The following is a 57671-nucleotide window of genomic DNA, read 5'->3' as shown; positions in this document are numbered from 1 at the left end:
GCAGCGCTTTCGGTACGTGCGATCCTCAACTGCGTGTCAGCGGTGGCTTTATCCACGTGGCATCGGTCCATGACGTCTTCAATCAGCAGCGCGCACACGTGCAGGCGGTTGATGGTGCGTTCCAATGCCCGAACTCTCCGTGTATCGTCGCGCCGCGTTTCCAGGAGCTCGATCGTCGCTTCCAGCACAGAGCGCAGACGGCTGTCGAACGCCTGCTGCAGGCGTCGCAGAATGCTTTGAACCCTGGTCGGAACGAGCGCGAAGCGCGCCAGGGCGTCAGCCGTGATGGCCATGCCGAGAGCCCCTGCCAGTTCCGGTAACTGTCCGGGCGCTGCCTTGGTGACCTGCGCCAGAAAGAGCATCATGACGCCGAAGATTCCCAGTCCCAGTCCGCGCGGGCCGAATTTGCGAGCATAGGCGGCCACAAAGATCAGCAGTGGAAAGACCACAGCCGCCGCGGCGGGACTAGGTGCCAGCAGCGTTCCAGCTGTGAGGCCGCCGAAAGAGGTGATCAGACCGCCCAGCAGGGTGAGCATCTGGTCACGGGCGCTGACGTCGCTGGTGGCGAGCGAGGCGACCATGGCGCTGAATCCACCAGTCACTACCACCTGGACAGGCTGCGCCAGAGCAGTCAGCATACCCAGCGTAAGGAGGACTGCCAGAGTTACCCGGAGAGCAGAGACCAGGCGCAGTAACCCGGGGTCGGAAGCTAGGAACCGGCCCCACAAGGCCGCTGCCGATCTTTCCCGCACGGTCGTCGCCCCTTTCATTGGCGACGGCGACCCTGCCGCCGTCGAGCCGGTCATGGTTTCGATCGGCCTCTGACAATTCTGGTCTGCCTAGCGCGCGGGGCGGTATGCGTCAGATGACTGCACCGTTGGCTGAGGGGGCGCTTTCGAGGACATCGCGGAGCTGTGCGCGGGCTGTGATGCCGAGTTTGGGGAATGTGCGGTACAAGTGCGAGCCGACCGTTCGGGGTGACAGAAAGAGTCTCTCGCCGATCTCGCGGTTGCTGAGTCCTCGGGCTGCAAGCCGGATAATCTGCCACTGCTGCGGCGTGAGCTCGGCTAGTGCGTCCGGCGCGGCATCGACGACGTCAACGCCGGACGCGCGCAGTTCCGCCTGGGCGCGTTCGATCCATGGTCGGGCGCCGAGTCGCCGAAAAGTCTCTAGCGCCGAGGTGAACCCGGGCCGTGCTTCGGCGATGCGGCGCCTGCGCCGTAGCCACTCAGCGTGGTCCAGGAGCGTCTGTGCCCGTTCGAAAGGCCATAACTCGAGCGTGGTGTCCGACAGGGCGGCGTTGAAACAGGATTCGGCCTGCTCCGGGTCGGAGAGCAGCGCACGACTTCGGTTCAACAGCGCCTTCAGACGCGCTGAAGCGCTGCTGCCAAGCTGCTGGCCACAGCGCTCAACGATCGCAGCGGCCTCGTTGATGTGGCCGCTGCGCGCGGCAGCGGCGGCCAGCTCCGCGAGAGCTGCGTAGGATGCGTGATAATGCAGAGGGGCGCCGTCAGCGCGAAAAACCATGCGCAGCTGCTCGTAGGCGGCACCATAGTCGCCTTCTGCTGCCGCGACTGCTCCAAGTGCCCGTCGGGCATAGACAGTGACGGACCGGCTCTCGAGCGGGTCGACCAGAGCAAGGGCATTTTCAGCCAGCGTACGCGCTTGGGAGGCATCCCCTTGAAAAGCGCATACCATGGCTTCGACGGCCGATGCGCACGCCGCGGCGTGCTCTAGTCCGGTTACCGCGGCCACAGAGGCTACCTCTGCGCACACGGTGCGGGCCCGCGCCCACCGGCCCTGTTCCAGGTAGGCCAGGGCGGCGGCGCAGCCCAGTCCATTTGGGAGTGGCCCGCGGGTCTGCCACAGGTCCAAGGCCATGTCGAAGGTCCTCACCGCCAGGGGAGTCTCATCCAGCAGCCAGGCCGTGATGGCAAGGTTCATCAGCCGGTCGGGCCTGTCCTTCTCCTGACGGATCATCCCTGGCAGTGCCGGGACAATGTCTGCACCACTGTGGATCGGATCAGCAAGGGCCCGCACCCACGCCCGCAGGGATGCGTCTGGCGGGTTCTCGGCGATGAGCGAGAGGATTTGCTGTATCTCGTACCTCTGCGATTCTTCGCCAGAGTAGAAGTGGGCCACGGCGGCGTCGCCTAGGATGTCGAGTGCCGACTCAGGTGCCGTGGTCGAGAGCTGCGATGCGGTGCGCGTGAGCGCAGCGTAGGCCACGTTGTGATGCATAGTCAGCGTAATCAGCTTGGCCGCCTGGTGCGATGCGGCCGCCTGGAGTGCGAAGTCGTCCGTGAGGCCGCGGGCTTGGGCGGTGAGTTCCTCCACCCATGCGAGCTGGCCCGTGAACACGGCCGCGCCTGCGGCGGCTACCAGCAACCGCGCGCGCTCTTCACGCTCCGGGGCGAGCTCGGCGGCCCGTTCCAGAGTCTTGGCCGCCGCCGCATAACCGCCGCGCCGTCTGGCCCGGCCCGCAGTCTCCTCCAATGCGGCAGCCACTCCCGCGTCTGGGTGGGCAGTAGCCGCGGCCAGGTGCCAGGCGCGTCGGTCAGGCTCCTCGCGCAGTGCTTCGGCCAGTCTCAGATGGGCATCTTGCCGTGCATCGAACGACACTGCATGGTACACGGCCGAGCGGATGAGGGGGTGCCGGAATCTGATCTGCCGGCCCACCTGCCTTAACAGCCCCGCATGCTGTGCAGGCAACCATGCCTTGTCTCCCAGGTCGGGCAGTCCGAGGAACACGGCCGTCGCTGAGTCCGCCGCGTCCGCAGCTGCCAACAGCACCAGTGCACGCTCAGTATCCTCGGGCAGCTCCTCCAGTCGTGCGGCATAGATCCGCTCCAGCCGCTCGGTGAGAGGCAGCGGACCGGCTGCCGTATTGGAAGACAGTTCCCGCCAGCGAATTGCCGCACCTGCCAGCTCAATCAGGGCGAGCGGATTTCCTGCCGCCTGGTCGAGGATCTCCAAGCGCAGTCGACCGTCCAGGATCTGGGGCTGCGCCACCTCGAGCAGTTGATTGGCCGCCGCTTCATCGAGCGGCCCCAGCATGAGCATCCGGTGCTCCCTGAACCCCGGAAGCGAGTCGCCAATCCGAACAGCCAACAACAGGGTGATCGGTTCGTCGGCCAACTGCCGGGCGACGAACGCTAACACGTCCAGAGACGCCCGGTCGATCCACTGCGCATCGTCGACCACGACCAGAACAGGCCCTCGGTCGGCCAGATCAGATAGCAAGGTCAGGACCGCTACGCCAAGGAGCATCATGTCTGGAATGTCTGGAGCGGGCTCCAGAGCGAACGCCCCGAGCAGAGCGGCGCGCTGGCGAACCGGCAGACTCTCGGCAACGGCCAGGGCGGGCCGCAGAAGCTGGTACAGCCCGGCGAAAGCGAGATAGGTCTCCGTCTCGCTGCCGGTCGCTGTCAGCACCTGGTGGCCAGCCGTGCGTGCACGCACCGCGGTGCCATCCAAGAGGATGCTCTTGCCCGCGCCCGGGTCGCCGGTAAGTACCAGGACCTGGCTGCTGGACAGCATGGACTCCACCAGGCCACCGAGGCGCGCGGCCTCTATCGCTCGCCCGACAAGCGGGTGACCGAGACCGCACTCGACTCCCGTGATCGCGCCGTGTTGTGTCACGCGCTCATTCACACGAGCCTCCAAGGGGCTGAAACATTAGCACCTGTAATCATAGCCAGCTACCGCCAGCGGTGCCCCATTGTTTCAGTCGGTCAGTACTGCCAAGGCATCGATCTCAACAAGCAGCCCAGGGGGTAGCTGCATGTAGACGGTGGTGCGAGCAGGAAAGGGCTCGCCCACAGCCACGGCATACGCCGCGTTCATCTCGGCCAGGTCGGCCGGATCAGTCAGGTAGACCCGCAGCATGACGACGTCTTCCATGCTGGCCCCTCCTGCCTTGAGCACTGCGGCGATGTTGCTTAGGACCTGCGTCGTCTGCTCTGCCACGGTTGTACCGACGACGGCACCGGTCTGGAGATCGAACGGAAGCTGGCCCGATATCTGGAGGATGGGTCCCTTACGTACACCTTGGGAAAGGGGCGCGCTGGTAACCGGCGCATGCTTTGTGCTGACGATTGTCCTGCTCATAGAGTTTCTTCCTTGAATAGGGGTGGGTGGATCGAATGCCTGCCAGGCTGCGGGTCGGGCCGCTCAGCGGAGCGACCGGGGTTCAGCGCCACGCCTTGCGTTCCTCACTGCGGGGGTCCTCTTCTACAGCCCAAACGCCGTCGTCGATGCGGAGGGTTGCCCGACGGGCGGTGTCGTACCGTTCCCAGCCCGGATCGCCTGTCCTGGCGAATGCCACCCAGGCGGCGTGCACGCGGGCGGCCAGTTCAGCGGGCGGATCATCCGGACCCAGGAGGGCTTTGTGGCCTCGCAGCTGCGGCAGCCCGATGTTGTCAAAGACGAAAGGCAGCTCCATGGCGTGCGTGGCGCCGAGCTCTCCCTCAAGGCTGTTCGATCGCCAGGCGAACAAATAGCTATATGTGCCGGAGGCGTCGTGTTCGGCATGTGTGTCGGCGAGACGCCAGCTGCCGGCGCCAAACAGAGCGTCTCCCATGATGGCGGAGCGCAGCTCGCCGAAGGAAGCTTGCGGCCGGGCTTTGCGATAGGCCTCCACCAATCGAACTGGATCCCGGTGGGAGCGCACCGCGGCCGCGTCGACGTCTGCCTCGGTCGAAGTGAAGAAGTTCCCAAATGGAGCCAGATAAAGATTGCCTTCCTCCGTGTTGATCCCCACGAGCAGGTCGACGGCGCCGCCGCGTCCGTCGGCGACCGCCTCCGCCGGCTGCTGGTCGAGTACGACGCTGAACGGGCTTAGGCCGATGAGCGGGTCGCCAGCGGTCTCGGTCTGCAGGTCGATGCCCGACAGCTTGGGCATGATGTCGACGAGGTCCTCATCCGGGATGTTCGCGAACGCCTCGACGCTGGGCTCGATCCCCAACGCCTCGGCTGCGGCGCGGGTGACCCGGGCGGCCTGCTCCGGTGTGAAGGCCCCCCAACCGCTGCCGCTCTGGACGATCGCCCTCCGGAACAGGCCCTCGGCCTGAGAATCGGCCAATACTGCGCTGACTATCGTGGCTCCCGCGGACTGGCCGAAGAGCGTGACGTTGGCGGGATCACCACCGAACTTAGCGATATTCTCCTGCACCCAGCGTAGGGCGGCCATCACATCGAGCACACCCCGGTTTGCGGGCGCGCCGGGAAGATCGAGGAAACCGGGGATGCCCAGGCGGTAGTTCAGGGTCACCAGGACGATGCCGTCACGGGCAAATCCTGTGCCGTCATAGAGTTCCGAGCGGGTGGACCCAGCCACGAATCCGCCTCCATGGACGAAGACCATTACCGGCAGCCGCTCGCCCTCTGTTTCAGGCGTCCAGACATTTACGGTCAGGTAGTCCTCTCCGCGGACCCACCCAGGTCCGAAATAGGCGGACATGTCCACGTTGCCGAGTTTGCGTTCGGACTGGGGCGCATTCGGCCCCGGATTGGTGGCGTCCCTCACACCCAGCCAGGGTGCGTGCGGCTGCGGAGCTTGGAACCGGGCGATGCCTAGCGGGGCTGCGGCGTAGGGAATGTTCAGGAACGCGGTTGTTCCGTCGTGCCGAAAGCCTCGGACTGCACCGTTAGCGGTAACGACTGTGTTTTCGGCGTTTTCGGTGTTCTCGCCGTTGTCATTAAGGTGACTCATGGTTTCTTTCTGTGGTCTTAGCCTTGGGAGTAAGGTGCGAACGGAGCCCAGCCCTTGATGGAGAACTTGCTCCCGTCCCGGACCACCTCGGCTGCGCCTGAACCACCCAAATGTGCGGGAACCACCAAGGCATTGTTATCGGCTGCCCAGCCGAGAACTTTGCGGCGTGTGGCCCTGGCACCGGCGGGGTCCTCGCAGAAGCAGCTGTTCGAGTCCGGCTCCATGATCTGTACAGGACTATGCAGCATGTCGCCGACGAACACCGCCCGGTCAGAACCGGAGTTGAGCGTGAGGACTGAAGACCCGGGAGTGTGTCCCGGCGCAAGATCCAAGCGCAGGTTCTCGTCGATCGTGTAGCCGTCCTCCCACAGCAACGTCATGCCTGCTTCGTGTACGGGCGCGACGCTGTCCTCGAAAACATTCTGATTTCCCCGACCGAGCAGCGGTTTGTAACCGTTGGCGGGGTTCCAGAAGTCGAAATCGGTTTTTGTCATCAGATAGGTGGCGTTGGGGAAGGTCGGCACCCACGTCCGGCCGTCCAAGTACGTGTTCCACCCGACGTGGTCTATGTGGAGGTGCGTGTTCACCACGATGTCCACGTCTTCGGCCCGAACGCCCGCACGGGCGAGGTTACTCAGGAAATCTGTGTTGAGGTGGCTCCAGACCGACGCGTAAGGCCGCTCCTTGTGGTTGCCGACTCCCGTGTCGATGAGAATGTTCTTTCCCCCGCTGCGCAGCAGCCAGGTCTGGATCGCTGAATTGACGATCTGCGTCTCGGAGTCCAGGAAGTGCGGCACCAACCACGAGGAGTTGTCCTCCCATGCGTGCTGCGGGCTTTCCGGGAAGAATGCCTGTGGTGTCATGTCGACGGGTCCGTAGTATTCCCAGACCCGGGTAATGCTCACATCGCCCAGGGTAATCTGGTCCATGATTCGTCCTTAGTTCTTGAAATGGTACCGCTTGTCGCCCGGGAGGCACCCGGCACAACCGAGCCAACGGTGTCCTTAAATCTTGAACCGCTCACGTGTGCGCGGGGTATCCGTCAAGTGACTGCATCGAGCACTAAGACCTCCTGCGGGACCCCGAAAAGTAGGAACCGGGTACAGCTTTAGCCCTTGCTGAAGATCAGGCTGACATTCTGGCCGCCAAATCCGAACGAGTTGGAGAGCGCTGCGGGAGATGTTCCGCGGCGTTGTTCGGTGACAACGTCCAGCCCGATCCCGGAGTCCACGTTTCCCTGGTGAAGATTGCGGGTGGGAGCGATGACTTCCTGTGCGACGCTTCGGATTGCGATGATGGCTTCGACGGCGCCGGCGGCCCCGAAGAGATGTCCCAGGGAGGCCTTGGGTGCAGTCACCGGAATGGTGTCGCCGAAGATGGCCTTGATGGCTTTTGCTTCCGCCAGGTCCCCCACGGTGGTGCCCGTCGCGTGGGCGTTGACGTGGCCCACCTCCGCTGGGCTCATGCCGGCGTCGTTGAGTGCTTTGGTGATGGCGGTGACCTGGCCTTCGCCGTCGTCCGCCGGTGCCGTCATATGGAAAGCATCGGAGGCAATGCCGACGCCACGCACGACCGCATGGACAGTGGCACCGCGGGCCGTGGCGTGCTCGGCACTTTCCAGCACCAAAATGCCAGCGCCTTCGCCCAGGACGAAGCCGTCGCGGTCTGAGGCAAAGGGACGCGACGCAGACGCGGGATCCGCTGTAAGTGTTGAGAGGGCCCTCGTTTGCAGGAAGGCGGCGACGGTGAAGGGCGTTATCGCGGCTTCAGCGCCGCCGGCAATGACTACATCAGCTTCGCCGGAACGGATTAATCGTGCGGCCATGACAATTGCTTCGGCGCCTGAGGAGCACGCCGAGACCGGAGTGTATGAACCTGCCTTGGCGCCGTAGCGGATGCTGACAGCCGCGGCGGGTCCGTTGGCCATGAGCATCGGTACTGCCCGTGGGGAGACGCGGCGCTGGCCGCGGTTTTCCAAGGTGTCGTCCTCCCGGAGGAGCGTGCCGATTCCGCCCACGCCTGTTCCTACCGCCACAGCCAGTCGGGTGCCGTCAACCTGGGGCGAACCAGCATCTGCCCAGGCTTCTGCCGCGGCAACCAGGGCGGCTTGCTGGACCCGGTCCAGTCTTTTGGCTTCGACGGCGTCAAGTCCGGTGGCTGGGTCGGTGGCCATGGGTGCGGCGATGGTTACGGGGAGCCCGCTGCCCTGCAACATATCCGGCCCGACATCCCGCACGCCTGAACAGCCCTCAAGGAGGGCGGCCCAGGTCGTGTCGACCGTGCCTCCCAAAGGCGTTGTGGCGCCTATTCCTGTCACAGCGATATCCCGTGCCTTCATGGCAACTCCTTTTCTTGTATGACATACAAGATATACGGATAGTTGTATGAAGTACAATTTCTTGCATGGTCACAGAACGCAAGGGGAAACGTCTTCCGGGGGGTCCATCGCAAGCTCGTGGTCACTCGACCAGGGGCCGGATCCTGGATAGCGCGGTGAAGCTTTACCTGGCCAACACTTCAGGTGACGTGAGCGTGGCAGCGATCGCTGCCGACGCCGAAGTATTTCCCAACCAAGTGACCTACTACTTCGGTTCCAAAGACTCGCTCTTCATCCACGCAGCTTTCCTGGCATTGCTCCACGATGCGGAACGCGTTGAGGCGATCGGCCACGGTGCAGGGAGCCCCGAGTCTTTTCGAAGGAACATGGCGCGCACGGTACTGATGCTCCCGTCCATGCCGTTGGTGGTGCGCGCCCTGGCAGTGGGAACATCCCGGCCTGCGCTGGCCGCTGTAGTGGATCAGCACCTGACTCTGCTTTTCCGCCAGTCTGAACGCTATCTTGCCCGTCTTATGAGGCACCGGAACTGGGAAGTGCAACGTCCCGTGCCTGTGGAAACCAGAACGTTTTGGAGCGCAGCCTTCGGAGCCACGCTCCTGTCACAGGCCGGTGCCACGGGATCGGGGAGCGACGTGGACCTGTCCGGCACGTTGACAGTTCGAAGCGGGAGTGCGGGGGAGAATCCCTAGCCAGCGGGCACTTCGCCTGAAGTGGACGTGTCACAGATCGGGCCCGAGCGGTGTCTTCATGTCGTAGGACACAGAACCGACCCGTAGGAGGAGTCATGACCGTCAGGATCCCGGCCGCAGAGATCACCGGTTTCTACGGCGCACTCATTAAGAAGTTCAGCGCGAAGATGTTCGGCAAAGTCCCGGAATCGCTGGGCGTCATGTGGCACAACCAGTCCGTTCTCAAGGCATCCATGAGCTTCGGACAGAAGCTGCAGAGGTGGAACAGCTGCGATGAATCGCTGAAGTCCTACGCTCACATGGCCGTGGCCTCGTTCATCGGCTGCACCTGGTGCCTGGACTACAACTACTTCATGGCGAACAACTACGGCCTGGACCTGGAGAAGGCTCGGCAGATCCCGTGCTGGCGCGAGTCCGACGTCTTCACGCCGCTCGAGCGGGATGTCCTGGAGTATGCCGAGGCCATGAGTGCCACGCCTGTCTCGGTGACCGACGGACTGTCGGCCCGGTTGCTCGGGCAATTGGGCGCGCCAGCGCTGATCGAACTGACCAGCGTCATCGGCTTCGCCAACCTCACGACCCGCAGCAACGTGGCCCTCGGCATCGAATCCGAGGGTTTCGCGGATTCCTGTGAGCTGAAGCCGCTCGCAGCGCGCAGCGGCCACGGAGTAGCCTGAGCGGCATGAGCAACCTCCGCGCCACTGACAGGCAGGATCCGTTCGTTGCCCACCGCAGCCTGTTCTTCACTGTCGCCTACGAGATACTCGGCTCCGGCGCGGATGCGGAGGACGTAGTACAGGAGGCCTGGCTCCGGTGGGCCGAACTGGGCCGCGACGTCCGCGCCGGCGTCCGCGACCCGCGGGCCTACCTCGTTCGCACCGTCACCCGGCAGGCGCTCAACCGCCTCCGCACGCTGTCACGACGGCGGGAGGATTACGTCGGGGAATGGCTGCCCGAGCCCCTGCTCACCGTGCCGGATGTAGCCGAGGACGTGGAACTGGCCGAAAGCGTCTCGATTGCCATGCTCACGGTTCTCGAATCGCTCACTCCTGTGGAGCGGGCCGCCTTCGTCTTGCGCGAGGTTTTCGACGTGCCCTACGAGGAGATTGCCGAGGCCGTGGGCAAGTCAGCGACAGCCGTGCGCCAGCTGGTCAGCCGAGCGCGCTCTCATGTGGCCGCCCGGCGGCCCCGCATGCGCGTGGACCGAACCGAGCAGCAGGAAGTCGTCGAACGGTTTCTAGTGGCGGTCACCACCGGGGACGTGCAGGGCTTGATGGACGTGCTTGCCCCCGACGTCGTACTCATCGCCGACGGCGGCGGCCTCGCCCAGGCGGTTCGGGTGCCGGTGTCTGGCGCGAAGAAGGTGACAAATCTGCTGCGGTCCTTCCCTCAGGCCGCGCTCAACCCGAAAATCGCTCTGCTCTGGCTCAACGGCGGCCTCGGCATCCGGATCGACGACGAAGCAGGTGGTCCGTCACTCATCAGCCTGGTGGTGGAGGACGGCAGGATCGCAAGGATCTTCGCCATGCGAAACCCGGACAAGCTCGGCTACTTGGATGAGGAGACCCTGCTGGCGCGTTAGCCGCTCAGACCCAAATTGTTCAGGCTGCTTTTTGCCTTCACAGCGCGGATTGTGTGGTTACTGCCGACCATTTCATGGCCGACAACGGCCAGCGGATGAGGGTGATGACAATCCCGGATTATTCCGGAAGGAAATGCGTGAATACCCGGTATCCATCGGATCTAAGAAAAATCCGTCGTGAAGAAGCTCCTTCCGATGAAACCCATAAGAGGGAGTCGTCAGGCATGACGGCGTCGACAGTTCCTTTACGGATAAATTTTCCGTCCTTCCAGATTTCTACGCGCTGCCCAACGGCACGTTGCCAATCTGGTTGCAAATGCAGGTCCACTGTTGCTCCTCAAGTTGATGGGAAATTCCTACAGAGTCCAATGGCGCGGCCCAAGTTCGAACAAAACAGCGGGTCCAGAGCTGTCACCGCTGGAGACCCCGGAGGTGCAGGCAGATCTCCTCGATGGCCCGCCTCGCCTGGGCGAAAGCGCCGGTCTCCGTGAGGAAGCCGTGGAAAACCCCGCGATACCTGATCAGTGAGGCGGGGACGCCCTCGCGCTGCAGACGTGCCGCATACGCCTCGGCGTCACTTCGGATCGGGTCGACCTCCGCAGTCAGGATCATGGCCGGGGGAAGGCCTCGCAGCGATGCGGCACGCATGGGTGCCGCAAGGTGGTCGTCCGCCCGGTGCCCTGGGCCGACGTATTGACTCCAAAACCAGCGCGCGTCCGCGGTGCTTAGCAGCGGTGCGTCGGCAAATTCCGTCCAGGATGGAGTGTCGAACGTCCCGTCGACGGCGGGGTAGGCGAGCACTTGCGCCACTGGCAGCGGGCTGCCCTCGTCGCGTCGATGGAGGCAGAGGGCGGCTGCCAGATTGCCACCAGCAGAGTCTCCGCCGACTGCGATTCGTGTGGCGTCGATCCCGAGCTCCGTTGCTGTCAGGGTCAGCCATGCGTAGGCGTCGAGGCAGTCTTGCAGTGCCGCGGGGTACGGACTTTCCGGAGCGAGCCGATAGTCGAGGGACACGACCGTCCACCCGGATCCGACGGCGATCGCGCGGCACAGCTCGTCTGCTCCCTCGATGGTTCCAAGAACGAAACCTCCGCCATGCAGATAGACCAAGGCGGGCCTTGGACTATCTGTAGCGCCCTCGGGCCCGTATAGCCGTGCCCGGATCGCGCCTGCCCGGGTCGGGACATTCAGTTGTTCAACATGGTCAAGCGGCGTCATCGGCGCAGTGCAGGGGCTCGTGTTCAGGAGCGCGCGGGCCTGCTTCGCCCCCAATTCACGGATGGGTTTCGGCAGAACATGGTTGATCATCCGGGCCGCGGACTTCGCTTCGTCGTCGAGCAGGTTCCACCATGCGGGAGGGGTGTCGTTCATCTCGGTTACCTCGCAGTCATTGACAAAGAAGTGATCTGTACCTCATCATCATAGTCACATGATCAAGTCATTTGACTACATAATTCATGTTCCACTGGGATCGGGCGTTGACGCTGTGCCGTGCGTCGATCTCGTTGAATCGAAAGGATAGAAGGATGACCGAAACGACAATCGGCCACGCTGCACGCGAGGCCGACGTGGTCGGCGGGGTCTGCATTCGGATCGAGGAGGACGCGAGTCCGATCGTCCGGCTGATTGGCCGCACGATCACCGATTCCATCCGCGCCAGCCGGGAAGCTTCCCTCGTGGAGGGGGTGGAAGGCACCATTGCGGTCCGCTCCCATGACACCCCCCAGGCCGCGACAATCAGCATCTCCAACGGGGTCATAGCAGTATCGAGCGGTGTATTCGTCGAGCCCGATGTAACGCTGGTGGTAGACCTGAATGGGCGGTTCGCCCCGGTTGGCGGGCCCGTAGTTGAAGGTCAACGTCACTTAACCGCCACGGCATTTGAACTGTTGTCACCGCCGCTGCCTGACTGGCGGGTTGCCGCCGAGGAGTTCTGGGCCGCCACGCGATTGATACCGGGGATGCCGGACGTACTCGTCGCGGTCTCGGATGGGCCCGATGGGCTGTCCGAGCTGGTGGTCGGCGAGGGCGAGACGCAGTATGTCATCGCCGGCTCCCCGGATGGGCTGGCCGGCATCTTCTCGGGCGCCGATGATCTGATCGCCGCCCTGTCCACCGGTCTGATCGGCGTGCGCGGCACGCTCTCCCAGCTGTCAGTTATGGTCGGAGCATCCTGGAAGGTCCGTTACGATGTCTGAAATTATTACCACTCCAAATACCCGTGACGACGTCCATACAGTCCGGCTTGAGGCCACCAATCACGAGGGCTCGTTCCTCGGAAAGAACCTTTCGCCCAAGAAGTTCACGACGAACGCAGGTTCGGGGTTCGCGTTCGCTGATCTCCTCTTCGGCCTCGACCTGGGCAATGCCCCGACATTCGGTTTCGCCTATCCGGGGTGGCGTGGGCACCTGGCCGATGTGCAGTTTCGCCCCGATATGGCGACGCTGGTGCAGTGGGAGGCCGGTCTGCAGTCCGTCATCGGTGATTTCTGGCAAGCGGACGGCACACCGGTGGGGATATGTCCTCGTAACCTGGCCCGCAAGCTGATCGATCGGCTCGATAGTCGAGGCTTCAAGGCCACTGTGGCGGTAGAGATAGAGGCGACACTTTTCCAAGAGTCCATCCACGAGGCCCGCATCAAGGGATACCGCGACCTCACTCCGCTGGGCGGTTCCGCCGGAACCGCGTACCACCTGGCGAAATCGAAGGACTGGGTTGACTACATGTCGGCAGTAGCCCGTCGCCTCGACGAGATCGGTATCGAGTGGGAGGCGTGGAGTGACGAGGACGCGGCTGGCCAAGTCGAGCTCAACCTGGCTCCCGGTGAACCCCTCTCGGTCTGCGACGATTGGGCCCGTACCCGGCAGGTGATGCGCGAGGTGGCCTTCGAACTAGGTCACACAGTAACCTTCATGGCCAAGCCGACGGCGGGGTACGGCCAGGCCTCGCACGTCAACCTGTCGTTGCAGCGCGACGGCGTCAACGCCTTTTACGCCGAAGAGGGGCCCTCGCCTACGATGCGGCATGCTATCGGTGGACTCCTCGCGACGATGCGGGGCGCGACGTCGATCATGCTCCCGCAGATCACCTCGTACCGCCGACTGGTGGACCTGAGCGGTCCGCCGACGACGGTGACCTGGGGCATCAACAACAAGACCACCGCTGTTCGTGCCGTATGCGGGCATCCGGCGTACTCGCGGCTGGAATACCGTGTGCCCGGAGCCGATGCGAACCTGTATCTGGCGGTTGCGGCCATTCTCGCTGGCGTGATTGCCGGCCTCGACGCCGCGATCGAGCCGCCCGAGCCGGTCACGGATATGGCGTGGTGCGTACCGGACCTCGAGCGTTTGCCGGATACCGTCACCAAGGCGGCCACTGCTCTTGAAGCGGATCCGATTCTGCGCGAACAACTCGGGGACGAGTTCGTCGACTACTGGGTAGGTACGCGGCGGTGGGAGTGGATGCAGTTCCATACGGCAGGTGGCGATCCATTCGCAGAGCTTTCCGAATGGGAGTCGGCGCGCTACTTCGAACTCCCTTGAGCGCAGGGAAATCCATGCCAGACGCCATCCACCCGATGATCGGCATCACCGGCCGTCGGTTCCGTTTGGGGCTGGTCGACGGAATGGACAATCGCTACGGCCATCTGTTCGCTGATGCCTTCATGACCGACTTCTCGGACCGGATCGCCAAAGCTGGTGGGATTCCGGTGAACCTGCCCTACGACGCCGATCCTGAGGCACTCTGCCACTGGCTGGCGGCCGTAGTCATCACCGGAGGACAGGATGTCCATCCGGCCTGCTGGGGTGGCGACCTGTCCGTGGTCCGCGATGTGGATCCGCGAGATGATCCAACCGTCCACGATCCCGACAGGGATCAGTACGAAATCGCCTTGGTGCGTGCTGCGCTGGCCAGGGGTATCCCGATCCTGGGGGTATGCCGGGGCCTGCAGATCCTGAACGTTGCTTTGGGCGGCACTCTCATCGCCCACCTGCCGTCCAGTTCCGTTCAGCATCTGTCGGGTTCGCGGGCGCCTGCCGACGGTGCTGACGACCACAAGGTGACATTCGAGCCCGGCTCCATCGCAGAGCGGCTGTTCGGAGCAGGCGCTGTGACCAATTCGTGGCACCACCAAGCGGTCGATAGCTGCGGCACCGGCTTGGTAGTCACAGGCCGAGCGGCCGACGGCGTCGTGGAAGCAGTCGAGCTCCCCGGAGCTGCAGTCCTGGGTGTTCAGTGGCATCCCGAATGGATGGAGCGTGACGATCCGGCTTTGAGCTGGATCGTCGCAGAGGGCAGGCGGCGCATCTGACCTGCGCGAGGATTTGTTCGGTCGGCGCCGAAGTTCCCGGGGCCGGCCGAACAACCCCTTTTGCCTAGACCTTCGAAGGCCTGGAAGCGCCAAGACTGGTGGCCATCCACGCGTCGAGTACGCCGAGCGCGAGCTCGATTTGCCGCTCGGCTGCCGCCCTGTCAGCAAACACCAGCCAGTTGAGCGCGAATCCGTCGGACAATGTGGACACGATGTATGTCAGTTCGTCAATGATCGTTTCGTTGATCGACTGTCCTGAAGTTTTCGCGGCGTCCTCGAGGATGGACCGCATGGTGCCGAACGCGTCGTTGTACACCATTTCAGCTTGCTTGCCCTCCTGACGCTGAGCCCAGCTGATCAACTCAACGATTGCCGGACCGAAGTCGGGATTCGCCAGGTACCACTCCAACAGGCCACGCAAAAGCGTTCGCGCGGTGCTCTCCAGGTCGCCGTCGACCTCGTTGCTCGTCAGCACCTCCCGGTACTGCCCTGAGACGTACTCGAAAACCGCCGCAAACAGAACTTCCTTGCCTGCGAAGCAGTAGTGCAGGGTGGCTAGCGGAGCATTCGCCTCCTGCGCGATGCGGCGCGTCGTGGCGCCCTCCACCCCGTGGGCAGCGATCATTCGAACGGCCGCAGCTACAAGTTCGGCGCGACGTTCAGCGGCAGGCATATGGGCCATTTATTCTTCCTGTCGAATTCTAGACGGACGACTGATCAAGTGTCTTCCACGCTATCAGATCGGACTCCGAGGGCGCGTGATACTTCTTGATCATACGTCTTGATCAGATGACCAACTAGCGATATCGTCATGACTGGCATCACATTTCACATGGCGTTTCAGGAGACCATGCTCCTGCTGCGAGACGGGTCTGCGCCGCTTGCACGTCCATTGACGAAACCCGCCCCACCACCGCCTAAGCCACCTTGAAGAGGACGAGATGACCGAAGTTGAATCAGTTAACCGGGAACGCGGAGTTGCCCTCGATCGCATGGCGAGGAACCCATCCATCGACACCCTCCCCGGCCTGCTGGAATACCAGGCCGCCGGTTTCCCCAACCGCGAGTTTCTCCGCTTCCCGGAAGGATCGTGGACCTTCTCGGAAGTGGACGATTGGACCTCGCGCCTGGCCCAGCGCTTTGTCTCAGAGGACAGGATCCGCCCCGGCGACCGGGTCGCGATCATGCTGCCCAATGTTGTGCAATGGCCGATCGCTTGGCTGGCGATACTCAAAGCCGGAGGTGTCGCCGTGCCGGTGAACTCTTCATATCGCCGTGCAGACCTGGAATTCGTGCTTCGTGACTCCGGCGCTCGGGTGATCGTCACTGACCCCGGTCACGCCCCTCTTGTTAAAGAGGTGCTCGATGCTAACGGCGATCTGTGTGATGTCCGGATGGTTGAAGCGGCGTCGCGCAGCGAGCTCGCGAAGTATCCGGCGGACAGTCCGGGGACCGCCATCTCGGCGGACACACTCGCCAACCTCCAGTACACGTCGGGAACCACCGGATTCCCGAAGGCGTGCATGCTCACCCACGACTATTGGGTTCGGCTGGGGTGGATATGCGCGGGTGCGGCGGATCTCGGAAGGGATGACGTGGTACTTACTTCGCAGCCGTTTTCGTACATGGACCCGCAGTGGAACACCTCCTTGTGCCTCACGATCGGCGCGCCGCTGGTGGTGCTGCCCCGATTCTCCGCCTCGAGTTTCATGGCGGATGTCCGCCGACACAGGGCCACGTTCTGCTACGTGCTCGGCTCTATGCCCACGCTTCTGTTCAAGCATATGCCGAGCCCGCAGGACCTGGACAACGACCTCCGCCTAGTGCTGTGCTCGGCAATTCCCGCTGCGCTGCACGAGCAACTCGAAGAGCGCTGGGGAGCGCCATGGCGGGAGATCTTCGGGATGACCGAAAGCGGGACTGACCTGATTAGCCTCCCCGAAAGCACGGGTGACGTTGGCAGTGGGCGGCTGGGACAGCCTGTACCCACGAAGCAGGTCAGGGTGGTCGATCCATCCGGCCGGGAAGTTGCGGTGGGGGAGCCCGGCGAGCTGATCACATCCGGTAAGCCGATGATGCTCGGCTATTGGAACCGACGCGAAGACACCGCGAAGGTCCTTCGCGATGGATGGCTGCACACAGGCGATGTTGCGGTCCGTGAGGCGGACGGCTACCGCCTGGTAGGCCGGATTAAGGACATGGTCCGTCGTGGCGGGGAGAACATCGCAAGCGCTGAGGTCGAACGCGTCCTGGAGCGCGACGCCGCCGTCGTGGCCGCAGCGGTGGTCGGCGTCCCTGACGAGCTGTTTGGCGAGGAGGTCAAGGCCTTTGTGCAGCTGGCACCCGGCGTTGGGGAAAGCCGCGCGACCGCAGAACGAATCATGGAGGGCGCGCGAACCGAGTTGGCACGCTTCAAAGTTCCGCGCTACGTCGAGTTCGTCGCCGACTTCCCGCGTACCCCGTCCGAGCGCGTGTCGAAGCCGGCCCTCAAAGCACGCACCGACGAATATCCGGGCATCATCTACGACCTGCAACGACCGCGTGCTGCGGGCAGCAGTAACTGAGGAGCCAAACATGACCGACAACTACCTGAACGTGCACATCGAGGGGGGCGTCGCGGTACTCACCTTGAACCGGCCAGACAAATTGAATGCGATGGACGCGTCAACGCGCGTGCGGCTCGCCCAGACGATCCGCCGGTTCGGAACGGGCGACGTCGTCCGCGGGATCGTACTTACGGGCACGGGCCGGGCATTCTCCGCCGGCGAAGACCTGCAGACGGTACCTACCACGTATCCGGAGATCCGCGACGCCTTCGCAACTTTCCACGACATCACCCGCGCCATTCTGGAGACCAGGGTTCCCGTCATCGCGGCGGTGAACGGAATCGCCGTCGGCGGAGCCTCAGAGATCACGCTGTGCTGCGACTTGCGCATAGCCACCCCCGCAGCTGAGTATTACCAGCCGGAAAATCACCGGGGAATCATCATCTCAAATGCCTCGAGCTTCCTCCTGGGCCGCCTGGTAGGCAACAACGCCATGCGAATCATTTTGGGTTCTGAACGGATCGACGCCGATGAGGCCCTGAAGATCGGGCTTGTCGATGAGATCGTGCCCGCGGAAAGACTGTTGGGGCGTGCGGCTGAGGTGATCGGGCAGTGGAATCCGGACCCCCGCATCACCGCGTTGCATCTGGATCTGCTGCGGCCACGCACCGAAGACATCGAGGACGCATTCGCCCGCGAGAACAAAGCCGCCCGCGAGGCGTGGGCCTCCGGCGCCTTCACCGAGGGCATCGAGAGCTTTTGGATATCAAAAAACGCGGCGGCATCGCCCACGACGAGCAATTGAGATCGGAGACCATGGTGATCACCACCGAAGCAGCACTTCTCACAGCGGTGAACGAGCCGCTGGCACTTACCAGGATCCGCGTTGATGCCCCGGAGCCCAACGAGGTCCGCGTCGCCGTCTCGCACGTGGGCCTGTGCCACAGTGACCTGCACTATATGACCGGTACTGTGCAAACGGGTTTTCCTGTGGTGGTTGGGCACGAGGTAGCGGGCATCGTCGAGTCAGTCGGCTCGGCTGTAACCTCCATGCGACCGGGCGACCGGGTCGTCGGCGCCCTCACACCCTCCTGCGGACTGTGCCGCAATTGCGAGGCGGGCCACCCGACACAATGTCAACGCGCAGCACGCATCCGACAGCGTCCCCGCCCGGCTTTCCAGCTGCCGGGAGGCCAAACCGTCGAGCGGCTGGGTGATATCGGCGCTTTCTCGCGCCACATCCTGATGCGGGAGAACTCGCTGGTGAAGATGCCGGACGAGGTAGGTCTGCACGTCGGGTGCCTGCTCTCGTGCTGCATAATCACCGGCGTCGGGGCCGTATTCCGCGGTGCCAAAGTACGACCCGGCTCCACCGTGGCCGTCATCGGGTGCGGCGGTGTCGGCTCGGCAATCATCCAGGGGGCGCGGCTTGCCGGCGCCTCGGCGATTGTCGCCGTGGATCTCGACGACGCCCGGCTCGCCGCGGCACGCAAGTACGGTGCCACTCATGTCGTTAACGGCGCCACCGACGTCGCAACTGAGATTCGGAAGGTCCTGGGCGACGGCGTCGACTACTCGTTCGAGGCCGTCGGCTCTGCGCGTACGGCGGCCAGCGCGCTGTCCGTGCTCCGAGGCAGAGGTACCGCATGCTTGGTGGGCATCGCACCGGATGGCACGGAGCTCACCCTTCCGGCGTCGGATTTCTTCTTCGGCGAGAAGCGCCTCATCGGCTCGTACATGGGCTCAGGCCAATCACACGAGGACATTGCCCAATTCGCCCGTCTGTACCTTCAGGGCCGCCTGCTGCTCGACGAGATGGTCACCGACATCATCCCGTTCCACGAGATCAATGAGGGCTTCGAGGCAATGAAATCGGGCGAGGTCACCCGCATCGTCGCCGACCTCACCGTCTGATCACACCAATCCATCTACACACCTACGCATCGAGGGAGGCCGCAGATGACGAACACGCAACTGCCGCTGCCAATCAATTACATCGCGGACGAATGGTCTGAGTGCCTGCTTGTCCCGGACGCCTGGAATCTCGACCCCAACACGGGGCAACCCATCCACCGCGCCGTCACCACCGGCCCGGACGACGTGGAGCGCGCCCTGCGGCATGCCGAGCGGTCGTACCGTGTGGAGCACTGGGATGACGCAGCGAAAGAGGAACGCGCGGCTGTCATCGAGCGTGCTGCCGCGATAATCCAAACCCGAATTGAAGACATCGCCCGAACCGATGCCCTCACCAGCGGGGTCCCGATCGCCATGGCGCGGAGGATTGCGGAGTTCCTCCCATACAGGATGCGCTCGGCTGCCGCAGAACTTCGGGTCCTCCCGCGCCGTAAGGCCCTTGCGGCAGGCGGCCGCGACGTGCGGCTGTACAAAGTCCCGTGGGGCCCGGCGGCGATCCTCACTCCATGGAACGGCCCTAGTTTCATCCCCGCGGCGAAGACGGTGAGCGCCTTGGCTGCCGGTTGCCCGGTCATTCTCAAACCATCGGAACATGCACCAAGCAGCGCTCAAATTATCGTCGAGTGCTTCATCCAGGCCGGGTTGCCCAACGGAGCGCTGCAGCTCGTCCACGGCGCCGGGGACGTGGGCGCGGTCATCACCGGTGATAACCGTGTGAAGATCGTCGCGTTTACCGGCGGCACGAACGCTGGTCGCGCCATTGCCCGTGCGGCCGCGGAGGACTTCAAGGTGCTTCAGCTGGAGCTCGGCGGCAACAACCCTGCACTGGTGCTGGACGACGCCGACATCGACGTGGCCGCCGACGGGATCCTGGAAGGGATGACCAAGCTTAACGGCCAGTGGTGCGAGGGTCCCGGAAAGGTGTTGGCCCACAAGAAGCTCGTAGAACCGCTCGTGGACGCCTTGATCGATCGCATCTCCCGCATCAAGATCGGACACTCGCTCGACGAAAATACGCAACTGGGACCCATCTCGAACGCTCCGCATTTCGCCACGCTGCGGAGCCGGATCGAAGGGCTGCGCTCCCACGGCGCGACTATCCATCAGCCAGCACCACTCCCAGCCTTCGAAGGGTTCTTCCTTTCCCCCACCGTCGCTTCGGGAGTCGACGCGGCCGTCGCGACCGCCGAGCTGTTCGGGCCGCTCGTCAGCGTCCACTCCGTTGAGTCCAATGAGGAAGCACTGCGCGCGGCCAACGCCAATCCGTCGGGCCTCGACGCCTATGTATTCGGTAGTGATCTGGAGCGCGCCATCGACATCGGATCCCGGGTGCTGTCGGGCGAGGTGCGCGTGAACGGTGCCAAGATCGCCGATCTGGGGGAGGATTCGGCCCAGAGCTTTTGGGGCACTTCCGGAATCGGCGGCCACGCCCCCGGCGAGTCTATCCGAGTGTTCTGCGGGGATCGCGTGGTCGGCGTTGATTCGCCGGACCTCCCTATCTAACGGCTAAAACTACCTGACCAACACCCCTTGACTGTGATACAGGCCACTGGTCTACTTGTACTAGATCATTTGATTCAGTCAACTGATCAAGAGATGAAAGCGGCAATGCCAATGAATATCCCCTCCACTTCAGACACCGAGATTTTCGATGTCATCGGCGTCGGGGCCGGCTTCTCCGGCCTCTACCTAGCCCACCGACTTACCACCGGCGGATGGACCTTTGCAGGTTTCGAGGCCGGACCCAGCGTCGGCGGTACCTGGTTCTGGAACACCTATCCCGGTGCCCGATGCGACGTCGAGAGCATTTACTACTCGTACTCGTTCGATAAGGCGCTCCAGCAGGAATGGACCTGGAGCCAGCGATTCGCGCCCCAGGCCGAGATCCTCAGCTACATCAATCACGTCGCCGACCGGTTCGACCTGCGCAAGCACTTTACGTTCAACACCCGCGTGGTTGGCGCGAGGTGGAATGCAACTGACCGGCTATGGAAAGTGCAGCTGGACAACGGCGAAACGCGCTGCAGCCGCTACCTGGTCTCGGGCGCCGGGGGGCTTTCTACGCCCAAAGACTTCGATGTGCCAGGCCTCCAAAATTTTGAGGGGTTACAAGTATCCACCAGCCGGTGGAACATCGAACTGCACGAGCTCGCCGGCAAACGCGTCGCCGTGATCGGAACCGGATCTTCGGGCGTGCAAGCCATCCCACTGATCGCCGAGGTTGCGGAGCATGTGACGGTGTTCCAGCGAACCCCCAACTACGTGATGCCAGCACGCAACACCGAGCTCACTCCAGAGCAGGTGGACTCCATCAAGGGTGACTACCATGCGATTCGAGAGGAGTGCAGGCACTCCCTCGGTGGCATCCCCGATCGTCCCACGCCCGACAAAGCATTCGACGTATCGGCTGAAGAGCGCCAGCGTCGCTACGAGCTGGCCTACGAGCGCAGTGGTTTCAACGGGGTGGGGGCGGAGTTCGCCGACTTACTCACCGACGTCGAAGCGAACAAGACCGCGTCGGAATTTATCCACGACAAAATCCGGGAGATCGTCAAAGACCCGGCAACCGCCGAACTGCTGGTGCCCAAGTACCACCCTCTGGGCGCCAAACGAAGCTGCTTCGGAACTGACTACTACGAGACCTTCAACCGTCCCAACGTGTCTTTGGTGTCGCTGCGCGACGAACCGATCGAGACGACGACTGCCAACGCGATCGTCACCTCGAAGAGGGCGTACGAGGCGGATATCGTGGTGCTCGCCATCGGATTCGACGCATTCACCGGCCCACTGTACGGGCTCAACCTCACCGGCGCGTCCGGCCGGAAGCTGCAGGACGCCTGGCGCGATGGCGTCCGTACCTACCTGGGAATCATGGCTGCGGACCTTCCCAACTTCTTCATGGTGGCGGGCCCGCAGAGCCCGGCACTCGCCAGCAACGTGGTCATGACCATCGAGCAGGCGGTGGACTGGATCGCGGATCTCATGGAGTACGCCCGTGATTCCGGTGCTTCGGTCATAGAAGCCACTGTCGAGGGGCAGAACGACTGGGTGGACATTTCGGAGGAGACCGTCACCGGAACCCTCTACGCCACCACCGATTCCTGGTACCGCGGCTCCAACGTTGCGGGCAAGCCCAACACCTTTTTGGGCTACCTGGGTGGGGTCGGCAAATACCGGCGGATGTGCGCCGAGATCGCCAGGCGCGGCTATCCCGGCGTCGAGATTGACGGCGAGGCAAGGGTGCGTCACCTCGGCCGCATTCACCAGGAGATCTCATGAGCAAGGCAGTCCACCGGCGCTACGTTGCTTTCTCCGACGCGCACTATGCGGGCAATTTGGTCGACGGCGCCTTCGCGCTGAAGCTCTTCGGTGACGTCGGCACGAATCTCTCCATCGAGCAGGACGGCCACGAGGGCCTGTTCGCTGGCTACTCGTCCGTCGAGTTCCTCGCCGCCGTCCGCGGTGGCGATGTGGTCGAGGCGGAGGCCAAGTTGGTGAAGAAGGGCAACCGCAGCAGGACGGTTGACTTCGAACTACGCGTGATCTGCCGCGCGTCCGACGACACCGGCCGATCCCAAGTCCTGACACCGCCCTTGATAGCCGTGCGGGCACGTGGCACCGCCGTAATCCCTTCAGCCCGAAAGTAGAAACAATGAAACTAATTCACGAAACCGGCTGGGCGGAGCCGCCCAGCACTGCCGAGCAGCACCTGACCGGTGACATCGATTGCGAGGTCGTCGTGATCGGCGGCGGCGGGGGCGGCATGTCAGCCGCACTCCGCCTGGCCGAGAAGGGCGTCGACGTCGTGCTCCTCGAGGGACAGACCCTGGGCTGGGGTGCCAGTTCCCGCAACGCTGGCTACATTACGAACTCGATCGCCGCCGATCCCGAGATGCTGGGCCTCATGCTCAAGCCCGAGCGGCTGCGCAATCTCTACCAGTTCGCCGAGAACGCGGTGCACTTCGCCACGGACGCCATCGGCCATCACGGGATCGACTGCGGCTACCAGCAGGAAGGAATCGTGATGGCTGCAGTGTCCAAGGGGCAGCTGCGGCACGCGCGCCGCAACGCGAAGGTGATGGCCGACGCCGGCTCGTCTGCCAAATTTGTCGAGGGTCGCGAGGCGGGCCTTCCGGAAGGCTTCTTGGGCGGAGTGCGCGAGGGCGTCGGTGGCACACTCAACCCTGGCGAGTTCACCCTGGGCCTGCGGGCCGCGACGATCGCCTCCGGTGTGCGCGTCTACGAGCACACCCCCGCCCTCGATCTCACCGACACTTGCGGCGAGGTCAGGGTAAAAACACCGAGCGGAAGGGTTCGGGCCCGCAAAGCGCTGTTGACCACCAATGCCTATAGCGCTGACCTTTCCAGCGCGCCGAGGAACCTCGCGACCCCCGTGTGGACCTCACTGGTCGAGACTGAACCTGTCGCCCCCGAGCGCCTCGATGACATCGGCTGGACCAGCCGGGCCCCGATGGTCACTCTGCACATGATCCTGGAGAGCTACCGCGTCACTCCACGGGGCACCATCGTGTTCGGTACCCGTCGTTTACAGACGGGACGGAACCCGTTGCCTCACCGCACTCCCGCACCAAACGTGGCCGACGACCTCGTCCGCGGATTCCGCGAGCGGTTTCCAGGCCTGAGAGACATCAAACCGCAGAAAGCCTGGGGTGGCTGGATCGGGATGAGCTCGACGTGGCTCCCCGTTGTTGGCGAAGCGTCAGACAACGTCCTGTACTCGCTCGCCTGCAACGGCCACGGGTTCGCCCAGGCACAGTACGTGGGTCATCTGCTGGCGGACCGGATCAGCGGTGCGCCACTGCATGAGGACCTGGCCGCCATCTGGCACGGACGAAAAGGCTTCTCGCCCAGCTTGGTTGGCGGCGCGGTGCTGCACGCGGCTTGGCTTGCGGACCGCGCCTCCGACCGCCTGGCTGCCCTCACAAAATGACCATTCATCCCCGACCGACTGCTCGGCTTCTTTGCCGGCCAGCCGACCGGCCGAAGTCACCTTTCAAGGAGAAATCATGTCTATCACAGAACTATTTTTCGCGGTCGCGGACATCTGGATGGTCGCCGTGGGATTCACCTACGGGATCAAGTTCATCCGGAACTATAAGAATTATCTGCTGGGCATCGAGTGGATCGTCGTCGCCACATCGGGCACAAACTTCCTGATCTATGGCCTCATCAAAGCTGGCCATGACAGCCCGATGTACGCCTTCGCGTACTTCCTCGACGCCTTCTCCCGGTCCACCGGCATCACGCTAATCCTGATCCTCGGACTGCTGAAGGTCACCCACCGGTACAAGCCGTCAGTGGTGGTGGACGTCGGTGCCTTTGCCCTCGCCGCGGTGGCGGGTTTCCTCCTCAGCCAGTTCGCCGAGGAGATCGGCACTCCGGGCAAGATCTTCTACATCGTCGTCAACGTGCTCACTACGATCTTCCTGATTTTCTTCGTCAAACGCCTATGGGATATCAATGAGCGCGGGCATGCCGTGTTGGCCGCCGTTGCCACCGCGTGCGGATTCGCCATTGCCTCGATTTACGACTTCGTTCCCATTCCGGGTGACGACGCGGAGCACACGATCTTCTACATCTTGGCGCTTTCCTCATGGGGCTTGCAGATGTTCGCGTACTACCGCGCCTACCGGGCCTACGACGCGTACAACAAGCGCACTGAGGACCCGGCGATCAGCGGCAGTGCTGCTGTTACGGCTTGATACGCGCATCCCCTTAAGCAAACTTAGTCAGGAGTTGTGATGACATCGCTGGAATTGCAGGAAACGACCACTGGGGTGGTCGTCATCGGCGCCGGGATGGCAGGGCTGATTGCCGCGACCACGTTGTCGCCGGAAACCAACGTGGTAGTGCTCGAGTCCAGTGATCGCGCGGGCGGACGAGTCGAGACAGTCAGGCAAGGTGACTACTGGATCAATGTCGGCACCCAGTTCACTGAGGGCACGGGTACGCTCATCGACGCACTCCACAGGCATGGCATCAAGATGGGCTCACTCGCGGGCAAGAGCATAGCGCTGTACCTCAACGGCACGCTGGTCGACACGTCGAATCCCGTAGCACTCATGTTCGGTACACGGATGACAATGGTGGACCGTCTCGGCATGGCCATCGTGGGTGCACGCATCCTCTCCGTCATGCCGTTCCTTGAGTCGAAGAGCCGTCTTGCACAACGGGTGCGTGCGAAACTCGACACCAGGCTCGGGTCTTATCTACTTAAAGGAGTCCGGTCGGAACTGGTACACGCCCTCGTTCGGTCCTGGTCTGCGCAGTGGATGGGATGCGAGGTTGAGGAGACGGCAGCCACCCAGTTTGTCACGTCGGTGGGGCTTACCCTGGCCGACCCGGAGAAGATCCCAAACTTCTCGCTACCGGTAGGTGGCAACCAGACGTTGACGGATGTTCTGGTGGAGGATCTTGGTGACCGTATCCGGCTGAACTCGGCAGTGCAATCGGTGAGGCAGGACGGAGACGGTGTAGTGGTTGACTACCACGACGATGGCCGTCCGGCACGGCTGCGCGCCAAGCGAGCGATCCTGACGGCGCCCGGCGATGTCGCCGCCCAGATCATCCCGAACCTCCCTCAGCAGCACCGGATCGCCTTCAACGACATCACGTACGGCCGCTACGTGGTGGTCGGATTCTTCACCGACGAAGTCGGACCCCAACGCTGGGACGACTACTTCGCCGTTTCGTCGCCGCAGCTTGCATTCCAAGCGATGTTCAACCACGCAGCGGCGATGCGAAGCGATGGCACTCGAAAGTCGGGAGGAGCGCTGGCCTGCTTCGCCGGAGGCGCCAAGGCCGACGCGCTGTTCGATTTGCCCGACGAAGAGATCGTGTCGCTATTTACGAAGGACCTGTTAGCCATCTTCCCCGAGCTGGAGGGAAAACTGGGCGAGGGGATCGTGCGGCGGCACCGCCGGGTGGTGCCCTTCTGGGCTCCCGGGCGGAGGAACTCTCTTGCCACATTGCGTGATCCGCTCGGAACCATCCATTTCGCAGGCGACTATCAGCTCGACCTGCCGTCCCTTGCTGACGCTGCCACGTCGGGCGAGCGAGCGGCAAGGGCGGTATTGGCGAGCCTGAACGGTCAGCGCTAGAGGAGGCCCACGCCGCCCTTGCTAGTACTCAGGCCCGGGATTCAACGCGGATCCCGGGCCTGCGTGCATTTAAGGACTCATCAACCCACGCATAGACCCGGATTTGGTCGCTTAACCAAGTCAAAGGTCTTGATCACATGACCAAGATCACATAGTCTATGAGATGAATCACAACCAGTCGGTGAACCGAGCAGGATCTTGTACCTGCGCCCCCGATGATTCCCCCCCAAAAAAATGATTACCCCGCGCCGGTTTTCCTGGCGCTGGTCTGACAGCAAGGAATCAGGCATGACAGAAATAAATGACATGACCCGCCTCGGTCGGGAGCTAAATGCTCGTCCCAGCCCCCGCAAGGCACCGCTCATCGGAGTTGGGGCTTTGCTGGTCACGCTGACCAACGCGGTTATCTTCGTCCTGCCGCCGCTACTGCCAATCATCCAGGCGCAGTACGGCCTCGCCACAGTTTCGGAGACGACCTGGCTGTACACCGCCCTCACACTGGCCGGGGGAGCGGGCTTCATTCTGCTGCCACGCGTCGCTGACGTGTACGGCGACCGTAAAGCGTCCGTGATTGCATCGGCTGTCCTCATGCTCGGCGCTCTGGTCTCTGCCCTGGGTGACTCATACGGGGCGCTGCTGGTCGGCTGCGCCCTCATGGGATTCGGAGGAGCAGCCCAACTTCTGCCTCTTGGGTTCCTTCGCCGCAACCTGGCCGAGAACGGCATCACCGTGGGTGTCGCCGTTCTGGTCATCGCTACCGGAATCGGCATCGTCGTCGGCATGATCGGTGGCGGCTTGGTCGTTGAGTTTCTGTCGTTGCGCAGCCTCTTCTGGATCCTTTCGGCTGCATTCGCCGCGTCCACTCTGGTGTCATACGTCGTCATCCCGCGGACCCCGCCTGCCGAGCCTTCAGGCCGCATCGGTGCACTTGGGACGATCTGGATGGTGGCCTGGGTGGCAGCGATCCTGTTGGCACTGACCCAGGGACTGGTGTGGGGCAACGCAGCGCTTATCCCACTGGTCGCCGGTCTCGTTGGTGGCGTCGCATGGGTGCGCGTGGAACGACGGTCGAAATCAGCCGTCTTCGACGTCGCCCTGCTGAAGTCTCCGTTCGTCACCGCCGCGTGCGTTTGCATCGCCCTGTTCGCATCTGTCAACGCAGCGTTTCTGTTGCTGCTAAGCACCTACAGCCAGGTCCTCCCGGAGGCTCTCGCCCCAGCAGATGCCTACGGACTGGGTCTCAATGCCCTGCAGACGGGCCTGCTCATGCTGCCCTTCGCAGGGATGTTTTTGGTGGGCAGCGTCGTTGCTGACCGTCCGGTCTCCCGGGGCAAGGGCGGGACCGCACTGATGGTGGGTGCGGCGATCTGTGCAGCGGGGCTCGCCTGGATGGCTGTGGCCCACGATCAGCAGTGGCACTACCTCGTGGGCGCTGCCTTGATGGGATTCGGCTGCAGTATCGGCTATGCCGCCGGCTTCACCATGGTCCAGCTCGCAGCGCCGGAAGAGAAGGCCGGGATGGCAGCAGGAGTGGCGGGGACAGCGATGGCTGTGGGATTCGCCATTGGTACCGCACTGGTCTCGGGTGTCCTCAGCGCAACGGTCGTTCAGGTTCCAGGGACGGACATTGTGGTTGCCACGGAGGACTTGTACGGCACTGGTTATTGGATCGCCGGCGTCCTCGCTGCCCTGGTGCTGCTCACCGTTTTGGTCTCCCGAGCTCGTACGGCCCGCCGAAACCGGCAATCCAAACCGGTCCAGCCGGTCGTATCACCGAAGTAAAGGATCCGGCACACAGGTTCCGTTGCCAACAACATGGGAAAGCGGTCCCGGGCTAGCACTAGCCCGGGACCGCTTTCTCTTTGCGCTTGGGAAGGACGTAGGTCCGTAGACCTAACCGTGGAAGTTTCTGCCATTTACCCTTGTTGAGGCGCCTGTCCTGTCGAGGTAGGGGGTGATGCCGCCTAGGTGCAAGGGCCAGCCAGCGCCCAGAATCATGCAGAGGTCAATGTCCTCCGGACCGGCCACAACGCCTTCTTCCAGCATCAGGCGGATCTCCTGGGCGAGGGCGTCCTGCACGCGCACCAGCAGTTCGTTGGACGTGATGGACGCGCTTCCGAAGCGAAGCAGTTCGAGGGTGGAGGAGGAGATGGTTCTTGTTCCATCCGCGGCGTCGGTCCAGATGGAAGGGACCTCGTTTCGGATCAGGTGCTGCAGGTTGGCCGAGATGCGGAAGCGCGTGCCGAAGGCGGCGTGCAGGGACTCCGTGACGTGTTGCGCCACCGGAATCCCGACCAGAGCCAGCAGGTCAAAGGGGGACATGGGCAACCCCATGGGCCGCAGTGCGTCATCAGCTACCTCGGCGGGCGTGCCGTCGTCGAACGCGGTGATGACCTCACCCATCAGGCGCAAGAGGATGCGGTTGACCACGAAGGCCGTCGAATCCTGTACCAGAACCGGGGTCTTTCTCAGGCGTTGGGCCAGATCAAACGCTGTGGCCAGAACCTCGTCGCCTGTCTTTGGGGTTCTTACGATCTCTAGCAGCGGCATGGCGGCGACGGGATTGAAGAAGTGGAAGCCTATAACCCGTTCAGGGTGGCGCAGTTCAGCCGCCATGTCGGCCACGGACAGCGAGGAGGTGTTGGTGGCCAGGATGCATGCGGGCGATACAACGGCTTCCACCTCGGCGAGGACTTCTTTCTTGACGGACAGTTGCTCGAAGACCGCCTCGATAACGAAGTCTGCGTCTGCGAAAGCCGCCGTTGATGCTGTGCCGGACACCAAGGCTTTTGTGCGGCTGGCCGCTTCTTCGGTGATGCGCCGCTTGGCCAGTTGTGTATCCACCGCTGCGTGTACGTGTGCCACGCCCTTGTCAGCCCGAACCTGGTCGACGTCCTTCATGACGACTGGTACCTGCAGCCGGTGGGCGAAGAGCAGGGCGAGCTGGCTCGCCATCAGACCGGCCCCCACAATGCCGACTTTCGTCACCGAACGGGGGGATGAACCATCCGGCGCGCCCGCGGGATGTTTGGAACGCCGCTGGACGAGATCGAGGAAGGCGTAGACGGAGTCCTTGAACTCCGGGGTCTGCATGAGTTCCGCCAAGGTTGCTGCCTCAATCTTCGCGGATTCGTGCTGGGTGAGATGCCGGCCTCTCTCCATCAGGTCCAGCACCTTGCCTGGAGCCGGAGCGGCATAGGCCGTCCTGGCATCCACGAAGCTTCGGCCTCGTGCGACAGCGGCGTCCCAGTCGGTGTTGGTGAAGGCGGCGTTACCGGCGCGTCGGCTCTTTACCGTGTTGATTGCGTCGGGATGGTTGGTGATGATCTTGGCCGCCCAGACCAAGGAATCCTCGAGGAAGGCTGCTTGGCTGAAATGGGTGTCGGCGATGCCAAGGTTGAAGGCTTCGGGGCCGTCGAGTGCCTTGTTGTTGTTCAGCGGGTTTTCGATCATGATCTTAACCGCGTTGGTGGGCCCTATAAGGCGTGGCAGTCGGTAAACCCCGCCCCAGCCCGGCACCAGGCCGATGAATGCTTCCGGCAGGGAGATGCCCGACGCTGCTTCGGAGACGGTGCGGTAATCCGTCGCGAGGGCGAGTTCGAGGCCGCCGCCCATGGCGGTTCCATCGATGAAGGCGAAGGTAGGTAGGGGGAAGGATGCCAACGCCGCGTAGACTTCGTGGCCAAGTTCCGCCATCTTGTGTCCCATGGCTGGGTCCTTCAGGTTTCTCAACACTGAAAGGTCAGCCCCTGCCGCGAAGCAGCCGGGCTTGCCGGTAATACCGACGGCTGTAATTTCGCCGGAATCGGCCCGTTCCCGGAGCTTCTCAAGCAGGTTCCCCAGCGCGACCAAGGATCTTGGCCCCAGCGTTGTTGGTTTGCGGTCGATCCCGTTGTCTAAGGTGATCAGGGCGAAGGTCCCTGCTTCAGGGAGGGGGATTTCGCTCAGGTGGGGGTGGGTGGTGGTCTCGTAAGGGATGGCTTGGACCAGGTCCTGGTATTCGGTGTAGCTCATGTTGTTGTTGCCCTTTCTGGAATCACACCAGCGGCGGGGGAGTTGTCTGCATACTGGGCGGCGAGTTCCCGTTTGAGGATCTTGCCGCTGGGGCCAAGAGGCAGTTCGGTTATGAGTTCGATAACCCGGGGGTACTTGTAGGCGGCCAACCGCGCCTTGGCAAAGGTGATCAATTCTTCGGCCGTGATGGTGCTGTCAGGCGTTGGAACGATTGCGGCCGCTATTTCCTGTCCTTGGATCTCATGGGGAACACCGAAGACAGCAGCACTGACGACGTTTGGGTGCTGGCTAAGGATCTCTTCAACTTCGCGTGGGTACACGTTGTAGCCGTTGCGGATGATCATGTCCTTCGTGCGATCCATGATCCGCAGGTAGCCGTCGTCGTCCTTGATGCCGAGGTCTCCGGTGCGGAACCAGCCTTCCACCACCGCTTCTGCGGTAGCGTCGGGTCGGTTCAGGTAACCCTTGAAAAGATTGTGCCCCCGGACTACGAGTTCCCCGAGCTCGCCTCGGGGCAAGATCTCGATGCTCTCGGTGATCTCTGGACGGGCGATCTCAATTTCCACACCCCAGATGGGGGTGCCGATGGTTCCTGGTCTAGGACTTACGCCGACGTGGTTGAAGCTGGCCACAGGGGACGTTTCGGTCAGGCCGTAGCCTTCGTAAATGTCAGCACCGAAGGATTCGCGGAATTTTTCGAGTACCGCGACCGGGAGCGAGGAGCCGCCGGAGATCCCGTACCGCAGCCCGTCAGGGCGGGCTGGATTAGCCTTGGCGGCCTCCAGCAGAGCAACATACATCGTCGGTACGCCGAAGAAGACCGTGATCTTGTGTTTGTGCACCAGTTCCAAGGCAGCGGCCCCGGTGAATCTGGGACACATGACGATGGTGGCGCCGGCGCGCAGGCCGGCGTTGAGCACGCAGGTCTGGCCGAAAGTGTGGAACAGCGGCAGGCCGCCGAACACCCTATCGCCGGGTCTGAGATCGAAGGTGTCGGTCAGCAGTACATTTACCTGTTCCATCAGGGAGAAATGCGTGCCGAGGGCACCTTTGGGTTTCCCTGTGGTCCCGGACGTATAGAGGATGGTCGCGCTGTCTTGTGGCTTGCGCGGGACATAGCCATGAATCGGGGAGGCGGCCGCGGCTTCGGATTCCAGCCGGGCCGGACCATCAGTAGTTTCAGGGGCCATCACGGTCAGCACGTCGACCTCGGCCGCTGCGGCGCCCGGGGCGCCCTCTCCCATCAGCGGCGCAGCACAGATCAGCAGTCTGGCCCCGCTGTCTCGGAGTGCGTACTCAATTTCGCGGGCCTTCAGCAGTGCATGGACAGGGACCACGACTCCTCCGAGGGCCAGGACCGCGTAGTACGCGCGGGCGAAGTCGGCCACGTTGGGGATGAGCAGCGCAACGGGGTCTCCAGGTCCTACGCCGCGGGCGCGCAGGGCCCCCGCGTAAGACCGGGTTTGTTCCCAGAGCTGCCCGTAGCTGGTTTCTTCGTCTCCGACGATGAGGGCGATCGCCTCAGGGCGGCGGGCGGCGGACTCGGCCAGTATGGCCGCGACGGAGATCGTGCCGAAGCCGTCATTGGCTGGCGTGTTTGTCATATTGCTTGTCCTTGGTTGATGAGGGGGAGCGCCGTTGGTTATGCCTTGAGAATCAGGGCGTCGCCTTGTCCGCCGCCGCCGCATAGGCCGACGACGCCTGTGCCGCCGCCGAGACGCTTCAGTGCCAGCGCCTGGTGGAGGACCAGCCGGGCACCGGAGGCGCCGACGGGATGTCCGAGCGCGATGGCCCCGCCCTCGGTGTTGATGCGGTCTGTGCTGATCCCCAGGTCCCTGGCGGATTGGATGATCACGGCCGCGAAGGCTTCATTGATTTCAATAAAGTCCAGGTCCTCTGCGGCAAGTCCTTCACGCTTGAGGGCGTGTTCGATGGCCCGCGAGGGCTGGGAGTGCAGGGAGGCATCGGGGCCGGCCGTCTGTCCGTGGGCCCCGATCTCCGCTATCCACTCCAGGCCGGCAGCTTGGGCGGCGGCCTTGCTGGCAATGATCACCGCTGCGGCCCCATCGGAGAGAGGAGACGAGGAACCGGCCGTAATGGTTGCTTCCTCGCGTGTCGAGAAGGCCGGTTTGAGCTGGGACAGTAGTTCCGCCGTCGTTCCTGGCCGGACGCTCTCATCGGAATCCAGTACCAGAGCTGGGCCTTTCCGTTGCGGGATCTCAAGTGGTGCGATTTCCTCAGAAAGAATGCCGGCCTGGCGGGCTGCTTCGGCACGCTGGTGAGAGCGTGCGGCGACCTCGTCCTGTTCTTGACGGCTGATGCCGCGGGTGGTGTTTCCGCTGTCCGTGGCGGTGCCCATCAGTTCACCGCTGAAAGGATCCTGGAGTCCGTCATGGTTCAGGGAGTCCACCATAGGCGTGTCTCCGATGGTGACGCCCGCCCGGAGGCCCTTAACCAGGTGTGGGGCGTTGGTCATGGATTCCTGACCAGCCGCCACGACAAAATCGGCTTCACCGGCCCGAATCATCCGGGCCGCGTCGATCACGGCGGTCAGACCGGAGAGGCAGAGCTTGTTGACCGTCACGGTGGGCACATCCCAACCGATACCAGCGGCCAGGCTCGCCTGCCTTGCCGGGCCTTGACCTGCACCGGCCTGGATGACCTGCCCTACGATGACTGCTTCGATATGCTGGGCGGCGACGCCGGAGCGTTCCAGCGCGGCGCGGATGGCGTGCGCGCCCAGTTCGCTGGCGGAGAGGGAGGCGAGGCCGCCTCGGAAACGGCCGAACGGGGTGCGGGCGCCGCCGAGGATTACGGGAACATGAGCGTCTGTGGTCATTACGTTACCTTTGAGTGGGGTTTGACAGGGGGGTGGAATGGAATCTGTGCGCCGTGCAGCGTGAGTCGCTCAGGCGAACGCTGAGATCCCGGTGATGGAGCGCCCGATGATCAGGGCCTGCATTGTTTCGGTACCTTCGTAGGTGTGAATTGCCTCGACGTCGGCCATGTGTCGGGCAATACGGTTGGCCAGCAGTATGCCGTTGCCGCCGAGGAGATCCCGGGCGTTGGCGGCAATGGTACGGGCGGTCCGTGTGCAGGTGAACTTGGCCAGCGAGGCCTGGCTGGGAGTTAGCTGGCCGGCTTCGTCCAAGCGCGTCATTTGCATCACCATCAGTTGGATGGTCACCAGTTCGCTCTGCATTCTTGCCAGGCGTTCCTGGATGATCTGGGATGCGGCAAGGGGGCGCCCGAATTGTTTGCGCTGGGCCGCGTATTGCACGGCGGTTTCATAACACGCGGTCGCGTGTCCGACAGCAGACCAACCCACTCCGACTCGCGTTGCCAGCAGTACCTTGGCCGTGTCTTTGAAACTCCGTGCCAAGGGCAGAACGTTCGCGGTTGGGACGAAGACGTTCTCCAATCGGATGTGAGCCTGCCAGATCGCACGCAGTGCCAGCTTGCCCTGAATGGTGCTGGCAGTGTACCCAGGGGAGTCCTGCGGGACCAGGAAGCCGTGTACCTGGCCATCGTCTGCCCGCGCCCACACCACGGTTACTCCGCCGATTGAACCGTTGCCGATCCACTTCTTCTCACCGTTGAGGACGAAGCCGCCCGGGACAGGCGTCGCGGTGGTTTCCAGTCCCACCGAATCTGAACCGTGCGCCGGTTCGGTCAGCGCGAACGCGCCGTACTCCTCGCCGCGGGCCAGTGTCGGCAGCCAGCGCTGCTTCTGTTCGGGGGAGCCGCAATAGGCTATCGAGCGCAGAGCCAACCCTCCCTGCACGCCGACAACGGTGCCGATGGATCCGTCGCCGCGGCTGAGTTCCATGGTTACCAATCCTGCGGCCATCCTGCTCATGGGTTCGAAGCCATCAGCGTCGATGCCGTCCCGCAGCAGATCCAGGTCCCCAAGACGCTTGATCAGATGCAACGGGTAGTCCGCCCGATCCCAGTAATCGCTGATGATCGGCAGGATCTCTTCCTTGGCGAACGTCCTGGCGCGGTCCCGAAAGGCCTGGTCCTCGGCGCTGACGTTACCGAAGATCCGGGCCGGATCTGTCTCAACCTCGCCCGTCAGCACGTAGTCGGGTTCGTGGGTTCTTGCCGAAAGACTTTCCGCTAAGCGGGGATCCGTTGCGGCCGGTATTGACTGCGTCGTCATTGTGGGAATCCTCAGATCAACTTGGGCGTGCCCGCGCCTCCAGAGGTGCGGGTCTATTTCAGGTCCATAATGAGTTGAAACTCAGTGCCATGTCAAGAGACCCCGTTCCATACTCAGGGGATCGCACGGTTTATCGCCTCGAGAATGTCCTGCTTGTTTGCGCCCGATTCAAAGACTGTGACAATGACGGCAGGCTGCCGATCCCCATCTGAGCCGGATCCGTAAAGCTCGCGGCGAAACGTCTCGGCCAATGCTGCAAGTTCGCCCTTGAGCCTGCTTCTCAATTCGACGGCGGGTACGGCATCCGGGGCCCGTAACCACTGGCGTAGGAACGCGTTGTGGACCGCCACCATCGCAGCAGCAACGGCAATCGCGCCGTAGTCCCGCCGCGCATTCTCCGGAAGCGCGGCTTGGAGATGCAGGCGGAAGGCCCGCTCGTAACTGTGGGAAGTGACCAGCTCGCGGTCCCGCAATGCGGGCACCTGCTGGAGCAGCTGATATCTGGCCAGGGCTGTTCTTCGGTGATGCAAATGGTGGTCGAAAACCATGGCCGCGGCATCGGCTACAGCCTGCAGCGGATCGCCGGTGCTGAACGTCAAATGATCGTTGAGCTGCCGGAGAATGCGGTCATGGTCGGCGAAAACCATACCCTCCTTGGATCCGTACTTCCGGAAGAACGTACTACGGCTGATGCCTGCCGCATCCGCCAGTTCCTCCACGGAGGTGGCCTCATAGCCCTGCTGGATCAGTAGATCAAGTACTGCGGCAACAGCCATGGACGGGTCAGTGGGGGAAACGTTCGGCATGCCCGTGAATCTAACACGTCCACAGTTGATTGGCGGTTCGCGACGGTGTGGTTGCCATGGTTGGAAACCTGCTGCCGGCCCTGCCCGGGGCAGCTTAATTGCTTGGGGCTGAAGTGTGCCGGGCGGCGTCCGGCGAGCAGGCGAAGAACTGCGGCTGCTCAACCGCTGCGATTGGAACAACAAGCCACCGGCCGCCATAGAACTCGACGTAAGAGTCGGAGGGGCACCGCGCGTAGGCTTCTTCCCGAGTCATATCTTCCCTCTCAATCGGAGATGAACTGGATCACATGACCAAGTCTAATGCGACTTGATCGTACGATCAAGTCAAATGTCCCGTTTGGTGAGTTTTTTAGGTGAGGCCATTTCGCGTCGAGGCTCTGACGTGGACAAGCCGTTTGTGCTTTAGTAAAGCCATGGCTGCTCCCATTGAGGACTATGCTCTGCTCTCGGATCTCCAAACCGGGCCCCTGATCTCCAGGAACGGGAGCGTTGACTGGCTGTGCTTCCCACGGTTCGACTCCCCGTCGTTGTTTGGTTCCCTCCTCGGCCTCGAGAGCCATGGCCGCTGGCTCCTTTCTCCTCACCAGTCCGGAGCGGTGGTAGTGAAGCGGCAGTACGTCGATTCAACATTTGTGTTGGAGACAGTATGGAAAACGCCGACCGGTTCGGCACAGGTGACGGACTTCATGCCGCTGGGGCATACGGGGTCGTCGATTCTGCGCCGGGTTACGGGGCTGGATGGGCGGGTCGAGATGCGCCAGGAACTGATTATCCGTCCGCGCTACGGCACCGTGGTGCCGTGGTCCAGCCGAATCCAGGACGCCGCGGTTCCTGGTCGAATGGTGTTGTTGGCCATGGCAGGCCCGGACGCCGTTGCGCTGCGGGCACCGTATCTGCCTGAGGCCCATGCGCGTGGGCACTCGGGCGAATTCCATATAGCAAGTGGAGAAGTTGCCGACTTTGAGCTGACGTGGTTTCCTTCACACCGGCCTGTCCCTCCAGCGGTCGACGTCGACGCTGCCCTTGAACAAGCCATCGGTTATTGGACGCGATGGGGCAGCCACTGCCGTTCGGATGGTCCTTACGGAAGTGCAGTGAAGCGTTCCCTGTTGGTTTTGAGGGCGTTGACGAATTATGAGACAGGTGGCATCGTTGCCGCTCCTACGACCTCCCTGCCGGAGGAGTTCGGCGGACCGCGGAATTGGGACTACCGGTACTGCTGGCTGCGGGACGCGGCTTTGACGCTGGAAGCCATGCTGACCCACGGCTACGAAACCGAGGCCCTCCAGTGGCGCAACTGGTTGCTCCGGGCGCTGGCCGGCGAGCCCGAAGACCTGCAGATCATGTATGGCATCGGCGGCGAACGGGACTTGCCGGAGCGGGTCCTGGATCATCTGCCGGGCTACCAGAACTCACGGCCCGTGCGCGTTGGAAATGCTGCGGTCGCCCAGTTCCAGGCAGACGTTGTGGGAGAAGTGATGGTCGCGCTTGAAAGGCTCCGCATGGCCGGAGGCAGGGAAGACCACTTCTCTTGGGCGCTTCAGCAGATCCTGCTGGGCTTTGTGGAAAAGAACATCGAGAATAAGGACTTTGGCCTGTGGGAGATGCGCGGAGAACCTCAGTTCTTTACACACTCCCGGGTCATGATGTGGGCCGCTTTCGATTGCGGCATCCGAGCAGTGCGCAACCACGGCCTGACAGGACCGGCTGACCATTGGGAGCATCTGCGTCAGCGTCTACGCACGGAAATTATGAGCAAGGGATTTGACCCGGATCTCAATTCCTTCACTCAAATTTACGGCGGAGGGCAGACCGACGCCTCCTTACTGGTCATGCCCCAGGTTGGCTTTCTTCCCTATAACGATGAGCGAATGGCCGGGACAGTCGTGCGTCTGGAGGAGGAGCTCCTCACTGACAACGGTCTATTGTTGCGATACCGCACCGAAAGTGGCGTTGACGGACTGGACCCGGGCGAACACCCATTCCTCGCATGCTCCTTTTGGCTTGTTGAACAGTACGCAAGGACAGGCCGAATGTACGAGGCGAAAAACCTGATGGACAAACTCGTGGGGTTCAGTAACGAGCTCGGCCTACTGAGTGAAGAATACGCAGCCAAGGAAATGCATATGGCCGGCAATTTTCCCCAGGCGTTCTCGCATCTGGCGCTAGTCCGTGCCGCCGATGCCATCCATGGTGTGGACCTGCTCAGCTTGGCCGCAAGATAGTTAGGACAAGCTGCCGAGTGACAGTTCGAGCTGTTCGAGAAGTATGTCGGCGTGCTCCTTACCGAATACAAGTGGCGGACGCATTTTCAGGACGTTGTCATGGGGTCCCACACGACTGATGAGCACGCCGCGTTCACGCATGTCCTCGATGAGGATTTTCGTCAGGCCTGGGGCTGGGGTGCGGCTGCCGTCACTTTCTGTGATGTCTATTCCGAAGAACAGGCCGCGCCCCCTTACGGAGCCAACGTTGACGCTGCCTTGAGCGATGGTTTCGAGGCGGGCACGAATGTACTCGCCCAAGTGGCCGGCTTTGGCCATCAGGTCTTCCTGTTCCATGAAGCGCAGCACCGCCAGTCCGGCGGCGGAAGAGGCAGGGCTTCCTGCAAAGGTGTTGAAGAACATGTTGTTCTGGCCGAATTCGTCGAGCAGTTCAGCCGTGGTGACTACGGCGCCGATAGGGTGTCCGTTGCCCATGGGCTTGCCCATCGTTACGAGTTCGGGTTCCATGCCGAACATTTGGTAGCCCCACATGGCGGATCCGGTGCGGCCGAAGCCCGATTGCACCTCGTCGGAGATGATGAGGCCTCCTGCGGCACGGACGCGGGCAGCGACGCCGTCGATGTAGCCGGCGGGCACCTGCAGAAGCCCCTCGGTGGAGAAGAGGGGGTCAAAAAGGAATGCAGAGACGCCGTGCCCCGTGGCTTGAAGTGATGCGATGGCGGCGTCAACGTCAGACAAGGACTGCTTAAGCAATGCGGGCACGTCGGCCTCTGCAACGCTGTGAGTGTCGGGAATCCGAAGGGGCCGGACGTGGGAACCGAGTGGTTCGCGCACCGTCAATCCCGTTGTCAGCTCGGCCAGACTGGTGGTGTTTCCGTGGTAGCTGAAATCTGAAACCAGCACGCCGGTGTTCCCGGTGTGTTGTCGCGCGATCCGCAGGGCGAGCTCGTTGGCTTCCGATCCGCTGTTGGTCAGGAACAGCCGTTCCAGAGCGCCGTCGAAGGTGCCGAGCAGGGCTTCTGCGTATTCCACTACGCGGTTGTTCAGGTAGCGGGTGTGCAGGTTGATGGTGAGCAGCTGTTGGTAGATCGCGTCAGCCACGGCGGGGTTCGCATGGCCCACGTGTGGAACGTTGTTGTAACCATCAAGGTAGATCTTGCCTTGCGCGTCGGTCAGCCAAACGCCAGAGCCGGAGACCAGTTCCAGCGGCTTCTCGTAAAAAAGGGGGGAGTATGGGCCAAGTGTGGCGTATCGGCGGGCCAATATTTCCTTGCCTGGCTGCTGCACCTGGGACTGAGTCTTAGTTTCCGTAGTCATGGCTGTCTTTCTGGCGCCTGCCGACCTAAGCCGGCCGCGTTCTATTCGCGTTGAAGGTGGAGTGGGGATGACTGGTTCTATGCCGGTTTAGTGAGGAGGCCTTCGACGAGCAGTTTTACGGCGGCTATCTGTTGCTCGGCGGTTCCGGGTGTCACGGCGGCCCGGGCGCCCGAGGCTCGAATGGCTCCCGACAGCGCCGTGGCCAAGGCATCACTGTCGGAGCCTTGGTGCAATTGACCTGCAGCGAGTGCCGTGGAAAGGTCGAGTTTGATCAGCGCCTCGAACGACTCGGATGTCCGCCGCACACCGGAAAGGACAGGTGTGACGTCCGGCCCCATAAGGCCGTAGAAGCGTCCTGAAGGAGTACTGGTCATTTCCACGTAGGCCCGTGCCAAAGCTGATATGCGGTCTGCTGTGTCGCTTGCTTCGTCGCGAAGCTCCAGGCCTCGGGCGTGCACGGCGTCTGCGACCCGCAGGTACACCTCCCGGACTACATCATCGCGCCCGCCGGGAAAATGCGCGTACACAGTTCCCCGGGAGAGTCCAGCCCGCTGGCTGACTTCTTCGAGGGCGAGCCCGGAGTAACCACCCTCGCCCAACATCTCTGCCGCCGCGTCGAGAATGTCTGATCGCGTCCGAAGCCGGTTGCGCTCACGCAGCGACAGTTGCTTGTCCGTTTTCAGGTCCATGCGGTGATCCAACCTTCCCAAGGCCATCTGTGTCTTGCTTATTCAATAATGACACATGGCACACAAAAACTAAACACGTTGTACTGTTGCCAAACTGTGTGTGCAGGATTTAGCTTTAGGTATGACCCCGCTCACAACCGGGCTCAGGAAGCAGGAAATCAGCATGACGACACAAGCAGCAATCCGAACAGTCAGGGGAGCGCTGGAGCAGTATGGTTTTGATCCAACAGCCCCCATTGAATTGGTCAAGTACCGGGAGAACTACGTTTTCCGGCTCATATCTGACTCCGGGGACAGCTATGCCATCCGCCTGCATCGGGCCGGGTACAGGACTGACGCGGAGATCAATACCGAGCTTGCCTATCTGCATGCGCTGGCTGAGCACGGGCTAAGCGTGTCCCAGCCGGTTGCCACCCTCAAAGGTGACTTCGTATGCGTAGTCACAGCTGAGGACGGCACCGTCTTCCAACTGGACGTCTTGCGTTGGGTGGAGGGTGGAGTGCCCTTGGGTGACATCACTGAAGCGATGGCGGGGGAAAGCTCACTTGATCCGTCAGTATTCCGCCAGTTGGGCGTCCTGACCGCTGAACTGCACACATGCACTTCCATAATCGGCCGTGTCGAAGCGTTCCGGCGCCAGGCCTGGGATGCCGACGGGCTGGTAGGTGGCTCGGCCCAGTGGGGTGACCCGTTGGCGCTTCAGAGCCTGGGTCCCGAGGGCGAATCACTCCTGGAATCCGGGGTGGAGAAGCTGCGGCAAGACCTGTCGGCCCTCCCAAAGTCTGTCGATGCGTACGGGGTGATCCACGCGGATCTGACTCCCGAAAACGTTCTGGTCGGACACGACGGCCAGATGGTTTTGATCGATTTCGACGACTTCGGTGAGGGTTGGCACCTCTTCGATCTGGCAACGATCATGTTCTTCTTCCAGCCGCACCCCCTTTACGAGAACTACCGCCGAGCTCTGCTTGAGGGCTACGCCTCGGCCCGAGCCTTGCCGGACGGATTCCTGCAATCCTGGGACGCCATGCTGCTCTCGCGGGGCTTGACCTATTTGGGCTGGGCATCCACGCGCAGAGGTGACGAAGCCGCAGAATTCATCGTCGAACGCGTTGTTCCGATGGTCCTTGGACTCGCCCGAAACTACATCTCCAAAAGCTATACGTCCGCAGCCTCCTGACCATCCTTCCCCGGAAATCTCCGGTCAGGCGTCCTGTCTCCCCACGCCCGTGCAGCTTTCCGGCTCACCGGTGGGTACCCAGTTGTACCAAAAAGCACGACCTTCGCTCGTTCATCTCCCAGGAGTAAACCCCGTGAAACCTCAATTTCCTGAGCAAGGCGCTGCCGGCACCGAGCTCTCTTCCAATGCCTTGGGCGTAGGAGGCATCGTTTTTCTGGTTCTGGCAGCGGTAGCTCCGTTGACCGGCATCATCGTTATCGCAACCCTAGGCATTGCCCTGGGCAACGGAGGGGGTATGCCCGGTGCGTTTATCATCGCAACCCTGATTCTGCTGCTCTTCGCTGTCGGCTACGCACAAATGGCCAAGAAGCTCGTCAGTGCCGGAGGGTTTTACGCTTTCGTCGTCAAAGGCCTCGGCCGTCGCATGGGCCTTGTGGCAGGCAACATCGCCCTGCTCGGCTATAACTGCTTTGTGGCTGGAGCTATCGGCACGTCCGGCTTCTTCACCGCCACAGTCATCAAAGAACTGACAGGACTGGACCTGCCGTGGTTCCTCTGGAGCCTCATAACCGTGGTGTTGATCTTCTTGCTGACACGCCGAGGCATCGATTTCAGCGCAAAAGTGTTGGGCGTCTGCCTGGTCCTGGAGGTGTCCATCCTCCTGATCCTGGACTTCAACGTTCTGTTCACGCACGGGTTCTCATTTGAAGCGCTGATGCCCCAGGCAGTGTTCTCGGGATCACTCGGACTGGCCTTGCTCTTCGCAGCCAATTGCTTTGTCGGCTTCGAAGCAACGGGCCTGTTCAGCGAGGAAGCCCGGGACCCTCACCGCACGATCCCGAAAGCGACGTACATCGCCATCTTGTTCATTGGCGCGTTCGCTGCATTCACGACGTGGGCCATCGTCAGCGCCCTGGGTGTCGCCCAGGCACAGGACACTGCCATCGAGCACTTGCCTACAGGTGACCTGGTCTTCATGCTCTCTAATCAATACCTCGGCGACACCCTCACCAAGGTCATGATGGTCCTGCTTCTGGTCTCACTCTTCGCTGCCCTGCTGGCACTCCACAACTCGGCCGCCCGCTACATCTACGCCTACGGCCGCGTCGGAATTCTGCCGAGAGCCCTCAGTCGCACACGAAGCTCCAACGGATCCCCCCAGAACGCCAGCGCCGCGCAGCTACTTTTCGGCACGCTGATTGCGGGAATCTACTACGTGGCTGGTTTGGACCCCATTACCGCCTTGACCGCCTCAATGACGGGGTTCGGCACCTTGGGAATCCTGACCCTTCAAATGCTTGCCGCTGTGGCCGTTGTCGTCCACTTCCGTCGCAACAGGGACCCAAGGCTCTGGAAAACCCTGGTGGCCCCGAGCCTTGGAGCACTCGGGCTTGCCCTGATCGTGCTGCTGGCGATTCTAAACTTCACCGCACTGGCCGGTTCGGACAATCCCGTCATCGGCGCGCTGCCGTGGCTGCTCGTTGTTGCGGTTCTCACCGGACTCGCAACTGCACAATGGCTCAAGTCCCGCAGGCCTGAGATTTACCACGAGCTGCTCAGCGACATGGAGCACTACGACAAAGCGCATCGCGACCTCGCCGATGCCACCAGCACATCTGGACCCGGCTCATGGTAGACCTCGGACTAGCGGGCCGGCGGGTCCTGGTCACCGGCGGAACGTCGGGTATCGGGCTCGCAGTGGCCGATGCCTTCGCCGGAGAAGGGGCCAACGTAGGCATTGTCGGCAGATCGTCCCAACGGCTCTCGACGGCGGTGGAGGACCTACGTGCAAGACATCCCCGCGTAACCGTCGTCGGAGGCGTCTGTGACATGTCCGACGAGTCAGCTGTACAGTCCGCCACCAGTGACCTGGTGTCACAATTAGGCGGCTTGGATCACCTTGTCAGCAGCGCCGGCATCTCAGGATCCCTCGGCAGCCCTGTGGATCAGGTTCCGGCCGAGGAGTTCATGGAGGTCCAACGGACCAATGTGCTGGGCCCGTTCCTGGCCATCAAGACAGCGTTGCCCTATCTTCGCGAGGGGACAGGTGCGACATATACGCTCATCGGCAGTGACTCCGGCTTTGTCGCCGTGCCAGGCATGTTGGCTTACAACGCATCCAAGGGCGCAATCGTCCAGCTGACCCGGGCTTTGTCGACGGAACTCTACAATGACGGCATCCGCGTCAACAGCGTCTGCCCGTCAATCGTGGATACGCCAATGGCCCGCGAAGGCCTGGGCATTGACTCATTTGAGGACGCCGAATACCCCGTCAGTAAGCCTTGGGATGTTGCCTGGCTTGTGCTCAGTCTTGCATCCCCTCTCTCCGGCCCTGTCAACGGTGTCTCCCTCATGGCTGACTACGGCTACCACGCACGGTCGTCTTTTCCTGCCTGAACGACTACCGCAACCACCACGAAAGGATTTCATTTTGAACACCACAACAACGCCCGAGTTTATTTCCGTCGGCGCCCTGGGTGAAGGTTTCGCCGTTAACAACAACATTCTCGAAGTGAACGAGGGCCTGAACGGCCAGGATTTCACGCTCCATTTCCCGGGCGGACGCACTCACGAGTTCCGGATCTTGAACAGCCAGACACTGGTCTGGGACGGCCGGGAGCAGGACGCACGCGTCACCTCCGTCAGGGAAGGCATCTACTTCGTTGATTTCCTCATGGGCAACGATTTCCTCGTGGGCGACTCGGTCAAGAAGTCAATGAGCCTCGTACTGGACAACAACAGCGGGCAAGTGACGCTGGTAGAGGCAGCACTCCCTGACGAGCAAGCCACTTCCATCAGTGCCTACGACAGGGCACGCCAAGGCACCGAACTAACTGGAGTTGAAGCAGCCATTCTTCATGGCTCAGTGGGCGGGACGCAGGGAGGAACCGCGCACGCCCCCACCACCGAACTGATCGGGCTAAGGAACCGCTACCACTACAGCCCCGAAGAGGTATACGAACACGTTTACCTGAACAACAACTTCTACACGTGGCACTGCATCAAGGGCTCAGAAGCCGGTCTGGGTGACACCGACCGCTGTCACTACATCAAAATCGCTGAGGCTCTGTATCTGTTCGTCTGGCGTGAAAAGATCGTCCCCACCCTCGGCGTCATTCTCATCGATATGAACCGACTAAAAACAGACGGCAAGATCTTTGGGTACAACGGCTTCGACTTCTCCAGCTACACGAACTTCCCCGTGGGCGCCATCACGGAAGTAGTCAACGTCACCACTCACTAATTCCATACCAGACAGGGACACCGGACGCTGGTTGCCCGGCAAGCAAGCGTCAAAGGCTCAGATCCTTCCAGTAGCTCCCAGCCTGCCTGTGACCGACAAAAAAGCAGGCAGGCTGAGAGCTGAGGAATCGGGTGAAGCTATAGCGATCGAGCATCTCTGATGTCGATACGCACCCGCGGGTCCAGGCTCAGTGAACCAGGATCGACGGCTACCATTCCACCATCGACCGGGATGACTGCCGCGTTGATATAGGACGCGTAAGGGGAGAGCAGCCAAGCGACGACATTGCCCACTTCCTTTGCCTCAGCGGGCCGTCGATTAGGGATAAATGCCGTGGCAGTCGAATAGGCGTTTTCGCGTTCGAGCCCCAGCTCCGCCCCGTATTCCTCCATCTCCATGTCGGCCATTTCGGTGCGCGTCCAGCCTGGGCAAATGGCGTTTGCCCGCACCCCCAGATGGCCGTAATCAATAGCGACGGACTGCATGAGCATGGTCAGTCCGGCCTTTGATGCGTTGTATCCGGGGATGCCTCCTGTAGCCCTCAGTGCTGCCGCGGAAGCCACTCCTACGACGGATCCCGACGTCTCCATGAGGTATGGCATGGCTGCTTTGGTCAGGAGGAACGGGCCGGTCAGGTTGGTTTGGATCATGGCATCCCAGTCTCTGCCGTCCAGTTCCCCTACCTTGCCCGGCCGGACAATGCCGGCGTTCAGGACCAAGCCATTGATGGATCCGAACCTGGTCACTGTTTCTTCAACGACCTTCTGCGCGCCTTCTTCTGTTGAAGCGTCGGCCACAACGGGGATCGCGCCAGTTTGCGAGGCGGTGTCTTCCAGATTGGCTAGTCGTCGGCCGCAGATGACGACATCCCATCCGTCTGAGCGCAGGGCGGCGGCTGCAGCGGCACCTATGCCTGTGCCTCCGCCGGTCACGATGGCCACGGGCCTACTGAGGTCATTCACTGTGTGCCTGTCTGTCCGATAGCGGTGTGTAGTTTCAGCCACGCGGGAGTCCGGGCCACTGGCAAGGGGATGCCCGCCCTGTTCGGATGTGCATCCCCTTGCCGGAGGGGACTGGTGTCAGCCGTTGATGACCTGGGGGACGCCCAAAGCTTTGAGGCCTTCGACGCCGAATTCGAGTCCGTAGCCCGATTGCTTTGCCCCGCCGAAGGGGATGCGTGGATCCACCGCTCCGTGCCTGTTGATCCAGACGGTCCCGGCTTCGAGCCTAGCCGCGACCTCGCGCGCGGCGGACAGGTTCGAGGACCATACCGAGGCGCCGAGTCCGACGTCGAGCGCGTTGGCTTTCGCCACAGCTTCGTCGAGGGTGGTGTACCGGATGATCGGCAGGGCCGGACCGAATTGTTCCTCGGCCACCAGCGGGTTGTCGTTATCTATGTCAGCTACCAGCGTGGTCGGGTAGAAGAAGCCAGGCTGTTCACGATCAGGGTTGCCGCCGATCAGTACCCGGGCACCAGATACTTTCGCGGCCTCCACGAGTTCGTCGACCACGTTGTACTGCGCCTTGTTTTGCAGGGGTCCCAGGACATTGTTTTCGTCCAGTCCGTTCCCCATGGGCATGGCCATGGCAACGTTGGTGAGCTCCTCGCACACGGCTTCGTAAATGGAGTCGTGAACGTAGAGCCGTTTGAGGGCGGCGCAGGTTTGCCCTGTGTTGATGAAGGCACCCCAGAAGAGGTCTTCGGCAATTGCCTTGGGATCGGCGTCGGGCAGGACAATGCCGGCGTCGTTGCCACCCAGTTCCATGGTGAGCCGTTTGACAGTATCTGCCGATGACTTGATGATTGCCCTGCCGGCTGCAGTGGAGCCGGTGAACATGAGCTTTCCGATAGCCGGGTGCTCGGTGAGACGGGACCCGACGTCACGGCCGCTGCTCAGAACGGATAGCACGCCCTCGGGCAGCTCTTCGTTGATAACGGACACCAAAGCCAGGACGCTTAAGGGAGTGTTTTGGGAGGGCTTCACAACCACGGCGTTGCCCATGCGAAGCGCTGGGGCGATCTGCCAGACCGCGATCATCATGGGCCAGTTCCAGGGGCCGATGGCACCGACCACGCCGATGGGCCGGTAGTGAAGTTCGGCCCGGGTTTCGCCGTCGTCGACCAGGGTTTCAGGTTCCAACGGCAACGCTGCAGTGGCACGAAGCCATGCGACACAAGCGCCTACTTCGAACCGGGCGTTGGGACCGTTCAGGGGCTTGCCCTGCTCGCGCGAGAGGAGTTGAGCGAGCTCTTCGGCGGAACGCTCGACGGCGTCGGCGGCCTTCATAAGGGCAGCGGACCTGGCGTCGTGGCCCAAGGCAGCCCAGGCCGGCTGCGCGGCAACAGCGGCAGCTACGGCAGTCTCGAGGTCATCGATGGTGTGGATCGGGGCTTCTCCCACGGGTTTGCCGGTAGCCGGGTCAAAAATGGTTCGGCTGGCTTGGCCGTGCGCCGGTTCAATTCGGGAAAGCAGGGAGTCGTAGGTTTCCAATTGAATGCTCCTCTTGTTGGTAAAGGTGGTCCGCGGCTGAGCGTGGACGGTTATCTGTCAGCTGAAATCCAGCGCGGGCATCGCTGACCGTGCCGTGTAGCCAAAATCTGCCACCAAGGTTGTTCCGTTGACAGGCGCGCTGACCGGAGAGGCCACGAAGACGGCATGACGTGCAACCTGATCGGGACGGATCAACGGCAGGTTTGAGCCTGTGAAACCTTCCGGCCGTGACAGGTCTGTCCTTGAAGGCAACCAGCGCGGAGTCCGACCCAAGGAGGACCATGGACGGCTCCGGGCTTTTGGACAGCAGTCCGACGGAGTGCTTGGCTATAAGGAAATTTCCACGGACATTGACGGCCATGACATGATCCCAGGCTTCAACTGACACCTGTGTCGCGTTGGTGCCGACCGGCCCTGACACTCCGGCGCATGCGATTACTGAATCCAACCGTCCGAAGATGCGCTCAATGGTCTTGAGGGCCAACTCGACGTCGGCCTCGTTGGACACGTCGGTCTGCACGAATTCCACATGGTGGCCTGCCGCCCGGAGCTGGGCGGCGGCTTCCTCGCCTTCGGTGTTCCGTTCGACGATCAGGACCTTGGCGCCTTCAGCAGTCAGAGCCTCCACGCAGGCACGGCCTATGCCGGATCCTCCTCCGGTGACCATGACTACGCGGTCGGTCAAATGCATATCCATGAAAGTGCTCCATCGCCGAAGTTGTGCCCAGGGTGCTCATGGCTGGTTGGGCATCCCCGGGGTGTGGCTAGTGCTTGTGTGTGTCCTGGGGGTATTCGGTGGTGTTCAGGACGGTCAGTCGTGAGTTGAAGGGAAGGACTACCGGTTCTGCGGCTGGATCGTCCCACCCGAACATGCGGCCGATGGATCGTTCTTCCTGCAGGTCAACCAGCAGCACGGCTTCTACCGTCATGACCTTTTCGGTCCAGAAGAAGATGAACAGGTCTTCGGCCACGTCCCAGGTCATGCAACGATCGGTATCGGCAAGTCCGGCTTCGCCGCCGCGGACACAGTTCCAGGTAAAGGTGCCGGGGTTCAGGTAGATGTGTTCGTAGGTCTCGACGTCGCTGTAGCGGTAGAAGACCCGCTTGCCCACCAGTTCCGAGGATCGCTGGTGGAGGACGTCGGTGCCGTGGATGTTGGTCTGGCTGAATTCGGTGGTGCTGCGGGTCTTGCCGTCGACAACCCGGAAGGTGGACACGCCACTGGTTACGGCGCCGGTGTTCCTGTCCACAACAATGGTGACGTTCTCGGCGTCGGTGCCTTCCCCGCGGACGAAGTCAACGATGAAGATCTCCGGACGGGCCTCGATAGCCTTGTAACTTGCCGTGCCGCTGGTTTCGCTGTCGGGGCCGGAATTGATCCAGATAACCGTGGAGGAATCCTGGAAGGAATACTCCGCCGAACTGCCGCCTTGGGCAGGGATGCGGAGTGTGGTTCCTGACAATGCCGGAGATGCCGGCAGTGTCTGGTCTCCGAATCCGTCAAGCATTGTCGAAACGGGTGGCCATTCGTTGGTTGGGATGTAATCCTGAATTTCGGCGGAGTTCATAGGTGTTTCCTGTCGTATTAGTGATTTCGTTCGTGGGAGTGCAGGAATTTGCCGGGGACTCAGACAATTTCCGCGGCGTAGTCGATGGACGGCTTTCGCAGGCCACGGGCCCAACCGGCCACGAAGAGAAGCGGGATGCCCAGGAGCAGCCACTTTGCGATCCCTCCGGCGCCGCCGAGCAGGACATCGTAGTTGTCCAGGGTGAGATAGCCGACGACGACGAAGGCGAGGAAGGATAACGCGGGTGCGATGACGGTGACCCAGATGTTGTCCCGGGTTCCTTTCCGCGCGAAGTAGACGACGATGGCCGCGGATGTGACCAGCAGTATGGAGATGAATCCAGCGGTGCCCAACGCGACGAACCATGCAAACACCGTGGTGATGGGGTCCGCCCCGGCTAGCAGGAAGATACTGATGATCACCAGAACGACCACCGCGTTGATGAGTCCTGCGAATGAGGGGGCTCCAGTCTTGGAGACTGAGCTGAGTTTGGCTGGCAACGCGCCGGCCCGGCCCAGTGCAAACAAGTAGCGGGAGAACATGTTGGACAGGCCCAAAAGCATGGCGATAAAGCTCGTCACTACCAGGATCTGCATGGCGATACTAAGCCAGGTGCCCGCGCTGGATTCGGCCAGGTCGAAGATCATCCCTGAGGGGTTCTCCGTGGCAACGGTCTGGATGTTGTCGATGCCGATGGCTCCACTGATGGCCCAGGTGGACAGTGCGTAGAAGACACCAATGAAACCGATCACCAGGTAGGCCGCCCTGGGAATGGTGCGGTGGGGGTTTTTGGCTTCCTCGGCGAAGACCACCGTGGCTTCAAAGCTGGTGAAGCAGGCGAAGGCGAACAGGAGCGAGATGCCCAAACCAGGCCCAAAGATGCTGGAGCCGGTGAACCCCTCGAACGTGAAGACTCCGAATCCTTTTTGCACGATGAGTGAAACTACCAGCGCGGCCACCACCAGGGTTTCGCCGAGGATCAGGACGCCGAGAACCTTCAGGCTCGCGTCGACGCCGCGCATCGTGAGGAAGGTGGTGATGGCAAGGATGGCAACAATCCAGAAATAGACGGGGAGGCCGAGGCCGGTCAGGCTTTCCACGAGCTGCTGCGCAAAGACACCGAACTGCGACCATAGACCAACTTGAAGGCTGAGGTAGGTCAGAATGGCGATTCCGGCGCCTCCTGTTGCCCACTTGTTTCCCAGGCCCTTCGCGATATAGGCAACAAAACCACCCGCGTTGGTGATGTGACGGCTCATCCTGAGGTAGCCAACAGAAAACAAAGCAACCAACAACGCGGCGATTGCGTAGATGACGGGTGTCCCGGGTCCGCTCGCTGAGAACAGGACCGGGCTCGCGCCGACGACTGCAGCCATCGGCGCCGCGGCTGCAATGGCAAAAAAGGCAACGGCGATGACACCCAGCTTGTTGGCCTTCAGGCGGATGGGCGGAGTGGTTGATACGTGCTCATCGAGTCCAAGACTTGCCGAGGTGCGGCTTGATTCTTGATTCATGGATTGGCTCTTTCATAATGCCCGGCGCAACGGGCCATGTGATGGGGAGATGGGGAGGCCTGCTCTGCGCGCCGATGCGCAGTGCGAGAGGGGAAGTCGATCGATGCTGTGTAGGACAGGCAGCCTTTTAGTGATCCTGCCCACAATCGAAACTATACAGATGTTTAGTTTGGAGTGTCAAGGGTCGATTTCGGGCATCCGTGGACCGCTAAGTTCGACGCATCAGAGAGGCGAATCAGTCAGTGTGGCCTGGGGCCGCTTGAACCCCTCAGGGTGCTGAATCTGCGGCTGTCGGTGACAGTCCCTGCCGCAGTAGCACCCCATGGACTTCCTCAAGGGACGCTTGAATGAGCTGGCGCTCAACGCCGGAAAGGTACTGAAGGACCAATCCGTCGAGTGTCGCGAAAAGCATGCGGGCCACAACCCGGGAATTGTAGGATGCGCCCGAAGCGTCGAGGCCTTCAGTGAGCGCTTCGATGTAGCTTTCGTACAACGCCAGCACCCCGGCGCGGAGTTCCGGGCGCCGCCGCGACTCAAGGATCATTTCGTACTGAAAAATCTGAAGCTCGGGATCCTCCAGGAGTAAATCGAGCAGCGAGTCCGTGAAGGACTGTCCCGCGGTGACGGCTTCCCGCAGCCTGGAAGCGCTGATGGAGCGCTCTGATGCCCATTCCAGTGCGGCCGCTATCAAGGCGTCACGAGTCCCGAAGTGATGGGCTACCAGGGAGTTGTTGACTCCTGCGCACTCCGCGACCGACCTAAAGGTCAATCCGCGCAGGCCCTTCTCCGACACCACCACTACGACAGCCCTGAGGAGTGCGTCCTTGCCGGTTCCATATTTTGTTGCGCCGCTTGGAGTGCCCATAGCACTGATCCTATCCACGTGGGTGGTGGCCTTGACAGGAAACTAAGCAATTGCTTAAATCGTGGTGAGTGATGCCAATCACGCATGTGGCCAGAAGGCTACCGATTTCCCAAGCTCACGAGAGCTGCCTACACCCTTTCTGGAGTCAAAATGACCAACGCCGCCTTCACTGTTTCCGATGCCCTTGACCAGGGCAAGAATGAAGCGTTCGAACTTGGATCCGTTCAATGGATCCGCAGATTTGGTGACGGGGAACGACCCGCGCTGGCCTGTGGATTCTGGCATGTAACCCCTGAGGAAGCCCCTGAACCCTTCGATCTGCTCATTGAGGCTGATGAGACCATCACGATTCTCGAAGGGCATCTCACCATCGACGTCGAGGGCGGACAGTCTTACGACCTCACTCCTGGCGGCGCGGCGTCCTTTAACAAGGGGGCCAAGACCCGGTGGTCAGTCCACGAGCCCACTGTCGAGTTCTTCGTCTACTCCTAACCGCCGGAAAGGAACCCACAATGGAGACCACCGACGTCGACGTTGTCGTTATCGGAGCCGGATTCGCCGGACTTACAGCTGCCCGCGAGCTCGCACGCCAAGGCCTTATGGTGCGAATCCTGGAGGCGCGTGACAGGATCGGTGGACGCACCTGGCTGGACCGGCGTTTGGGCCGGGATCTTGAAATCGGTGGAACCTGGGTCCACTGGACCCAGCCCTATATATGGGCCGAGCTGAAACGGTACGGGTTGGTGACGACGCCCAGCCCGCAACCGCAGAAAGCCATGTGGTGGGCGGCGGGAGCTCGCCACGAGGGAGACCCTGAGGAGCTGCTGAATCTCATTGGGTCGGGCAATGAGGAATTCGTACGGGAAGCTCGACAATACTTTCCCGAACCTTTCACTCCACTGGCCACTGACGCGTTCCGCGAAGTGGACGATGTAACAGTCAAGGATCGGATCCGCTCGGAATTTCCCCCGGGAGCCAGCCGGGAAATACTGGAGTCCTTCTGGGCCTTGAATTTCAACGGACCCCTTGATGAGGCCGCGTTTACCCAGGCACTCCGATGGGTCGCTTTGACGAACGGAGACTGGAGTCTCTGTTTTGAAGCGTGCGCCACATACAAAATCGTCGGCGGAACAGGAGCCTTGGCTCAGGCCATCCTCCAAGACTCCTCCGCGGAAATTGACTTCGGATTCACGGTTGCTGAGATAAGCGAAGACGGAGGCATCGTGACTGTCTCCGATCGAAACGGGGAATCCGTTACTGCCGCTGCTGCCATCGTGACAATACCGCTGGCTGTGTTGCAAAAGGTTGCATTCCGTCCTGAGCTCCCGGCTGTAAAGCAGGAAGCGATGGTACGTGGCCAGGTTTCGAAGGGGACAAAAATTTGGGTACGGCTACGGGGGATCCATGAACCGTTTGTGGCCTTGGGCGGAGCTGATTGGCCCCTTAACTTTTTCCAGAGCGAGTACGAAGTGAATGGTGACACTGTCATCGTCGCGTTCGGTCCTGATGCCAGCAATATTGACTCTACTGATGTGTCCGCCGTCGAGCATCAGCTGCGACGGCTTCTTCCCGCCGCCGAAGTTCTCGACGTCGCCACTCATGACTGGGCCGGGGACGAATATTCGGGTGAGACGTGGCCCATGCACAAGACGGGGTTCTTGTCTCGTCACTTGGCCGGGATGCAGAAGCCGCATGGGCGCGTCCTTTTCGCCAGCTCCGACATAGCCAATGGTTGGGGTGGTTTCATCGATGGTGCCATCGAAAGCGGAATGGAGGCGGCCCAGCAAGCCGGGGTCCTGCTGGAGTCTGTAGCCCTGTCTGCTCCCCGGTAGGATCAATCCATGACTTCCCAGCCTCGCAAATTGCCTTATGGCGATGGCCGTGACGCTTTGTTGGCCGCTGTCATCAGCGTCGTAGCCGAGAAAGGCCTCCGTGGGGTGACCTACCGTTCCGTTGGCTCCCGGGCGGGGGTTAACCACGCTTTAGTGACTCATCACTTTGGATCCCTGGATGGTCTGCTCGCGGCCACGATGGAGTGGGCTGTGCATCGCTCCATCGAGGAAACGGGTCTGGAAGGTATTGCGGACTTTGACGAGAGTTTTGCGGACGCCCTGATCAGCTCGGTGGGCGCAGAACCTGAACTTCAGTTGTTTCAATTCGAGATGATCCTCGAATCCCGCCGCAATCCCGAGATCCGGGAAATGGTTAGCCGGCTGTATGAGAATTATGTGCGAACCGTGGAACAGGCTCTTATTAAAAAGGGGATCGATACTCATAATGAGGTCTCCCTCGCGGCTTTCGCCGCACTGGACGGTCTCATGCTGCAATTTCTCACAATTAGCGATGTGACGAGAATAAGGCCTGCGGTTGTGGAAGTCGGTCGCATGCTCGCCAGGCTTCAGAAGCCGGGGTGATTCTTGAGCCAGCGACACGGCGGGCCCGGCTTTTGCCGGGCCCGCCGTGTCTTATGGTGCGTAGGGGTCGGCGATGCCGATGTATTGGGTGGTGGTGTATTCGTTGATGCCTTCGGTGCCGCCTTCGCGGCCGAGGCCTGATTGCTTGACTCCGCCGAAGGGTGCGGCGGCGTTGGAGATGACGCCGGCGTTGAAGCCGACCATGCCGAACTCGATCTGCTCCGCAACCCGGAGAAGGCGGTTGAAGTCGCGGCTGTAGAGGTAGGACGCGAGCCCGTACTCGGAGGCGTTGGCCAGGCGGATGGCGGCCGCTTCGGTGTCGAAGGTGGTGACGGGGGCGACGGGTCCGAAGATTTCCTGGCCAAGGATCGCTGCGTCGTTCGGGACGTTGGCCAGGACGGTGGGCTGGTAGAAGTAGCCGGGTCCGTCCACGGGCGCGCCACCGGTGACAGCGGTAGCTCCGGCGTCGACGGCGGCACTCACCAAGGCGTGGACGTCGTCCCGGGCGCCGGCGTCGATCAGCGGCCCAACCTGCGTGGCTGGTTCGGTGCCGCGGCCGGTGACCAAAGCGCCCATGGCAGCGGCGAACTTTCGGGTGAACTCTTGGGCGACGGATTCGTGGACGAGGAAGCGGTTCGCGGCGGTGCAGGCTTCGCCCATGTTCCGCATCTTCGCAGCCAGGGCACCTTCGATGGCGGCGTCGAGGTCTGCGTCGTCGAACACGATGAAGGGTGCGTTCCCGCCGAGTTCCATGGAGGTCCGCAGGACGTTCTGCGCGGCGTCGGCCATGAGCCTTTTGCCGACGGGGGTGGAGCCGGTGAAGGAGATCTTCCGCAGCCGGGAATCCTTCAGCAGGGGCCCGGAGATGCCGGATGCGCTGGAGGAGGCGACGACGTTCAGGACTCCCGCGGGCAGGCCGGCGTCGAGCATGGTCTGCGCGAAGTACTGCGCGGTCAGGGGTGTGAGTTTGGCGGGTTTGAGGACCATGGTGCAGCCTGCCGCTACGGCGGGGGCGACTTTGCGGGTGGCCATGGCCAGGGGGAAGTTCCAGGGCGTGATGAGCAGGCAGGGTCCGACGGGTTTGTGCTGGACGAGGATCTTGTTTTTGCCTTCGGGGGTGGTGAGGTAGCGGCCGTAGTCGCGGACGGTTTCTTCGGAGAACCACCGCAGGAACTCCGCCCCGTAGGTGACTTCGCCGCGTGCTTCGGCCAGGGGTTTGCCCATTTCCAGGGTCATCAGCAGCGCGAAGTCCTCGGCCCGTTCGGTCACGAGGTCGAAGGCGCGGCGGAGGATCTCGGCCCGGGTCCGGGGCGCGGTCCGTGCCCAGGAGCCCTGGGCGGCGTCGGCGGCATCCAACGCGGCGATCGCGTCGACGCTGGTCGCGGAGGCGAGGGTAGCGAGCACCTCCCCGGTGGCGGGATCGTGCACATCGAACGTGCCGCCGTCGGACGCATCCCGCCACTCACCGCCTATCAGGAGGCCGGTAGGCACCGACGCAAGCAGGGACGTTTCGCGCTTTGGCGAAACTGTTGGGGAGTGGACGGGCGAAGCAGTCATGGGTGGTTTCCTCGGGAATTATTGGGGCCGATGGTTGAGCCTGTGGGAAGAGGTAGCGTCAGGCTCAACCATCGGGGTCGGTGGCTGACAGGAATCTCGTCAGTTGGTTGTGGACTAGACCTGCGCGCCGAGCTTGAAGCCCTCAGCCGCCTCGCCGGAGGCGCCTTCGGGCCGGGTGTAGGAGAATCCATCGGCTCCGACGGTGACGGCCATTTCGGACTTTTCTTCGCGTTCAATGACGGGCTGCGGGTTGCCGTCCAGGTCAAGGACCAGGGATGCTTCGGTGTACCAGGACGGGACGACGGGGTTGCCCCACCAGTCGCGGCGCTGGTTGTCGTGGACGTCCCAGGTGACGGTGGGGTTGTCCGGATCGCCGGTGTAGTAGTCCTGGGTGTAGATCTCCACGCGGTGGCCGTCCGGGTCCAGGATGTAGAGGTAGAACGCGTTGGACACGCCGTGGCGTCCGGGGCCGCGTTCGATGCGGTCCGAGATGCGCAGGGCGCCCATCTTGTCGCAGATCTGGATGATGTTGTGCTTCTCGTGGGTGGAGAAGGCGATGTGGTGCAGGCGCGGTCCGTTGCCGCCGGTCAACGCGGTATCGTGCACGGTTTGTTTGCGGTGCATCCACGCGGCGTAGGTGACGCCGTCGGAGTCCTTGATGTCTTCGGAGACGCGGAAGCCGAGGTCTTCAAGGTACTTGCGGCCGCGCGGGACGTCCGGGGTGACCTGGTTGAAGTGGTCCAGTCGGACCAGTTCGCCGGCGGAGTAGAGGTCGTAGCGCTGGGTGAGGCGTTCGACGTGTTCCACATCGTAGAAGAATTCGTAGGGGAAGCCCAGCGGGTCCTCCACACGGACGGAGTCGCCCACGCCCTTGGTGAAGCCTTCCTTGCGGCGCTCCACCCGGCACCCGAGTTCGCGGTAGTAGGCCTCAGCGGCGTCCACCTCGGCCGGGGACTTCACCCGGTAGGCGAAGGCAGCGGCGGCCGCGACGGGGCCCTTGCGGAGGACCAGGTTGTGGTGGATGAACTCCTCGAAGGAGCGCAGGTAGATGGTGTTCTCGTCTTCCTCGGTGACGTGCAGGCCGAGCAGGTCCACGTAGAACGCCCGGGATTTGGCGAGGTCCGTGACCACGAGTTCAAGGTAGGCGCAGCGGACAATATCCGGCGCGGGGACCGTGGGTGTGGGAACGAAGTTGGTCATGATGTGCTCTCTTCTTTGAAAGTTTGGCGGGGTTAGCTGTCGCTGGTTGCTGCCGCGTCTTTGACGCTTCCGAACTTAGGGGAGTGGGCCTCGTTGAGGGTGATCTGGACCGACTGCTGGGTGGTGTAGAAATCGACCGAGCGGTAGCCGCCCTCGCGCCCCAGACCGGAAGCCTTCACGCCGCCGAACGGGGTGCGAAGATCACGGACGTTGTTAGAGTTCAGCCAGACCATGCCCGATTCGATGGCGTGTGCGAAGTTGTGTGCGCGCTTCAGGTTGGTCGTCCAGACGTAGGCCGCCAGGCCGTACTTGGTGTTATTGGCGAGTTCGAGCGCTTCTTCATCGGTGTCGAAGGGCGTGATGGCCACAACCGGCCCGAAGATTTCTTCCTGGAAGATCCGGGCGTCAGGCGCGACGTCGGCAAACACCGTGGGTGCAACGTAGTTGCCCTCGGGGAAGCCTTCGGCCCGTCCACCGCCGGCGAGGAGGCGGCCTTCGGTCTTGCCGATCTCGATGTAGCTCATAACCTTGTCAAAGTGGGTGGGGTGCACGAGCGAACCCACCTCGGTGGCGGGGTCGCTGGGGAGGCCCACCACGATGTTTTTGGCACGTTCGGCGAAGCGGGCCACGAAATCGTCGTAAATTTCGCGCTGGACGAGCACGCGGGAACCGGCGGTGCAGCGTTCTCCGTTGAGGCTGAAGACGCCGAACACAGTGGCGTCGAGGGCGGCTTCGATGTCGGCGTCGGCGAAGACTATGGCTGGGCTCTTACCGCCGAGCTCGAGTGAGAGGCTCTTGAACTGTGGGGCGGCTGCGGTGGAGATGGTGGCGCCGGTGGAGCTGTCTCCGGTGAAGGAGACGATCGGCACGCCGGGGTGCTTGACCAGATAGTCGCCGGCAACGCTTCCGGAGCCGAAGATCAGGTTGAAGACGCCGTCGGGAAGACCTGCCTCGCGGAAGATCTCAGGCCAAAGCACGGCCGAGAGCGGAGTGTAACTGGCCGGCTTCATGACCACGGTGTTGCCGGTCGCTATGGCCGGAGCGAGCTTCCACGACTCCTGCATGAAGGGGACATTCCACGGCGTGATCAAGCCCGCGACGCCGATCGGCTTGCGGTTCACGTAGTTGATCTGGCGGCCCGGGACCTTGAACGCATTGTCTTCCTGGGACACGATCAGGTCCGCGAAGAATCGGAAGTTCTCGGCAGCACGCCGGGCCTGGCCCTTGGCCTGGGTGATCGGCAGGCCCGAGTCGAAGCTTTCCAGGAGGGCGAGCTCGTCATCGCGGGACTCGACGATGTCGGCGATTTTGTGCAGGACACGGGAACGTTCACGCGGAAGCATCTTGGGCCAAGGGCCTTCCTTGAAGGCACGCTTGGCGGCGGCGACAGCGCGGTCGACGTCTTCCGGCTGGGCAGCGGTGACCGTCGCGTAGTTCTGGTTCGAGACCGGCTCCTGCACGTCGAACGTTTTGCCGGAGACTGAATCCACAAACTCGCCGTCGATGAAGTGCTGGAGATGCGTGGGCAGGTTTTCCGGGATGGAGTGTCTGGCGGTTTCTACTGAGGTCGTCATCGTTGAGGTCCTTACTGCTGAGCGGGAACGGCTTGGATGGCCTCGGATAGGCCAGAACACGAGTTCAGATCAAGTACGAAATCGTATACGAAACTATGCATCGAGAACGTGGCATGCGTCAAGGGCTTGGTGGCAGCCCTTGTGGCGTCAGGGCACAGTCATCTAAGCTGTTGCTCAATTATTCTTTTATAGAATCCTCTGTTCGTTTATAGAACACGCAACCATAATGAAGTGAGGAAAGCCCGTGCAGTTCCACCACCACGGTTACGTATCCGGTGACCCGCGAGTCGAGCCGGCTGCCGGCGTCGGTATCAACCGCCCGGCCGAGCTTCCTGATGAAGTTGATGTTCTGATCGTGGGCACCGGTCCTGCGGGGATGCTGACTGCGGCGCAATTGGCCCAGTTCCCGGATATCACGGCCCGTATTATTGACCGTCGTCCCGGGCGTTTGGCCATCGGCCAGGCCGACGGCATCCAGGCCCGCAGCGTCGAGACTTTCCAGGCTTTCGGGTTTGCCGAACGCATTACCACGGAGGCGTACCGCATCACCGAAATGGCGTTCTGGAAGCCGGACCCCGCTGACCACTCGCGCATCGTCCGGGCTGCCCGGGCAGTGGATGACCCCACAGGTATC

Annotated in this window: 50 protein-coding genes (2 of these 50 cut by a window edge); 25 read left to right on the top strand and 25 right to left on the bottom strand. The window is 62.2% G+C overall.

Translation table 11 applies throughout. The annotated features are described in order from the left end of the window. The 6 genes from AB4Z15_RS02240 to AB4Z15_RS02215 all read right to left on the bottom strand — a co-directional run. Window positions 1-752, bottom strand: partial view of an FUSC family protein gene (locus tag AB4Z15_RS02240; RefSeq protein WP_442015862.1) — the start only. The gene continues 1366 nt to the left of window position 1, outside the view; only the first 752 of its 2118 coding nucleotides appear in the window; the start codon lies at window positions 750-752; its stop codon lies beyond the left edge, outside the window. Window positions 753-861: 109 nt separating this feature from the next. Continuing rightward, on the bottom strand, window positions 862-3642 hold the full coding sequence (locus AB4Z15_RS02235; protein WP_442015861.1) for a helix-turn-helix transcriptional regulator: 2781 nt from the start codon (window positions 3640-3642) through the stop codon (window positions 862-864). Window positions 3643-3726: 84 nt separating this feature from the next. Continuing rightward, entirely contained in the window at window positions 3727-4110 is a 384-nt protein-coding gene (locus AB4Z15_RS02230) for a RidA family protein (protein ID WP_442015860.1), read from the bottom strand. An 82-nt stretch (window positions 4111-4192) separates the two neighbouring features. Continuing rightward, window positions 4193-5713, bottom strand: coding sequence for a carboxylesterase/lipase family protein (locus tag AB4Z15_RS02225; protein WP_442015859.1), 1521 nt, complete (start codon window positions 5711-5713; stop codon window positions 4193-4195). Between the two features lie 17 nt (window positions 5714-5730). Further along, window positions 5731-6642 (bottom strand): MBL fold metallo-hydrolase, encoded by a 912-nt coding sequence (locus AB4Z15_RS02220; protein WP_442015858.1) that lies wholly within the window; start codon window positions 6640-6642, stop codon window positions 5731-5733. A gap of 179 nt (window positions 6643-6821) precedes the next feature. Beyond that, window positions 6822-8051, bottom strand: a complete 1230-nt coding sequence (locus AB4Z15_RS02215; RefSeq protein ID WP_442015857.1) for a beta-ketoacyl-[acyl-carrier-protein] synthase family protein — start codon at window positions 8049-8051, stop codon at window positions 6822-6824. Window positions 8052-8206: 155 nt separating this feature from the next. On the opposite strand from AB4Z15_RS02215, the gene AB4Z15_RS02210 reads away from it, so the two are divergent. From AB4Z15_RS02210 to AB4Z15_RS02200, 3 genes are all read left to right on the top strand, one after another. Continuing rightward, window positions 8207-8740: a TetR/AcrR family transcriptional regulator C-terminal domain-containing protein gene (locus AB4Z15_RS02210; RefSeq protein ID WP_442015856.1), complete on the top strand. Its 534-nt coding sequence runs from the start codon at window positions 8207-8209 to the stop codon at window positions 8738-8740. A gap of 95 nt (window positions 8741-8835) precedes the next feature. Next, a complete protein-coding gene (locus AB4Z15_RS02205) occupies window positions 8836-9417 on the top strand; it encodes a carboxymuconolactone decarboxylase family protein (protein ID WP_442015855.1) in 582 nt (193 codons plus the stop codon). 5 nt (window positions 9418-9422) lie between these two features. After that, window positions 9423-10322: an RNA polymerase sigma-70 factor gene (locus AB4Z15_RS02200; RefSeq protein WP_442015854.1), complete on the top strand. Its 900-nt coding sequence runs from the start codon at window positions 9423-9425 to the stop codon at window positions 10320-10322. 411 nt (window positions 10323-10733) lie between these two features. Here AB4Z15_RS02200 and AB4Z15_RS02195 read toward each other — a convergent pair whose 3' ends face one another. Then, entirely contained in the window at window positions 10734-11693 is a 960-nt protein-coding gene (locus tag AB4Z15_RS02195; protein ID WP_442015853.1) for an alpha/beta hydrolase, read from the bottom strand. Between the two features lie 155 nt (window positions 11694-11848). Here AB4Z15_RS02195 and AB4Z15_RS02190 point away from each other — a divergent pair, with 155 nt between their 5' ends. The 3 genes from AB4Z15_RS02190 to AB4Z15_RS02180 are packed head-to-tail and all read left to right on the top strand — an operon-like array spanning window position 11849 to window position 14635. Then, window positions 11849-12520: a hypothetical protein gene (locus AB4Z15_RS02190; protein WP_442015852.1), complete on the top strand. Its 672-nt coding sequence runs from the start codon at window positions 11849-11851 to the stop codon at window positions 12518-12520. Continuing rightward, complete coding sequence (locus AB4Z15_RS02185; RefSeq protein ID WP_442015851.1) at window positions 12513-13865, top strand: glutamine synthetase family protein; 1353 nt, start codon at window positions 12513-12515, stop codon at window positions 13863-13865. The genes AB4Z15_RS02190 and AB4Z15_RS02185 overlap by 8 nt, the downstream gene beginning before the upstream one ends. Window positions 13866-13879: 14 nt before the next feature. After that, complete coding sequence (locus AB4Z15_RS02180) at window positions 13880-14635, top strand: gamma-glutamyl-gamma-aminobutyrate hydrolase family protein (protein WP_442015850.1); 756 nt, start codon at window positions 13880-13882, stop codon at window positions 14633-14635. A 64-nt stretch (window positions 14636-14699) separates the two neighbouring features. On the opposite strand, the gene AB4Z15_RS02175 is transcribed toward AB4Z15_RS02180, so the two are convergent. Continuing rightward, window positions 14700-15317, bottom strand: a complete 618-nt coding sequence (locus AB4Z15_RS02175; protein WP_442015849.1) for a TetR/AcrR family transcriptional regulator — start codon at window positions 15315-15317, stop codon at window positions 14700-14702. Between the two features lie 259 nt (window positions 15318-15576). Here AB4Z15_RS02175 and AB4Z15_RS02170 point away from each other — a divergent pair, with 259 nt between their 5' ends. The 10 genes from AB4Z15_RS02170 (at window position 15577) to AB4Z15_RS02125 (ending at window position 27998) form a co-directional block, all read left to right on the top strand. Then, a complete protein-coding gene (locus tag AB4Z15_RS02170; protein ID WP_442015848.1) occupies window positions 15577-17199 on the top strand; it encodes a class I adenylate-forming enzyme family protein in 1623 nt (540 codons plus the stop codon). A gap of 10 nt (window positions 17200-17209) precedes the next feature. After that, on the top strand, window positions 17210-17986 hold the full coding sequence (locus AB4Z15_RS02165; protein WP_442015847.1) for an enoyl-CoA hydratase/isomerase family protein: 777 nt from the start codon (window positions 17210-17212) through the stop codon (window positions 17984-17986). Beyond that, a complete protein-coding gene (locus AB4Z15_RS02160) occupies window positions 17941-19095 on the top strand; it encodes a Zn-dependent alcohol dehydrogenase (RefSeq protein WP_442015846.1) in 1155 nt (384 codons plus the stop codon). The genes AB4Z15_RS02165 and AB4Z15_RS02160 overlap by 46 nt, the downstream gene beginning before the upstream one ends. A 45-nt stretch (window positions 19096-19140) precedes the next feature. Beyond that, the gene (locus tag AB4Z15_RS02155) at window positions 19141-20598 is read left to right on the top strand and encodes an aldehyde dehydrogenase family protein (RefSeq protein ID WP_442015845.1); all 1458 of its coding nucleotides are present in this window, start codon (window positions 19141-19143) and stop codon (window positions 20596-20598) included. A 105-nt stretch (window positions 20599-20703) separates the two neighbouring features. After that, on the top strand, window positions 20704-22374 hold the full coding sequence (locus AB4Z15_RS02150) for a flavin-containing monooxygenase (protein ID WP_442015844.1): 1671 nt from the start codon (window positions 20704-20706) through the stop codon (window positions 22372-22374). Continuing rightward, on the top strand, window positions 22371-22742 hold the full coding sequence (locus AB4Z15_RS02145; RefSeq protein ID WP_431114846.1) for a hotdog fold domain-containing protein: 372 nt from the start codon (window positions 22371-22373) through the stop codon (window positions 22740-22742). The genes AB4Z15_RS02150 and AB4Z15_RS02145 overlap by 4 nt, the downstream gene beginning before the upstream one ends. 5 nt (window positions 22743-22747) lie before the next feature. After that, entirely contained in the window at window positions 22748-24046 is a 1299-nt protein-coding gene (locus AB4Z15_RS02140; RefSeq protein ID WP_442015843.1) for an NAD(P)/FAD-dependent oxidoreductase, read from the top strand. 76 nt (window positions 24047-24122) lie between these two features. Beyond that, complete coding sequence (locus AB4Z15_RS02135) at window positions 24123-24818, top strand: hypothetical protein (RefSeq protein ID WP_442015842.1); 696 nt, start codon at window positions 24123-24125, stop codon at window positions 24816-24818. Between the two features lie 39 nt (window positions 24819-24857). Beyond that, a complete protein-coding gene (locus tag AB4Z15_RS02130) occupies window positions 24858-26216 on the top strand; it encodes a flavin monoamine oxidase family protein (RefSeq protein WP_442015841.1) in 1359 nt (452 codons plus the stop codon). 288 nt (window positions 26217-26504) lie between these two features. Beyond that, window positions 26505-27998: an MFS transporter gene (locus AB4Z15_RS02125; protein ID WP_442015840.1), complete on the top strand. Its 1494-nt coding sequence runs from the start codon at window positions 26505-26507 to the stop codon at window positions 27996-27998. A 111-nt stretch (window positions 27999-28109) separates the two neighbouring features. Here AB4Z15_RS02125 and AB4Z15_RS02120 read toward each other — a convergent pair whose 3' ends face one another. From AB4Z15_RS02120 to AB4Z15_RS02095, 6 genes are all read right to left on the bottom strand, one after another. After that, complete coding sequence (locus AB4Z15_RS02120; RefSeq protein WP_442015839.1) at window positions 28110-30230, bottom strand: 3-hydroxyacyl-CoA dehydrogenase NAD-binding domain-containing protein; 2121 nt, start codon at window positions 30228-30230, stop codon at window positions 28110-28112. After that, on the bottom strand, window positions 30227-31834 hold the full coding sequence (locus tag AB4Z15_RS02115; protein WP_442015838.1) for a long-chain-fatty-acid--CoA ligase: 1608 nt from the start codon (window positions 31832-31834) through the stop codon (window positions 30227-30229). Before AB4Z15_RS02115 ends, AB4Z15_RS02120 begins: the two co-directional genes overlap by 4 nt. A 38-nt stretch (window positions 31835-31872) precedes the next feature. Further along, on the bottom strand, window positions 31873-33069 hold the full coding sequence (locus AB4Z15_RS02110) for an acetyl-CoA C-acyltransferase (protein ID WP_442015837.1): 1197 nt from the start codon (window positions 33067-33069) through the stop codon (window positions 31873-31875). A 69-nt stretch (window positions 33070-33138) separates the two neighbouring features. Beyond that, entirely contained in the window at window positions 33139-34392 is a 1254-nt protein-coding gene (locus AB4Z15_RS02105; protein ID WP_442015836.1) for an acyl-CoA dehydrogenase family protein, read from the bottom strand. Window positions 34393-34505: 113 nt separating this feature from the next. Beyond that, complete coding sequence (locus tag AB4Z15_RS02100) at window positions 34506-35198, bottom strand: TetR/AcrR family transcriptional regulator (protein WP_442015835.1); 693 nt, start codon at window positions 35196-35198, stop codon at window positions 34506-34508. Between the two features lie 94 nt (window positions 35199-35292). Then, entirely contained in the window at window positions 35293-35451 is a 159-nt protein-coding gene (locus AB4Z15_RS02095) for a hypothetical protein (RefSeq protein ID WP_442015834.1), read from the bottom strand. 160 nt (window positions 35452-35611) lie between these two features. Between AB4Z15_RS02095 and AB4Z15_RS02090 the strand changes: the two genes are divergently transcribed. Further along, complete coding sequence (locus tag AB4Z15_RS02090) at window positions 35612-37423, top strand: glycoside hydrolase family 15 protein (protein WP_442015833.1); 1812 nt, start codon at window positions 35612-35614, stop codon at window positions 37421-37423. Here AB4Z15_RS02090 and AB4Z15_RS02085 read toward each other — a convergent pair whose 3' ends face one another. Together AB4Z15_RS02085 and AB4Z15_RS02080 are read right to left on the bottom strand one after the other, a co-directional pair. Further along, the gene (locus tag AB4Z15_RS02085; protein WP_442015832.1) at window positions 37424-38740 is read right to left on the bottom strand and encodes an aspartate aminotransferase family protein; all 1317 of its coding nucleotides are present in this window, start codon (window positions 38738-38740) and stop codon (window positions 37424-37426) included. It abuts the gene before it with no gap. A gap of 77 nt (window positions 38741-38817) precedes the next feature. Continuing rightward, a complete protein-coding gene (locus tag AB4Z15_RS02080) occupies window positions 38818-39429 on the bottom strand; it encodes a TetR/AcrR family transcriptional regulator (protein WP_442015831.1) in 612 nt (203 codons plus the stop codon). A 163-nt stretch (window positions 39430-39592) separates the two neighbouring features. Here AB4Z15_RS02080 and AB4Z15_RS02075 point away from each other — a divergent pair, with 163 nt between their 5' ends. The 4 genes from AB4Z15_RS02075 to AB4Z15_RS02060 all read left to right on the top strand — a co-directional run bounded on the left by AB4Z15_RS02075 (window position 39593) and on the right by AB4Z15_RS02060 (window position 43853). Next, on the top strand, window positions 39593-40609 hold the full coding sequence (locus AB4Z15_RS02075; RefSeq protein WP_442015830.1) for a phosphotransferase enzyme family protein: 1017 nt from the start codon (window positions 39593-39595) through the stop codon (window positions 40607-40609). Window positions 40610-40742: 133 nt separating this feature from the next. Beyond that, complete coding sequence (locus tag AB4Z15_RS02070; RefSeq protein ID WP_442015829.1) at window positions 40743-42245, top strand: APC family permease; 1503 nt, start codon at window positions 40743-40745, stop codon at window positions 42243-42245. Then, window positions 42239-43006, top strand: a complete 768-nt coding sequence (locus AB4Z15_RS02065) for an SDR family NAD(P)-dependent oxidoreductase (RefSeq protein ID WP_442015828.1) — start codon at window positions 42239-42241, stop codon at window positions 43004-43006. The genes AB4Z15_RS02070 and AB4Z15_RS02065 overlap by 7 nt, the downstream gene beginning before the upstream one ends. Window positions 43007-43040: 34 nt before the next feature. After that, window positions 43041-43853, top strand: coding sequence for a MoaF C-terminal domain-containing protein (locus tag AB4Z15_RS02060; RefSeq protein ID WP_442015827.1), 813 nt, complete (start codon window positions 43041-43043; stop codon window positions 43851-43853). A gap of 137 nt (window positions 43854-43990) precedes the next feature. Here AB4Z15_RS02060 and AB4Z15_RS02055 read toward each other — a convergent pair whose 3' ends face one another. The 6 genes from AB4Z15_RS02055 to AB4Z15_RS02030 form a co-directional block, all read right to left on the bottom strand. Beyond that, window positions 43991-44857 carry an SDR family NAD(P)-dependent oxidoreductase gene (locus AB4Z15_RS02055; RefSeq protein WP_442015826.1) on the bottom strand — a complete coding sequence of 289 codons (867 nt, stop codon included), beginning with the start codon at window positions 44855-44857 and terminating at the stop codon, window positions 43991-43993. Window positions 44858-44932: 75 nt separating this feature from the next. Beyond that, window positions 44933-46345, bottom strand: a complete 1413-nt coding sequence (locus AB4Z15_RS02050) for an aldehyde dehydrogenase family protein (RefSeq protein ID WP_442015825.1) — start codon at window positions 46343-46345, stop codon at window positions 44933-44935. Continuing rightward, window positions 46311-47042 carry an SDR family NAD(P)-dependent oxidoreductase gene (locus AB4Z15_RS02045; protein WP_442015824.1) on the bottom strand — a complete coding sequence of 244 codons (732 nt, stop codon included), beginning with the start codon at window positions 47040-47042 and terminating at the stop codon, window positions 46311-46313. Before AB4Z15_RS02045 ends, AB4Z15_RS02050 begins: the two co-directional genes overlap by 35 nt. A 67-nt stretch (window positions 47043-47109) precedes the next feature. Continuing rightward, the gene (locus AB4Z15_RS02040) at window positions 47110-47913 is read right to left on the bottom strand and encodes a MoaF C-terminal domain-containing protein (protein WP_442015823.1); all 804 of its coding nucleotides are present in this window, start codon (window positions 47911-47913) and stop codon (window positions 47110-47112) included. A 59-nt stretch (window positions 47914-47972) separates the two neighbouring features. Next, window positions 47973-49427: an APC family permease gene (locus AB4Z15_RS02035; RefSeq protein WP_442015822.1), complete on the bottom strand. Its 1455-nt coding sequence runs from the start codon at window positions 49425-49427 to the stop codon at window positions 47973-47975. 268 nt (window positions 49428-49695) lie between these two features. Further along, on the bottom strand, window positions 49696-50292 hold the full coding sequence (locus AB4Z15_RS02030) for a TetR/AcrR family transcriptional regulator (RefSeq protein ID WP_442015821.1): 597 nt from the start codon (window positions 50290-50292) through the stop codon (window positions 49696-49698). 150 nt (window positions 50293-50442) lie between these two features. Between AB4Z15_RS02030 and AB4Z15_RS02025 the strand changes: the two genes are divergently transcribed. Genes AB4Z15_RS02025 through AB4Z15_RS02015 form a run of 3 tightly spaced genes read left to right on the top strand, consistent with a single transcriptional unit; the run spans window position 50443 to window position 52706 of the window. Further along, window positions 50443-50784 (top strand): cupin domain-containing protein, encoded by a 342-nt coding sequence (locus tag AB4Z15_RS02025; RefSeq protein ID WP_442015820.1) that lies wholly within the window; start codon window positions 50443-50445, stop codon window positions 50782-50784. A gap of 20 nt (window positions 50785-50804) precedes the next feature. Beyond that, window positions 50805-52124, top strand: coding sequence for a flavin monoamine oxidase family protein (locus AB4Z15_RS02020; RefSeq protein ID WP_442015819.1), 1320 nt, complete (start codon window positions 50805-50807; stop codon window positions 52122-52124). 9 nt (window positions 52125-52133) lie between these two features. After that, entirely contained in the window at window positions 52134-52706 is a 573-nt protein-coding gene (locus tag AB4Z15_RS02015; RefSeq protein WP_442015818.1) for a TetR/AcrR family transcriptional regulator, read from the top strand. A gap of 51 nt (window positions 52707-52757) precedes the next feature. Here AB4Z15_RS02015 and AB4Z15_RS02010 read toward each other — a convergent pair whose 3' ends face one another. The 3 genes from AB4Z15_RS02010 to hpaE form a co-directional block, all read right to left on the bottom strand. Further along, entirely contained in the window at window positions 52758-54263 is a 1506-nt protein-coding gene (locus AB4Z15_RS02010; protein ID WP_442015817.1) for an NAD-dependent succinate-semialdehyde dehydrogenase, read from the bottom strand. Window positions 54264-54377: 114 nt separating this feature from the next. After that, window positions 54378-55463, bottom strand: a complete 1086-nt coding sequence (gene hpaD / locus AB4Z15_RS02005) for a 3,4-dihydroxyphenylacetate 2,3-dioxygenase (RefSeq protein WP_442015816.1) — start codon at window positions 55461-55463, stop codon at window positions 54378-54380. Window positions 55464-55495: 32 nt separating this feature from the next. Continuing rightward, window positions 55496-57037: a 5-carboxymethyl-2-hydroxymuconate semialdehyde dehydrogenase gene (gene hpaE, locus AB4Z15_RS02000; RefSeq protein WP_442015815.1), complete on the bottom strand. Its 1542-nt coding sequence runs from the start codon at window positions 57035-57037 to the stop codon at window positions 55496-55498. 244 nt (window positions 57038-57281) lie between these two features. Between hpaE and AB4Z15_RS01995 the strand changes: the two genes are divergently transcribed. Then, window positions 57282-57671 carry the 5' portion of an FAD-binding monooxygenase gene (locus AB4Z15_RS01995; protein ID WP_442015814.1) on the top strand. The gene runs 1527 nt beyond the window's last position, so the window shows 390 of its 1917 coding nt (coding positions 1-390); its start codon is at window positions 57282-57284; the stop codon falls past the right edge of the window.

Origin of the sequence: Paenarthrobacter sp. 2TAF44 (genome assembly GCF_052114885.1) — a bacterium.
Classification (GTDB): Bacteria; Actinomycetota; Actinomycetes; order Actinomycetales; family Micrococcaceae; genus Arthrobacter.
Note: the sequence above shows the minus strand (reverse complement) of the source record. Positions and strands in the feature narration are given on the sequence as shown.

Excerpts from the sequence above, each read along its gene's own strand:
- AB4Z15_RS02230 (WP_442015860.1), bottom strand. The coding sequence starts at position 4,110 with ATGAGCAGGACAATCGTCAGCACAAAGCATGCGCCGGTTACCAGCGCG.
- AB4Z15_RS02225 (WP_442015859.1), bottom strand. The coding sequence starts at position 5,713 with ATGAGTCACCTTAATGACAACGGCGAGAACACCGAAAACGCCGAAAAC.
- AB4Z15_RS02220 (WP_442015858.1), bottom strand. The coding sequence starts at position 6,642 with ATGGACCAGATTACCCTGGGCGATGTGAGCATTACCCGGGTCTGGGAA.
- AB4Z15_RS02215 (WP_442015857.1), bottom strand. The coding sequence starts at position 8,051 with ATGAAGGCACGGGATATCGCTGTGACAGGAATAGGCGCCACAACGCCT.
- AB4Z15_RS02205 (WP_442015855.1), top strand. The coding sequence starts at position 8,836 with ATGACCGTCAGGATCCCGGCCGCAGAGATCACCGGTTTCTACGGCGCA.
- AB4Z15_RS02200 (WP_442015854.1), top strand. The coding sequence starts at position 9,423 with ATGAGCAACCTCCGCGCCACTGACAGGCAGGATCCGTTCGTTGCCCAC.
- AB4Z15_RS02195 (WP_442015853.1), bottom strand. The coding sequence starts at position 11,693 with ATGAACGACACCCCTCCCGCATGGTGGAACCTGCTCGACGACGAAGCG.
- AB4Z15_RS02190 (WP_442015852.1), top strand. The coding sequence starts at position 11,849 with ATGACCGAAACGACAATCGGCCACGCTGCACGCGAGGCCGACGTGGTC.
- AB4Z15_RS02185 (WP_442015851.1), top strand. The coding sequence starts at position 12,513 with ATGTCTGAAATTATTACCACTCCAAATACCCGTGACGACGTCCATACA.
- AB4Z15_RS02180 (WP_442015850.1), top strand. The coding sequence starts at position 13,880 with ATGCCAGACGCCATCCACCCGATGATCGGCATCACCGGCCGTCGGTTC.
- AB4Z15_RS02175 (WP_442015849.1), bottom strand. The coding sequence starts at position 15,317 with ATGGCCCATATGCCTGCCGCTGAACGTCGCGCCGAACTTGTAGCTGCG.
- AB4Z15_RS02170 (WP_442015848.1), top strand. The coding sequence starts at position 15,577 with ATGACCGAAGTTGAATCAGTTAACCGGGAACGCGGAGTTGCCCTCGAT.
- AB4Z15_RS02165 (WP_442015847.1), top strand. The coding sequence starts at position 17,210 with ATGACCGACAACTACCTGAACGTGCACATCGAGGGGGGCGTCGCGGTA.
- AB4Z15_RS02155 (WP_442015845.1), top strand. The coding sequence starts at position 19,141 with ATGACGAACACGCAACTGCCGCTGCCAATCAATTACATCGCGGACGAA.
- AB4Z15_RS02150 (WP_442015844.1), top strand. The coding sequence starts at position 20,704 with ATGCCAATGAATATCCCCTCCACTTCAGACACCGAGATTTTCGATGTC.
- AB4Z15_RS02145 (WP_431114846.1), top strand. The coding sequence starts at position 22,371 with ATGAGCAAGGCAGTCCACCGGCGCTACGTTGCTTTCTCCGACGCGCAC.
- AB4Z15_RS02140 (WP_442015843.1), top strand. The coding sequence starts at position 22,748 with ATGAAACTAATTCACGAAACCGGCTGGGCGGAGCCGCCCAGCACTGCC.
- AB4Z15_RS02135 (WP_442015842.1), top strand. The coding sequence starts at position 24,123 with ATGTCTATCACAGAACTATTTTTCGCGGTCGCGGACATCTGGATGGTC.
- AB4Z15_RS02130 (WP_442015841.1), top strand. The coding sequence starts at position 24,858 with ATGACATCGCTGGAATTGCAGGAAACGACCACTGGGGTGGTCGTCATC.
- AB4Z15_RS02125 (WP_442015840.1), top strand. The coding sequence starts at position 26,505 with ATGACAGAAATAAATGACATGACCCGCCTCGGTCGGGAGCTAAATGCT.
- AB4Z15_RS02120 (WP_442015839.1), bottom strand. The coding sequence starts at position 30,230 with ATGAGCTACACCGAATACCAGGACCTGGTCCAAGCCATCCCTTACGAG.
- AB4Z15_RS02115 (WP_442015838.1), bottom strand. The coding sequence starts at position 31,834 with ATGACAAACACGCCAGCCAATGACGGCTTCGGCACGATCTCCGTCGCG.
- AB4Z15_RS02110 (WP_442015837.1), bottom strand. The coding sequence starts at position 33,069 with ATGACCACAGACGCTCATGTTCCCGTAATCCTCGGCGGCGCCCGCACC.
- AB4Z15_RS02105 (WP_442015836.1), bottom strand. The coding sequence starts at position 34,392 with ATGACGACGCAGTCAATACCGGCCGCAACGGATCCCCGCTTAGCGGAA.
- AB4Z15_RS02100 (WP_442015835.1), bottom strand. The coding sequence starts at position 35,198 with ATGCCGAACGTTTCCCCCACTGACCCGTCCATGGCTGTTGCCGCAGTA.
- AB4Z15_RS02095 (WP_442015834.1), bottom strand. The coding sequence starts at position 35,451 with ATGACTCGGGAAGAAGCCTACGCGCGGTGCCCCTCCGACTCTTACGTC.
- AB4Z15_RS02090 (WP_442015833.1), top strand. The coding sequence starts at position 35,612 with ATGGCTGCTCCCATTGAGGACTATGCTCTGCTCTCGGATCTCCAAACC.
- AB4Z15_RS02085 (WP_442015832.1), bottom strand. The coding sequence starts at position 38,740 with ATGACTACGGAAACTAAGACTCAGTCCCAGGTGCAGCAGCCAGGCAAG.
- AB4Z15_RS02080 (WP_442015831.1), bottom strand. The coding sequence starts at position 39,429 with ATGGACCTGAAAACGGACAAGCAACTGTCGCTGCGTGAGCGCAACCGG.
- AB4Z15_RS02075 (WP_442015830.1), top strand. The coding sequence starts at position 39,593 with ATGACGACACAAGCAGCAATCCGAACAGTCAGGGGAGCGCTGGAGCAG.
- AB4Z15_RS02065 (WP_442015828.1), top strand. The coding sequence starts at position 42,239 with ATGGTAGACCTCGGACTAGCGGGCCGGCGGGTCCTGGTCACCGGCGGA.
- AB4Z15_RS02045 (WP_442015824.1), bottom strand. The coding sequence starts at position 47,042 with ATGGATATGCATTTGACCGACCGCGTAGTCATGGTCACCGGAGGAGGA.
- AB4Z15_RS02040 (WP_442015823.1), bottom strand. The coding sequence starts at position 47,913 with ATGAACTCCGCCGAAATTCAGGATTACATCCCAACCAACGAATGGCCA.
- AB4Z15_RS02035 (WP_442015822.1), bottom strand. The coding sequence starts at position 49,427 with ATGAATCAAGAATCAAGCCGCACCTCGGCAAGTCTTGGACTCGATGAG.
- AB4Z15_RS02030 (WP_442015821.1), bottom strand. The coding sequence starts at position 50,292 with ATGGGCACTCCAAGCGGCGCAACAAAATATGGAACCGGCAAGGACGCA.
- AB4Z15_RS02025 (WP_442015820.1), top strand. The coding sequence starts at position 50,443 with ATGACCAACGCCGCCTTCACTGTTTCCGATGCCCTTGACCAGGGCAAG.
- AB4Z15_RS02020 (WP_442015819.1), top strand. The coding sequence starts at position 50,805 with ATGGAGACCACCGACGTCGACGTTGTCGTTATCGGAGCCGGATTCGCC.
- AB4Z15_RS02015 (WP_442015818.1), top strand. The coding sequence starts at position 52,134 with ATGACTTCCCAGCCTCGCAAATTGCCTTATGGCGATGGCCGTGACGCT.
- AB4Z15_RS02010 (WP_442015817.1), bottom strand. The coding sequence starts at position 54,263 with ATGACTGCTTCGCCCGTCCACTCCCCAACAGTTTCGCCAAAGCGCGAA.
- hpaD (WP_442015816.1), bottom strand. The coding sequence starts at position 55,463 with ATGACCAACTTCGTTCCCACACCCACGGTCCCCGCGCCGGATATTGTC.
- hpaE (WP_442015815.1), bottom strand. The coding sequence starts at position 57,037 with ATGACGACCTCAGTAGAAACCGCCAGACACTCCATCCCGGAAAACCTG.